The 56977-nt window shown below is 62.5% G+C and carries 53 protein-coding genes and 1 pseudogene (1 of these 54 cut by a window edge); 38 read left to right on the top strand and 16 right to left on the bottom strand.

Features of this window, described 5'->3' with window-relative positions; translation table 11 throughout:
• Positions 1-714, top strand: partial view of a hypothetical protein gene (locus R5H29_RS08835; protein WP_024956683.1) — the 3' portion only. It extends 48 nt beyond the left edge of the window; the window shows 714 of its 762 coding nt (coding positions 49-762); its start codon lies beyond the left edge, outside the window; it ends in the stop codon at positions 712-714.
• A 162-nt stretch (positions 715-876) separates the two neighbouring features.
• Here R5H29_RS08835 and R5H29_RS08830 read toward each other — a convergent pair whose 3' ends face one another.
• On the bottom strand, positions 877-2607 hold the full coding sequence (locus tag R5H29_RS08830) for a type 4 pilus major pilin (protein WP_162292566.1): 1731 nt from the start codon (positions 2605-2607) through the stop codon (positions 877-879).
• 222 nt (positions 2608-2829) lie between these two features.
• On the opposite strand from R5H29_RS08830, the gene R5H29_RS08825 reads away from it, so the two are divergent.
• From R5H29_RS08825 to R5H29_RS08810, 4 genes are all read left to right on the top strand, one after another.
• Positions 2830-3003: a hypothetical protein gene (locus R5H29_RS08825; protein WP_156476632.1), complete on the top strand. Its 174-nt coding sequence runs from the start codon at positions 2830-2832 to the stop codon at positions 3001-3003.
• Positions 2994-3458, top strand: coding sequence for a hypothetical protein (locus R5H29_RS08820; protein WP_164170795.1), 465 nt, complete (start codon positions 2994-2996; stop codon positions 3456-3458). Before R5H29_RS08825 ends, R5H29_RS08820 begins: the two co-directional genes overlap by 10 nt.
• A gap of 114 nt (positions 3459-3572) precedes the next feature.
• Positions 3573-4169: a ParA family protein gene (locus R5H29_RS08815; protein ID WP_061478917.1), complete on the top strand. Its 597-nt coding sequence runs from the start codon at positions 3573-3575 to the stop codon at positions 4167-4169.
• 35 nt (positions 4170-4204) lie between these two features.
• Positions 4205-4774: a hypothetical protein gene (locus R5H29_RS08810; RefSeq protein ID WP_235650000.1), complete on the top strand. Its 570-nt coding sequence runs from the start codon at positions 4205-4207 to the stop codon at positions 4772-4774.
• A gap of 224 nt (positions 4775-4998) precedes the next feature.
• Here R5H29_RS08810 and R5H29_RS08805 read toward each other — a convergent pair whose 3' ends face one another.
• Both R5H29_RS08805 and R5H29_RS08800 read right to left on the bottom strand, forming a co-directional pair.
• Positions 4999-5883 (bottom strand): HNH endonuclease signature motif containing protein, encoded by an 885-nt coding sequence (locus tag R5H29_RS08805; protein ID WP_332329080.1) that lies wholly within the window; start codon positions 5881-5883, stop codon positions 4999-5001.
• A 42-nt stretch (positions 5884-5925) separates the two neighbouring features.
• Positions 5926-6981 (bottom strand): hypothetical protein, encoded by a 1056-nt coding sequence (locus R5H29_RS08800; RefSeq protein WP_332329079.1) that lies wholly within the window; start codon positions 6979-6981, stop codon positions 5926-5928.
• A 767-nt stretch (positions 6982-7748) separates the two neighbouring features.
• On the opposite strand from R5H29_RS08800, the gene R5H29_RS08795 reads away from it, so the two are divergent.
• From R5H29_RS08795 to mobF, 12 genes are all read left to right on the top strand, one after another.
• Positions 7749-8150, top strand: a complete 402-nt coding sequence (locus tag R5H29_RS08795; RefSeq protein ID WP_012480692.1) for a hypothetical protein — start codon at positions 7749-7751, stop codon at positions 8148-8150.
• Positions 8151-8178: 28 nt separating this feature from the next.
• Positions 8179-8814 (top strand): hypothetical protein, encoded by a 636-nt coding sequence (locus tag R5H29_RS08790; protein WP_012480691.1) that lies wholly within the window; start codon positions 8179-8181, stop codon positions 8812-8814.
• 59 nt (positions 8815-8873) lie between these two features.
• A complete protein-coding gene (locus R5H29_RS08785) occupies positions 8874-9938 on the top strand; it encodes a hypothetical protein (protein ID WP_232503858.1) in 1065 nt (354 codons plus the stop codon).
• 65 nt (positions 9939-10003) lie between these two features.
• Positions 10004-10336 (top strand): hypothetical protein, encoded by a 333-nt coding sequence (locus R5H29_RS08780; protein ID WP_012480689.1) that lies wholly within the window; start codon positions 10004-10006, stop codon positions 10334-10336.
• A 23-nt stretch (positions 10337-10359) separates the two neighbouring features.
• Complete coding sequence (locus tag R5H29_RS08775; protein ID WP_012480688.1) at positions 10360-13341, top strand: TraM recognition domain-containing protein; 2982 nt, start codon at positions 10360-10362, stop codon at positions 13339-13341.
• 86 nt (positions 13342-13427) lie between these two features.
• Positions 13428-13952, top strand: a complete 525-nt coding sequence (locus R5H29_RS08770; RefSeq protein ID WP_061478969.1) for a hypothetical protein — start codon at positions 13428-13430, stop codon at positions 13950-13952.
• 137 nt (positions 13953-14089) lie between these two features.
• Positions 14090-14293 carry a hypothetical protein gene (locus R5H29_RS08765; protein WP_012480686.1) on the top strand — a complete coding sequence of 68 codons (204 nt, stop codon included), beginning with the start codon at positions 14090-14092 and terminating at the stop codon, positions 14291-14293.
• Between the two features lie 227 nt (positions 14294-14520).
• Entirely contained in the window at positions 14521-14748 is a 228-nt protein-coding gene (locus tag R5H29_RS08760) for a hypothetical protein (protein ID WP_099475959.1), read from the top strand.
• 416 nt (positions 14749-15164) lie between these two features.
• Complete coding sequence (locus tag R5H29_RS08755; RefSeq protein WP_230548553.1) at positions 15165-15611, top strand: ankyrin repeat domain-containing protein; 447 nt, start codon at positions 15165-15167, stop codon at positions 15609-15611.
• Entirely contained in the window at positions 15589-17463 is a 1875-nt protein-coding gene (locus R5H29_RS08750) for a helicase HerA-like domain-containing protein (protein WP_061478913.1), read from the top strand. The genes R5H29_RS08755 and R5H29_RS08750 overlap by 23 nt, the downstream gene beginning before the upstream one ends.
• Before the next feature lie 21 nt (positions 17464-17484).
• The gene (locus R5H29_RS08745) at positions 17485-18207 is read left to right on the top strand and encodes an HIRAN domain-containing protein (RefSeq protein WP_012480682.1); all 723 of its coding nucleotides are present in this window, start codon (positions 17485-17487) and stop codon (positions 18205-18207) included.
• Positions 18208-18270: 63 nt separating this feature from the next.
• On the top strand, positions 18271-21105 hold the full coding sequence (gene mobF / locus R5H29_RS08740; RefSeq protein WP_061478912.1) for a MobF family relaxase: 2835 nt from the start codon (positions 18271-18273) through the stop codon (positions 21103-21105).
• Here the strand turns inward: mobF and R5H29_RS08735 are convergent.
• Positions 21095-21550 (bottom strand): GIY-YIG nuclease family protein, encoded by a 456-nt coding sequence (locus R5H29_RS08735; RefSeq protein ID WP_012480680.1) that lies wholly within the window; start codon positions 21548-21550, stop codon positions 21095-21097. The genes mobF and R5H29_RS08735 overlap by 11 nt on opposite strands.
• Positions 21551-21947: 397 nt before the next feature.
• Here R5H29_RS08735 and R5H29_RS08730 point away from each other — a divergent pair, with 397 nt between their 5' ends.
• Positions 21948-22472: a hypothetical protein gene (locus R5H29_RS08730; protein WP_049420549.1), complete on the top strand. Its 525-nt coding sequence runs from the start codon at positions 21948-21950 to the stop codon at positions 22470-22472.
• A 589-nt stretch (positions 22473-23061) separates the two neighbouring features.
• Here R5H29_RS08730 and R5H29_RS08725 read toward each other — a convergent pair.
• Positions 23062-24822 carry an adhesin gene (locus R5H29_RS08725; RefSeq protein WP_061478911.1) on the bottom strand — a complete coding sequence of 587 codons (1761 nt, stop codon included), beginning with the start codon at positions 24820-24822 and terminating at the stop codon, positions 23062-23064.
• 256 nt (positions 24823-25078) lie between these two features.
• On the opposite strand from R5H29_RS08725, the gene R5H29_RS08720 reads away from it, so the two are divergent.
• A complete protein-coding gene (locus tag R5H29_RS08720; protein WP_061478910.1) occupies positions 25079-25873 on the top strand; it encodes a M15 family metallopeptidase in 795 nt (264 codons plus the stop codon).
• A gap of 300 nt (positions 25874-26173) precedes the next feature.
• On the opposite strand, the gene R5H29_RS08715 is transcribed toward R5H29_RS08720, so the two are convergent.
• Positions 26174-28927: a UvrD-helicase domain-containing protein gene (locus tag R5H29_RS08715; RefSeq protein ID WP_332329078.1), complete on the bottom strand. Its 2754-nt coding sequence runs from the start codon at positions 28925-28927 to the stop codon at positions 26174-26176.
• Between the two features lie 150 nt (positions 28928-29077).
• Positions 29078-30067 (bottom strand): MDR family oxidoreductase, encoded by a 990-nt coding sequence (locus R5H29_RS08710; RefSeq protein WP_155029780.1) that lies wholly within the window; start codon positions 30065-30067, stop codon positions 29078-29080.
• 101 nt (positions 30068-30168) lie between these two features.
• On the opposite strand from R5H29_RS08710, the gene R5H29_RS08705 reads away from it, so the two are divergent.
• Positions 30169-30522 (top strand): helix-turn-helix domain-containing protein, encoded by a 354-nt coding sequence (locus R5H29_RS08705; RefSeq protein ID WP_019660307.1) that lies wholly within the window; start codon positions 30169-30171, stop codon positions 30520-30522.
• Positions 30523-30655: 133 nt separating this feature from the next.
• On the opposite strand, the gene R5H29_RS08700 is transcribed toward R5H29_RS08705, so the two are convergent.
• The 9 genes from R5H29_RS08700 to R5H29_RS08660 form a co-directional block, all read right to left on the bottom strand.
• Positions 30656-31126 carry a hypothetical protein gene (locus tag R5H29_RS08700; RefSeq protein WP_227844467.1) on the bottom strand — a complete coding sequence of 157 codons (471 nt, stop codon included), beginning with the start codon at positions 31124-31126 and terminating at the stop codon, positions 30656-30658.
• Positions 31123-31689, bottom strand: a complete 567-nt coding sequence (locus R5H29_RS08695) for a hypothetical protein (RefSeq protein ID WP_019660305.1) — start codon at positions 31687-31689, stop codon at positions 31123-31125. Before R5H29_RS08695 ends, R5H29_RS08700 begins: the two co-directional genes overlap by 4 nt.
• 200 nt (positions 31690-31889) lie before the next feature.
• Entirely contained in the window at positions 31890-34031 is a 2142-nt protein-coding gene (locus R5H29_RS08690) for a TonB-dependent siderophore receptor (protein WP_155029779.1), read from the bottom strand.
• Positions 34032-34269: 238 nt separating this feature from the next.
• Positions 34270-35973, bottom strand: a complete 1704-nt coding sequence (locus tag R5H29_RS08685; protein WP_134735815.1) for a PAS domain-containing sensor histidine kinase — start codon at positions 35971-35973, stop codon at positions 34270-34272.
• A gap of 217 nt (positions 35974-36190) precedes the next feature.
• Complete coding sequence (locus R5H29_RS08680; RefSeq protein WP_058981376.1) at positions 36191-36373, bottom strand: hypothetical protein; 183 nt, start codon at positions 36371-36373, stop codon at positions 36191-36193.
• Between the two features lie 10 nt (positions 36374-36383).
• Positions 36384-36632: a hypothetical protein gene (locus R5H29_RS08675; protein WP_019660301.1), complete on the bottom strand. Its 249-nt coding sequence runs from the start codon at positions 36630-36632 to the stop codon at positions 36384-36386.
• Between the two features lie 253 nt (positions 36633-36885).
• Complete coding sequence (locus tag R5H29_RS08670; RefSeq protein WP_019660300.1) at positions 36886-37155, bottom strand: hypothetical protein; 270 nt, start codon at positions 37153-37155, stop codon at positions 36886-36888.
• A 197-nt stretch (positions 37156-37352) separates the two neighbouring features.
• Positions 37353-38564: an MFS transporter gene (locus R5H29_RS08665; RefSeq protein WP_019660299.1), complete on the bottom strand. Its 1212-nt coding sequence runs from the start codon at positions 38562-38564 to the stop codon at positions 37353-37355.
• A gap of 246 nt (positions 38565-38810) precedes the next feature.
• Entirely contained in the window at positions 38811-39107 is a 297-nt protein-coding gene (locus R5H29_RS08660; RefSeq protein ID WP_239502473.1) for a hypothetical protein, read from the bottom strand.
• Between the two features lie 130 nt (positions 39108-39237).
• Between R5H29_RS08660 and R5H29_RS08655 the strand changes: the two genes are divergently transcribed.
• From R5H29_RS08655 to R5H29_RS08565, 18 genes and pseudogenes are all read left to right on the top strand, one after another.
• Positions 39238-39495, top strand: a complete 258-nt coding sequence (locus R5H29_RS08655) for a hypothetical protein (RefSeq protein ID WP_332329077.1) — start codon at positions 39238-39240, stop codon at positions 39493-39495.
• 36 nt (positions 39496-39531) lie between these two features.
• A complete protein-coding gene (locus tag R5H29_RS08650; protein WP_332329076.1) occupies positions 39532-41211 on the top strand; it encodes a type IV secretory system conjugative DNA transfer family protein in 1680 nt (559 codons plus the stop codon).
• A 424-nt stretch (positions 41212-41635) separates the two neighbouring features.
• Entirely contained in the window at positions 41636-42082 is a 447-nt protein-coding gene (locus R5H29_RS08645; protein WP_032954281.1) for a hypothetical protein, read from the top strand.
• A gap of 89 nt (positions 42083-42171) precedes the next feature.
• Positions 42172-43227 (top strand): virB8 family protein, encoded by a 1056-nt coding sequence (locus R5H29_RS08640; RefSeq protein ID WP_019660295.1) that lies wholly within the window; start codon positions 42172-42174, stop codon positions 43225-43227.
• The gene (locus R5H29_RS08635; RefSeq protein ID WP_032954280.1) at positions 43224-44003 is read left to right on the top strand and encodes a TrbG/VirB9 family P-type conjugative transfer protein; all 780 of its coding nucleotides are present in this window, start codon (positions 43224-43226) and stop codon (positions 44001-44003) included. Before R5H29_RS08640 ends, R5H29_RS08635 begins: the two co-directional genes overlap by 4 nt.
• Complete coding sequence (locus tag R5H29_RS08630; RefSeq protein WP_332329075.1) at positions 44000-45253, top strand: TrbI/VirB10 family protein; 1254 nt, start codon at positions 44000-44002, stop codon at positions 45251-45253. Before R5H29_RS08635 ends, R5H29_RS08630 begins: the two co-directional genes overlap by 4 nt.
• 14 nt (positions 45254-45267) lie before the next feature.
• Complete coding sequence (virB11, locus tag R5H29_RS08625) at positions 45268-46311, top strand: P-type DNA transfer ATPase VirB11 (protein ID WP_134735812.1); 1044 nt, start codon at positions 45268-45270, stop codon at positions 46309-46311.
• Positions 46312-46314: 3 nt separating this feature from the next.
• Positions 46315-47286: a lytic transglycosylase domain-containing protein gene (locus tag R5H29_RS22955; protein WP_134735811.1), complete on the top strand. Its 972-nt coding sequence runs from the start codon at positions 46315-46317 to the stop codon at positions 47284-47286.
• 73 nt (positions 47287-47359) lie between these two features.
• Positions 47360-47770, top strand: coding sequence for a TrbC/VirB2 family protein (locus tag R5H29_RS08615; RefSeq protein WP_134735810.1), 411 nt, complete (start codon positions 47360-47362; stop codon positions 47768-47770).
• On the top strand, positions 47763-48071 hold the full coding sequence (locus R5H29_RS08610; protein WP_019660289.1) for a type IV secretion system protein VirB3: 309 nt from the start codon (positions 47763-47765) through the stop codon (positions 48069-48071). The genes R5H29_RS08615 and R5H29_RS08610 overlap by 8 nt, the downstream gene beginning before the upstream one ends.
• Before the next feature lie 81 nt (positions 48072-48152).
• Positions 48153-50600 carry a VirB4 family type IV secretion/conjugal transfer ATPase gene (locus tag R5H29_RS08605; RefSeq protein WP_134735809.1) on the top strand — a complete coding sequence of 816 codons (2448 nt, stop codon included), beginning with the start codon at positions 48153-48155 and terminating at the stop codon, positions 50598-50600.
• The gene (locus tag R5H29_RS08600) at positions 50597-51448 is read left to right on the top strand and encodes a hypothetical protein (RefSeq protein ID WP_134735808.1); all 852 of its coding nucleotides are present in this window, start codon (positions 50597-50599) and stop codon (positions 51446-51448) included. The genes R5H29_RS08605 and R5H29_RS08600 overlap by 4 nt, the downstream gene beginning before the upstream one ends.
• Positions 51449-51509: 61 nt before the next feature.
• Positions 51510-52655, top strand: a complete 1146-nt coding sequence (locus tag R5H29_RS08595) for a type IV secretion system protein (RefSeq protein ID WP_134735807.1) — start codon at positions 51510-51512, stop codon at positions 52653-52655.
• A 40-nt stretch (positions 52656-52695) separates the two neighbouring features.
• On the top strand, positions 52696-53244 hold the full coding sequence (locus R5H29_RS08590; protein WP_332250368.1) for a DUF4189 domain-containing protein: 549 nt from the start codon (positions 52696-52698) through the stop codon (positions 53242-53244).
• Between the two features lie 792 nt (positions 53245-54036).
• Positions 54037-54552 carry a DUF4189 domain-containing protein gene (locus tag R5H29_RS08580; protein WP_134730802.1) on the top strand — a complete coding sequence of 172 codons (516 nt, stop codon included), beginning with the start codon at positions 54037-54039 and terminating at the stop codon, positions 54550-54552.
• Between the two features lie 272 nt (positions 54553-54824).
• Positions 54825-55645, top strand: a pseudogene (locus tag R5H29_RS08575) (type IV secretion system protein).
• A gap of 45 nt (positions 55646-55690) precedes the next feature.
• Positions 55691-56233 carry a DUF4189 domain-containing protein gene (locus tag R5H29_RS08570; protein WP_310760807.1) on the top strand — a complete coding sequence of 181 codons (543 nt, stop codon included), beginning with the start codon at positions 55691-55693 and terminating at the stop codon, positions 56231-56233.
• 96 nt (positions 56234-56329) lie between these two features.
• On the top strand, positions 56330-56977 hold a 648-nt coding region (locus R5H29_RS08565), incomplete at its 3' end, for a type IV secretion system protein (RefSeq protein WP_332329109.1).

Here is a 56977-nt window from a genome sequence, read left to right as displayed (position 1 = left end):
GTTCGGGTGCTCACGCAGGAGTGCCACATCCTCGACGAGCGCCGGCACATTTTGTCCCCACTCATTCAAGACCCCGCGATCCAGGCAGGGCTCAAAGCCAAATTGGATAAGACCCCCGGCGCCAATGCGTGGAACCACTTGGCTCCGCTTCTTGGGCAAGACCTGGTGCGCGATCAGTCACGGCTTTTTCTGGACAACGATCTCAGGTCGGGTAGCCTGACCAACCTGTGGAGAAAGCTGCAAGCAGATCCAGCCATCAAGGAGCACTACCGGGAGCGCTACGGGCGCATGTTCGATCACTTCCACGACGAACCGATCAGTGACCTGCCGCCCGAAAGCTCGGCTGTTTTCCAGGAGAAGTTCAGACAGAGCGATCGGGACGAAAATTACTCGCGCTTCGATAATGGCTGGGAAAAGGTCTCCAATGAAATGGTGATCCTTTCGGCTGATCCCGTGGCAGCGAAAATCAAGACCCTACGGGACAAGCACCACGCCCACCTGGAAATGCGCAAGCTGGACGAGGAGCCTGGCGCGTTTGACATCAACACGCTTGGGTTGACCTTCAATGAGGTCTTGGCTTTTGGCGATCGCTGTCAGGCCATCGTGGCAGAGCTGGGGCTGCTGCTGACCGGGACCAGCTGGGATCCACAGCAATACGCATCGGTTCACGAAGCCCAGGGCAAGGCGATGTGGAAAACCCTGGCTGGGGTTTGACTTCGAGGCACAACAGCGAAGAGCCCAGAAGCCGCCGCAGGTGGCCAAGCCACCTGCCTTCTGAAAAGCACGCTTGGTGCGAGGGCATTGCCTCCGGTCGGTTTTGGAGATCCGAAGCTTTGCCACTTCGAACGTGAGGGATGCCCCCCGCCTTCTTTGCCGTCAGGGGCATTTGAATTCAAAGCCCACCCAGTCGCTCGCTCCCAGGTCTTGCCAGTAGAACCGCGCGCCTGGACCCACGACGCTGCACGAGCAAGCCGCCGGCCAAACCGCGGTGCCTGGGTGGTTGACGAAGCCGTAACCTGGCATCGGAGTTAAGTTGGCGCGCAGCGCGTAGACACAGGCTTCCAAAGCCGGTGTTGGGCGGGTCACGCCAGGTGGCTCTGGCGTAAACGTGGGGGTGTCGTTCGTTTCGTATTGCCAGGTGCATGCCAACGAGGTGGCTTGAAGCTCGGCCAGGGTCCGGGGAGCGTTGCAGAAGATCGCCCAGCCGTAGTGCCCTCCGTCTCCCCACGAATGCCAAGATCGCCCGGTGTATTCGGGAAACGTCGGGGGTGGTGCGTTGGGTGTGCATGTATTGGCCTCGTTGCGACGAACCCCCGTCTCCGCCCAATTTGTCCAAGTGGTGAACGTCGGGCTGGGCAGCGACCACGTGGTGGCCGGGCAGTTGTAAGACCCCATCCTGGTCCGCCGCTGCTCGGCCTGCCACGTGTGCGATCCACTTTGGCCTGCCGGGCAAGCGGCACTCGCGGCGACCCACTGGGTTTCGGCTTGTGGGAAAGGTGCTGGGCAAGCCGCGCAGGTGGTGTTGGTTTGCGTCCAAGCGTCCCACGAACCGGTGCCCGTGCATGAGAAGGTCCGCCGCTGGCCGATCGAGCCAAACTGACCTGCAGGGCATCCCACGTTGCGGGTCTCGGGAGCAGGGCACGGAGTGCAGGTGCTGCTGGTCGTGGTCCAACTGCCGGCCGTCGTGGACCCAGCCCACGCCTCGTAAACACTCGGGTCGGTTCCGCAGTGGTGACGGCGGTGTTGGAACACCTGGCCCACCTGGCCCACTGGGCAGTTGATCGTTCGGTTCTCGCTCCACTCTCGGCACGGCATCGTGGTGCTGATCGGCGGCGGCGTGACCGGCGGTGAAGTGGGCGGAGCCGGAGGCGTCACGCTCACCGGGGGAGCGGGCGGCGTGACCGGTGGGGGCGTCGTGGGCGGAACGCTTGGTGGCGGGGCGGTTGGGGGCGACACCGGCGTGGAAGGTGGCACCGGCCCCACGGGCCCCACCGGGAATCCCACGGGCGGAGAACCGGGTGGAGTGGCCGGAGGTGTTGCTGGCGGCAATACTAGAGGCGATCCGGTCCACTCGCCTCCCAACAATCCGCTGTGGTAGACGAAGACCACGCGCGATTTGTCCGCACACGTGCGGCTCAGCAATCCGACGTCGAGTTGGCCGCCGGTGTTTCGAATCACCGACACGTCCGACACCTGCGCGTCCCACACCCCGCCCGCGTTGGCCGCGACCAGGGCCACGCACGCTTGACGAGGAAGGCCGGCGTAGCTCACGGAGAACGAATCGCCGAAGCGATCCACGGTGTAAGGCTGGACGTCCACCGCGCCGCCCCACGCGTTGGTCAAAACGTTTTCCCCGGCGCCGAGCTGGGATTCAGGGGCCAATCCATCGACCACCACGGCCGTGGTGCTCACCCCGCGGAACGTCCCCACCACCCCAAAGCTGCTTTCAAGACGACGGGACAGCTCGCGCAGGTTGCGCGTCTCGCTGGCCACCTTGGACTTTGCATCGACCTGGCCAAAGAACAGGAACATCGCGCCCGTGGCGGCGGTCACGGCCCCGAGCGCAAGCAAGGCCTCGGTGAGGGTGAAGCCCAGCGCGCTGCGCACGCCCTTGGAAACGTGGGTGAGAGTGGGCGAACAACGGGGGCGGGTTGTGTGCGTCATGCACTCAGCATGCGATGCACCTGGGATTCCGCAAGCCCCTGTTTTTAGTCAAAAAAAGGTCGATTTTTCATCTTGACATTGCTCGGCGATCTGGTTGCATGAGGTCAAGTGAGTGGGTCGACCTACGCACGAACGTAGCTCCAAACAACCCAAGAGACCGCCACCATGATTGAAAGCCCCGCCAACTTGTCCCGCCTTATTGCTGGCCTTCCTTTCGCGCACATCCCTCCCACGGTTCCCGCGTTCCTGCCCGAAGGCAAACTTCGCCGGCAAGCCCGCCTGGCGCGCGAGCAACGCCACTTCGAGCGCCAGCTGCGCAAGGAGCTGAAATGGAAATGACCACAGACCGGCGTGCTCAACGGCTTCTGGATGCCATCGAGCACCGCAACCCACAGGCTTTGAAGAGAACCATTGCGGCCATCCGCGAGGCACGTCTGAAGGCGTGGAGGGGCCTGACGGCTTTCCCGTCCTTGGACCACCCGGTGGGGCCCAACGGAATCACCGCTTTCCACGTCGCTTGCATGGCGTGGCACGTGAACCAGGATGACCCGGCCAAGCGACAGTGCTACGACAAGATGACTGGAATGCTGGCTGAAGCCGGAGCGGACGTGTTCGCGGAGTTCGGTCCGGCAAAACAACGCTGGACGATCATCGAAGCACTGCATGGCGCTGCGCCACCGTCTGTCAAAGCATGGATGGCCTCTCAGCCGTTCGATCTGCATTGCTCGGCGTCAAACACCGCCCACACGCTGCGGTGGGACTGCCGTCGTCCAGCCGCCTTGTCGGAAGGATAGAAAATAATCCAAGGGCTGAACGGCCCGAAAGGGTTGCAAAAACATGCACTTGCGCTATGGCAGCGTCGGGGTAGATTCGAGAGAAACCCCTATCTACTCACGAAAGGATGTCCTATGCGACTGTGCAACTTCTCACTCAAGGGTGGCGTCGGCCGCACGACGCTGGCCCTGAATCTAGCCGGGTGCTATGCCCGTGACCCCAGCCTGCGTGTGCTGGTCAATGACCGGGACCCCCAAGGCGGGGCCTGCGCGTTTGCCTCACTGTCGGACGAAACACCGTTCAGTGTCGGGCGATCGCGCTCCCCTGGCTTCGACGTGGAGATCACCGACACCCCGCCGCGTCTGCCGGACAACGAGGTGATTCCCGAGGCGGACCTCTACCTGGTGCCGACGTTGCTCGACGGGGCCAGCTTCCTCATCTTCCTGCGAACCGTGGATGTTCTTGAAAAGAAGGGAAAGCGTTTCCTGCCCATCGCCAACCGGGCCAACGAGAGGCGGGCAGCCCATCGACGTCGCCTGGAGCACCCCAAGATGTCGGGCGCCATGCTGGTGCGGGATCGTGCGTTGTTTGCGGACTGCTACGAGGAGGGAAAGACCGTGTTCGACGCCAACGGCCGCTGGGCCCGGGTGGCCCAGGAGGAGATCCACGCCTTGGCGGTCCGGGTGCGCGACATCCTGGCTGCTGGTGCAGGCCGGAGGGCTGCGGCATGATGGAGCTTCCCTTGGTTTCCCTCCCAGACCTACCCATGGCCACTCGCAAAGCTCCTGCCAAGAAGGCTGCCACGAAGAAGGCCGTCAAGCGCACCTTGGATGACGTCAAGGACGTGACCCATGCCAAGCCCCGCCGGGCCAGCAAATCGGCAAGCGTTCCGATTGCCCGCATCCCGGAGCACCTGTTGCTGGGGCCAGGCGACTACCCGGAGCGCAAGTCCTACTTTGACTACGACGACAGCCAGAAGGCGGGAAGCGTGGGAGGCAAGCGGGTTCACATGGTCATGCCCCGATCGGTCACCCTGCACGACTACCGCCGTCGGGAGGACGGGCTGCGCCACCACCGGGCCATGGTGACGATCCCGCCAAAGCTCCGCGAGAACATCGCCAAGCTGTTCGGCTTTGACGATTCGGAGGACGCCGGGAGTGAAGTCGCGTTGACCACCGCCATGGTGGCGCTGGCAGACTACGCGGCCGCGTCGCTCATCCAAGACAACACGCTGTTGATCGTGAGCTCGCCGGTGGACGAGCACGCGGAGGACCGCAAAGCCGCCAGGGTAGCGGTGCGGAACTTGGGGATGAGCAAGAACGGAAAGATCTACTGACCCTCACAATCAGGGGGACGAAGAAAGCGGCTATGGCCGCTTTTCTGTGTCTGTGGATCATCCCGTGGGCAGAGCAAAAGCAGCTGAAAAAGCGTCCCCTGGCGGGAGCTGGCATACGCCTACGGCGCGAAGAACCGTTGATTGAACTTCCGGATCCACGCGGAGGGCGTTCCTATCATGAGCAATGATTCGATTTGTCCGATCAGCCGGAGCTTTGGGGCGGCTCATTGGGGAAGGCTAGCAACCTCCAGTTCGGACGATTCATTGCCCGCCAGTCGCCGCCGCAGGGCCTCTTTGGACATCTTGGGCGGAGTGTCCAGCGAGAGCTTCTTTCCGTCCAACGAACGGTAGAACGGATCGTCCCCCCCCGCGCTGACGTAGACGACCAGGTCCGGCCCGATCGTTAACAGGCCTGCATCGAACAACGCGTGGATGTCCTTCCGTAGCAGTAAGCCATTGCTCAAAGCATTGGTGGCTGCCCCGTTGTAGGGGACGATGTGAGCGGCGTCGATGACGCTTGCCAAGGCGGTCCCGGTGACCATGCACACGGCTCCGTAGTGAGCGACTAGGCGTTTACGAAACTCCGCTTGGCCCTCTCGGATCACCCGAAGGACTTGTTCCACCCGCTTGCCCTCGGCAACGACGGCTTCCGCCGCTGGGGGCAGTGCCTGTTCCACTGCCAACCGCCCGCTCTCCTCAAGGACGCCCTGGAGGGCTTGGATGGCGTCGTATCCAAGCAGCTCTGCTGCCGGGCGCAGCTTTGGGTCAATGCCGGATCGGTGTCGGATATGGGCCAACAGGAGGGCGGCGTCTTCGAGGTAAGTGAGCTTCTCTCGGCGCATGCTCCAGAGCTGATTCAGCTCTTCTAGGTTCCAGGTGCGCAATGCTAGCCCAAGCTCATTGGTGGACATGCGTCGGGTGAGCTGGCCCTTCCCCAAGTGTTTGCGAACCAGGTGCTCTTCGAACTCCTTTACATCTGCAGCGTCCTTGTCCGTCAAGGTGAAATGACTGCTGTAGGACCTGCTGTTTTGCTCGTCCCACTTTCTCTCTCGCCGCATCTGCTTCGTCAGACGCCAATTTGCAATCCGTTCCTTGTCTGTGTCGTCCATGGTGGCTAGCTGGTCGTTTGAGGCTTGAACAATGGTAGTGGATCACGGCCGCTGAGAGCGGCCTTCCGCTTTCCGCTGGCGGGCTTTCAACCACGCAGCCGCCAGATCGTCCACGTCGGCCTGCAGCGCGGCCCGTTCCCCAGGGAGCCATGGCCTCAACGTCCCACTGGCCACCCCAGCGTCCCGGTCCGCTAAACGGCGCCGGGCATTGAGCCACTGTGCCTTGGTTTCCTCCTGACGAGTGGCTTGGCGCTGTGTCCGCATGCGAACCGCGTTGGGCTTGTCGCTGTAAGTCCGGGCATGGTCTTTGCCTTGGCTAGGCCAGGGTGTTTCGTGCGCGCCCTGTCGCCGCCGGCGGATCTGGCTCAGGCTTGGATACCGGGCCATCCACCGATTCTCAAACGTTCGATCGGGAGGGGGTGCTTCTTCTTGGGCCAGGGGGATGACCAAGGCGTGGAGGGCGATCAGTTGCCACACCGCTGATTGAAAAACATCCTCGGTCAACCGGAAGGCCACCACCTCGGGGTGTTCCAGCCATTCGCCTTGGTGCACGTTGCGCAAGAGCGCCGCCAAGTCGTTTCGCGTCAGATGGGCACGGTGGGCCAGTGGCCACCCCAGCATCCAGGTGTCCGAATGCCGTTCGGCATGAACGACGAATCGGGGGTGTTTCCAGCGCTCTTGAAGCTGGGCAAGGACGGTGGCTGGCTTGGCAAAGCGCCCTACCTCGACCAGGTGGTTATCGGAGCGCTGCAGGACAAACAGTCGGTCGGCCAGCAGGGCGTCCAGGGGTTCTGGTGGCAGCCGCTGGCTCAACTCGGGCCAGGCCAACAGGTCACGGGTGCCCCGCTCGGTGATGCAGCGCTTGCAAGCCATGCGCAGGTTCTCGGCGTCCCTTGGGCCGGCTAGGCTCAACGGAACGAGCGGTGAGAGCCCCCAGGCGTGGCGACGATCCAAGTCCAGGGGGGCGGTGCAGAAAGCGCACACAGGGCGTTCGGAACGGCGGGCCACGTCCAGCGTCCAACGGGGAGTGGCAGGCGCACGGGCGCCATGGAAGGCCAGCACGCGACGGGCAAGCGCGCCCAGGTCAGCGGTGGTCATGGGAGCGCTCCTGAAACGAAAGCCGGCAAATCACCGATGGGCCAATGGCGGTGAATGGAGGTCATGGGGCGCACCCTCGCTTGACTAAAACGAAATGCGGCGAGGGCTCCGCGCTTCCCTTCCAGGGGTTCTTTGGCTCCCCACTTGTGATTCGGAAAACACGGTGGCGGTGTATCCATGGGCACTGCACACGTTTGACTAAAACCAATGTGGCTTGGGTGTCGTGGGTCGGTGCTGCGGGTGGGTGAGGGCAACCTGTCCTGGGGATCCGGGGCAATGCGAAACGGTGGGCTGAAAAACTCCACACGGACTCCTGGGGTGGGGCATCGGTGGGCGTGAGGGGTGGAAGAGCGGGAGCGTTGCGTGGGCATGGCGTGGGCGGTGGTCCTGTGGGGGCGAGGGGGCGTAGACCACCAATAGCGCAGTTGGGGCAACACGCAAGGGGCCGCCGAAAAGCAACTGCAAGAGCCCAACGTGGGTGGAAGCAGTGTCGGCAGGGGCAGAGAAGCAGGAGCCCGGACGGTTCCCCAGAGTCGTCATACACATGACGCACTGAAGTGGGAGTGCGCTTTTCGCCCAAAAATCGGCCTCACATCTGCCGGAACCTCAATGCAATCAAGGCCTGACCCTGTCACCACTGAATGGAGACAGTGTCAGTGCTTGTTAGCTCGTTTGGCCCATGTTTTTCAGGCTCCTGACGTGGGGCCTTGCCAACTCCGAGATTCGCGGTATCGGTGGAGTAGTCCAGAAACGGAGTTACTCGACCAATGGCGTTGGTTCGTCAAAACGTAAACCTCGACCGTGGGCAACTGAAACTTGCTCAGCGGCTTGCCCGTGAATCGGGCAGTGGGTTTAGCGCCTACGTGCGAGAGGCGCTGGAGCGACACAACACTTCCATGTCTGTGGCGAGTGTACTGGAGAACTCTAACGCTCACTTGGAACAGCTCATCGACGAGTTGCGGGAAGAGAACGCGTTGTTCCGGAGTGCGCTCCAGGAAGACCTGCGGCGGCTGCGAGACGAAACGAAGGCGGAACAGGACAGCGCCATCCAGCGCTACGAAGAAGCGCTTCGCAAGGTGGTGACGGCGGCCCTCTCGCAACCCTCTCCCAAAGGTTCTGGTGCGGCCAAGGTGCCCGCAGCCGGTCCCATGACTGCTCCACGCACCTAACTTTCCCCCACAGCAGGAGATCCAACCCATGAAACGTTTTTCCCTTTCTCTCACTCTCTGCCTGGCGGCGTTCATGCCGCTTCACGTTTCCGCCCAGGCCGCCGCTGATGCGGTCCATGCCGCAGAGGACGATGGCAAGCCCAAGGCCGATAAGAGGCGCCTGTTCAAGGCCGGAGGCATCGGTTGCGTGGCCGGCGGAGCCATCGCCTTGCTCACGGGCAAGAAAGACAAGGCCTTGGGCGCTTGCGCCGCGGGTGCTGCAGTGGGTGCTTCCGCGTCCTACGTGAAGCAGCAGCGGGAACACGCCGAGCAGGCCGCCGACGCTGCCCGTGCGGCTGGCATGAAGGCCGAAGTGGTCACCAAGACCGAAACCGTGGAGGGCAAGCAGGAAGCCGTCCTGGATTCGTTGCGCTTGAACTACAACCCCACCGACATGAAGCGGTTGAACAGCGACACCCGGGCCTTCCTCGACAAGTTCGCAGGTCTGTTGAACAAGTCCAGCAACGGGTTGACGGTGGTGTTCCAAGGAGCCGACAAGGCCGCCTGCCAAGTGCCCATCGTTGAGCTGGCCAAGCGTGGCGCGCTGTCCAAGGTCACGGTGGACGACCGCTGCGGCAGCGGTGAGCCCGTGATCGTCGTTACCCCGGTGCCTGACGTCCGGTGATCTCAGTGCCCGGGTGTCGCTCGATGCTCGGGCTTCCTTCCCCCTTCCGAGGAGCCCACATGACCCCAGAAGAAAAGAACCAGAGAATCCTGAAGCGCAAGCGCGAAGAATTGCTGAAGCGTGCCAACGCAACCCCGACCGCATCGCCCACGCAAGAAGAGCGGCTGGTTTCCGACGGCATGAAAGAAAACCTGAAAGCGGCCAGTCACTGGGCTGGAGTGATCAGCAAGCGCACTGCCGAGTTGACCCAGAAGGGCGTTGCTGCCGCTGCAGAGAAGGCAAAGGAAGCCAAGGCACAGCTGGACGCGAAGCGCGCCCGGGAAGCCCAGGAACATCGTGCTGTCGAAGAGAAGCCTCAAGACGCTCCGCTCACCTTGGAGGAGGAAATGTTGGTTAGGCAACTGACGTCCGATGCAGCTGCACCGGTTCTCGTAGGAGCGGGTGATAAGGGAATGTGCACCGTTTGGGAGCTGGTTGATGAATTTGGAGAGCCCGGCGCACAGGTTGCAGATGGATTGGGTGGCCCTTCGGTGGACGCCAAGGCGTTGAGCAATGAAGATACGGCAGCCTTGGTCAAGCTGTCTCAGCAGGACGCGGTGGAAGTCCTGTCCGTTTCCGCGGGGCCTGAAGGGTCCAACCGGCCCCCGGAGGCCGCGTCACCAGAGCAGCCAGTAACTCCAATCCAACCCAGCCCCCGCTCTCGTTTGCCTTGGGTCTTGACCGGTGTGGTGGCGGTGGCATTGGTCGTGGGGGCGATCTACTTCTTGCTTGGGAAGAACAACCAAGTGCCTCCAAGCACACCGGCTCCCATGGCACCGGTTGCCACTCCAGCCGCTCCCGAGCAGTTGCCCGAGGTGGTGGAAGTCCCCGTGGTTGCGCCTGCTCCAGCAGTGCTTTCAGAACAGGCCAAGCCAGAAGCCACGATCGAGAAACCCGCACCTGTCGCCGCTCCCCCGGTATCGACGACAGCGCCAATTGCGCCCCAGCCAATGCCTTCGCCGAAACGTGCAACCGCCCCATTGCCGAGGAAGCCCCCCGCACCCGCCGCCGAACCGCGGAACGACTGGCAGCAAAAAGCCAATGCAGACCTAGACGCTTGGGCGAAGAAGTCGGGGATCGACTGATCCCCCTTGCGCATCCGCGGATTCGATCTAGAAAGAAGTGACCTACTCACGAATAAGGGGGAAGCATGTTCAAGTGGCTGTTCACGCAATACCGGGAGCCCGGAAAACTTCATTTCGGCTCAAAGTGGCTGAACCTGCACGGGCGCTTGTTCCTCGGCAGCCCTGAATCGTTTGGCATGGGCCACCTGAGCGAAGGCGTCCGCCGCACTTTCTACTACTTGCGCGCCGATCGCAGGCCTCCGGTCAGAGACGACGCCGCGTATGACGCATGGACCAAGGATCGGCTCTACGCGAGCAAGGTTGAGCAGGTCGCAGAGCGCTGGGTGGCCAAAGCGGGCTTTCTGGCGTGCGCGCCGCTTTGCTTGGTGCTTGCCGTCTTGGCGCATTGGCTTCGTTGAATTGACAGGGGAGGGAGACAGAGATGGCAGCAATCAGTTTGTTCAACGTGCTTGACTGGACGAGCGGCCTGGGGCGCAAGTTCCGCCGGAAGAGCGGCGAGCCTTGGAACGTGAAGGAAGAAATCATCGTCAGATCCGCCGAGGAGTATGAAAACCTGGTGGGGCGCTTTGACGTGACCGATCGCGTTCGCAGTCGAGAGCTCGATGTGCCAGAGGCTGACCGGGATTTCGCGCTGGAGTGCGGCGCCGTCTGGGACGAGAACGCCCAGGGGTTCAAGGTGCCCGACGGACGCAGTGAGGACGAATTCCAGGAGTGGTGGCCGAAGGTTTCGGAAGATTTGCGCGACACCCAATCGCGGATCATCACGACGAAGCTTGGACGGCGTGCCGAGGGCTTCTTGCAGGGCAACGACATGGGGCAGGGCGGCGACAGCCTGGCCACTCCCTTGATGTATCTCGCCTTCCCCGTGATCGGCGTTCTGGCGACCTTCCTAGTGAGCCTCATCGGCTGGGCAGGCTGGGCCGCGCTGCTGCTGACCATTCCATACTTCATCGCCCTCAAGCAAGGCGAGGGCATGAAGGAGGCCCTGAAAGCCCTGGTGCTGCTGCAATGGGTTCCGATGGCGCTTCAGTTCATGGTCGGCGGCAGCAAGGGCGGCACCGAGGTGGCAATGCAAGCCGGCGGCATGGCTGTGTATGCCCAGATGGCCAAGACCTACCTGTGGTGGGCCTTTGGCTTGGTCGGCATCCTGTTTGTGGTTTGCTTTGTGGCGGCGGCCTCGCACCCGCACCGGGGCGTCATTGGCGGGACAGCCGCGCGCTTCATTCAAGCGATGAAGTGGGTGGGGCTCATCTTTGCCACACTGGTGGTCGCCAAGGTCCTGCCGTTTGGCTTGGGCGAGGCGGCGCCTTACGTGCTGGCATGCATGTATGCGATGCAATACGCCGAAGGCAACTTTGTCCAAAACGCCGCCCGGCTTTACCTGCAGAACAACGACAACAACCTGGCCACCCAGGGGGCGCTGATCAACGCGCACGTCAAGGCGCGTGAACAGCAAGCTGAGGCGGCACTGCGGGACAAGACCCCGCTGATCACCATTGGGCGCGCCACGGGACACCTTTCCGACAAGGGCTATGGCTACTCGCCCGACCTGGGCACCGTGATGATGTTCTCGTGGAGGGATTGTCAGCAGGGCCTGCTCGTGTTCGGAGCCATCGGATCTGGCAAATCCTTCGCCGCGCTCAGACCCATCGCTCGTCGGTTCCGTAGAGCCGCTTTGGCGATGGCATGTGTGGCGCCAGGCCACGCAGATGCAAGGGAGCGCTTGAAGCAGCAGAAGCTTGCCGGCGGTGGCGCGCTCATCGCCGACGGCAAAGACGGGGCGATCATCTCGGACTTGGAAGGTTTGTTCGATATCGTCGTCAAACCCGGGATGCGGGTGGCGCCATACGAGGGGTTGGCGCCCGATCAGGTCGTCCGGGCATTGCGCGGTGCAGCCGGTGGGCGAGTGGACGAGAAATCCAAGCTTTGGACGGACGGCGGTGACGCGTTTCTCTACCACACCGGCATCATCCTTCGTGCGCTCGTGGATCACGAGATGGCTTACAGGTCTTGGTGTTCGGCCAAGCTGGAAGGGCTGGAGCGTGCACAGTTGGACGCGGAGTTTGAGCTGGTCAAACAGCGCAAGCTGGACGAGGACGTGGCCGAGACTGAGGCATTGCTCGAGCGCATCGCCGAGCAGATCGCCATCCATCGAATCCCTGTGAGCGACGACAGACAATGGCAATACACGCCATTCCACCACGCCAAGTTGTTGTCCATTGTGGAACGCGTGATTCCCGCCAGCCCCGCGCCTCGTGCCAATGCAAAGCTGATGGAGGTGGTGAAATACTTGGGCTTGGAAGAGGCGGACACGAGCCATGACGAAGAAGGGCGGCTGGCCTACGCGGCCTACCTGCAACAGCACCGCCTTCGTCAAGAGAGCGCTCCGCAGACCATCCACCCGGATCTCTTCCGTCCCATGTCTCAGCTGCAGAGCTCGCTGGAATGGGCGTTCCTTGAGATTCCCGCGATGCATCCGGAACAGAGGCAATCGTTCACGCTCAACTCACGAGGGCTGCTGGAGAAGCTCTTGCGAGGCGAAAAGCTGCGTGACAGCAGAACGGACATGCCATGGCACTCGATCGAGAAGGGCGAGGTGGACGTGTCCGATGCGCTCTACGGAGCCATGGTAGGCCTCTTCTTGCCCCCGACCCAATTCGGTGAAGCGGGTGAAATGATGATGCGCCTGCTCAAACAGCGGGTCATGAATGGAATCAAAGCGCGTGGTGCATTCGGCGACAAGTGGCGCGAAGTGTTGCCTGGGCAAATTGAAGTGATGTTGATGATGGACGAGGCCCACCTGCTGTTGACGGCCGATGACATCAACCTGTTCTCCGTTTCGCGCTCGCTGGGGTTGATGCCCGTGCTTGCAACGCAAGGGTTTGAGAGCTTGGTCAACGCCTTTGGGTCGGTCAACGAGGCGGAGCTGATGGCCAACACGATGCAGTCGGTGATCGCGCTAAAGTGCTCGCACAACACCCACGAATACCTGGAAAAGCGGTTCGGGCAGGCCACATTGACCACCTTCAAGCAGCGCACCCGGGGCATCGACTACCAAGGCGGTATGAACAACTGGCGCCACTCTGTGCTCAACGACCCAGATCATGCATACGCGTCCGCCTACGACAAGATGCGCATGGAAGGGGCGGGGCGGTTGACGGCTTCGCGCATCGACGCCGTGACGGGTCGCCGCTGGCGGATTGGATCGGAGGACACGCTGGGCCAAGACGAGATCGCGCGCGACATCGACATGCCCACCGGGGGCAAGCGCGAGGTGCAGCCGCTCTTCCTGCAGGAAGAATACTCCGCTCTTCTTGAGCCCCGCGGTCACGCCATCGTGGCGCTGAGCCGTGCCGGCATCAAGCGCTTCGACCTGGCGGAGCTGCTGCCCGACGCGGATTGATGCGGATAGGCGAGGGGGTTTGCCCCCTTGCCAAACCTGCGGATTGATCAACGATGAGCCTATTCACCCCAGCGGAGGAAACAAACATGAGCAACACCCTCTCCCAACCCATCGAAGAAATGACCGAGCTGCGAGCACTCCAGGCGCAGCGCAACGAGCGGCTTCTGGGCGATCGCCCACCGCCCCAGAAGGACAGCGCGGCGCGGGCAGACTTCGAGCAGAACGTGGCCCAAGACCAAGCCGCCATCGAGCAACGCCGACAGCGTGTTCTGGATTGGGCAGAGAAGGCCTCGCCCGATCAGATCGCTGCGCTCCAGGCAAAGATCCAGGAGGCCGACAAAGCCGTTCGTGATGCAAAGCCGGACGACAAGCGCGAGCAGGTGGTTCATGCGACCGTTGCGCAGTGGCGGCAGCAACGCGGGGCCCAGCGGGAGGAGAGTCCTCCCATGTTGACCCGTGAGCAGCGGATGGAGAACGGACCTGGGCGCCTGGGATACGCCGATTACGCCCGCAGTTCGTTGAAGGAGGCGGCTTTCATGAAGGACTACGCTGCAAATTACGATTGGGAGAAGCACCAAAAGCAGGCCCAGCCGAACGTCTTCCGACAGTAATCTTTACCGATGTTCAGATCTGCCCGGTTCTTCGCAGAATCGGGCATTTTTGCGTCTTGACGTCCAGTTTTATGGTGCTTTACTGGTTAAGTAACGAGTAGGTAGACCTACTCATACAAACCCCAGGGAGAGCCACCATGTCCACGTTGTTCAATGCCCTCAAAGACTTCGCTTTCGAGAACGCGGTCCCACTGCTGACCGGCTTGTTCCTGCTGATCGCGGCCTTCGCAACGGCTGTCCTCGCCTACCCTCCGGCCGTTCCGGTTCTGCTCAAGGTAATGGCCATAGCGGCGGTGGGCTTTGTGACCATCGGGGTGGTGGTCCAGAGTTCCTTCCGGTGAGCAGGCGGCGCTGGCTCAAGCTGCGCGCGCGGTGCAGGAAGCGTTGGCGCCGGTTTGACTGGGAGGGGTTTGATCTCTGGTTCTATCCCGCGCTGATTTTCTACATGTTGGGTTGGGTCGTCTTTGGCCCGCCCGACAGCGTTTAACCCGTTAGCCCACTAATTCACCAGCGATCGAGCTGGACCTTTCCGATGAGGCACATCGGCTTACCACTGCAGGAGGACCCGATGAATATCAACAACACCAACTTCCACCGTTTTCCCGACGTTGCTCCCGAGCATTTGAGTTCTTTCGCCTTGGTCGGCGGGTATGTGGATTCCCAGGTTCTGGCTGGAAGGAGCTTGGACGGTGTGCTTCAGGAACTGGACAGCAGTAGCCCAGGGCAGAAGCTCTGGCATGACACAGAGATTCTTCGGCATTTCAGTGTTGCGGTGGCTACTCGCCTCAACAGCTAACACGTTCTCTTGACGGTCGCGGATTCGGCTTTACAACAATGGAGATGGACATCCAAGAATCTCTGTTGCGCCTCTTGCGTCCCCTGGGCCTCCAACGAGCGGAGGCCTTGGCGGGCGCGCTCGCGCGCGAAGCCGGCGCGTCCAAAGGCCTTCACGATTCGCAAGTGTTGGCGCGTGCCCACGCCCTGAGCGTTGCCCCTGTCGAGGGTCGATTGGGCGATCTGGTTTGGCAGGTGCGCCAGCGGGAGCACGATGGGGCACCGCAAGTGGACCTGCGTTGGGGCTTGCATCGGCTGGGGTTGGACGCACCCTCACGGGCCTCCACCCGGGACCTGGTGCGTGCTTACGAGAGGCGCTTGGCAGACCGTAACGAACCGATGGTTTACAGCACCCTGGCAGAGAGGGTGGCTGGGTCCATGGCTGAGCACACCTCGCTCTTCCAAGGCATGGCGATGGCGGTAGAGGAGGCGCGGGCTCGGCGGTCGGACGCAAACCGGTTGCGGGAGAACGCACCGTGGCAGGGCTGGCTCGTGGGGGCGTCCCGGGCGGGCCACGAAGCAGCACTGCTGGCCTGCATCGGCATGGGCGCAGACGCCCGGCTGCCCGATGCCAGCGGCAACACACCACTGCATCATGCGGCCCGGTTTGGTCACTTCTCGCTGGTCACGCCTCTGGTCGAAGCCGGCGCCGACGTGGCGGCCCTCAACGCCCACGGGTGGGCGCCGCTCCACCTTGCCGCCCTCCACAAGCACGCCCGGGCCTGCCTCCACCTGATGGCCCACGGCGCCAATCCTGAGCAGCCAGGGTGGCGGGGGCGGACCCCAACGCGCATGCACCGACATGAGCAAACCCAAGCCCTTTGACGCGCTGGGCGACGTGCCCGGCAGCGTTGCGCCTTCCCAGCCGGTCCGATACTGGCACCGCGCCGTTCTTGCCGGTGCATTCGTTTTTGGCTTGGCCTACGTGGGGAGCATGGGCGTTGCCTGGCTCATCCCGAATCCCGATGGCTCGCTCATCCGCTTCGCCGATGCTTTGAAAGGCGGTCTGGTGACCGCCTACCACTTCCTGACCGTCGGCATCTCGGCTCGCGCCCCGGCACGGGAGTTCATCGAACTGGTGTCCTACCATCACCCAGTGGCGACGTGGTCCCGGATCGGGGTGTCGCTTCTGCTGGCGGCGGGCCTCGGTCTGCGGGTGTTCCTCAAGGCGACCGAGCCGGTGAGCAACACCTGGCACCTGTCCGGACCGCGGTTGTTGGAAGGAAAGGAGGCCGTGGACGAAGCCCGGCACCGCTCGGTAACCCCTAAAGACGCCGAGGCGGATCCCTTCGCCCTGTCCCTCCACCCCGATCTGTTGCTGTCTAAAAAGCATTGGGCGCGCCACGTCCTGATCACCGGCTCGGTGGGGTCGGGCAAGAGCGTCATCCTCAAGCACATCCTGGAACAACTGACGCGAAAGAGGGACGCAAAGCTGTTCCTTTACGACATCAAGGGTGATTTCACGTCGATTTTCAAAAGGCCCATCATCGTGTCGCCCTTCGATGCGCGCTCCCACGTGTGGGACGTCGCCGCCGACGTGCGGACCCCGACCCAAGCGGCGGCGTTCGCCGCCTCTCTCATCCCAGAGGGCGACGGGAACGCCAAATTTTGGAGCATGGCCGCCCAGGACTTGTTGATTGGGTGCGTGCGCGAGCTCCAAAACACCCGGCCTGGCGAGTGGGAATGGCCCGATCTGGCGGCCTTGGTGCGCCGCCCGGCCGCGGAGATGGCCGCAGGCATGCGCCCGCATTACCCCCGCGGTGCCGCACTGGTGCGTGACCCGGAGAGCCAAACCACGTCCAGCGTGCTGTCTTCCCTGGGGGGCTTCACCCGCCTTATCGACGATCTGGCCACCGCATGGCCCAAGGTTGGCAAGCGCCGTTTCTCGATGACCGAGTGGATACGGGACGACTACAACGGGCGCAAGCAGGTCATTGTTCAATCCGGACCGGACCCAACCCTGACGAAGGCCTACATCGCCGCCATGATCAACGTGGCCGTCCCGGATCTCATTGGGCCGGGCTTGCCGGACGACGAGGGCGGGCGTGGGCTCTACTTCGTGTTCGACGAGCTGACCAGCGCCGGGCGCTTGAACATCGATCCCTTGCTGGCGTTGGGGCGCAGCAAAGGCGTGGTGGCCATCATGGCGGTCCAGGATCACTCCCAGGTTGAGCTGGTCTACGGGGACAAGACCGCGCAGGCCCTCTCGTCCCTGGTGGGCACCCACGTGGTGTGCCAAGTGCAGATGGGAGCCACCAGGGACAAGCTGGCCAGCCAGCTCGGCAAGCGGAAAATCGCGTGGCGCGGGCACGAGAACAAGGCCCAGGTCCACGAAGAAAGCCGCGCGTTGGTTTCCAGCGGTGAGCTCACCGACCGGCTGGGTTTCCGCAAAGGCAATCGCTACGGTCCCGAGAAGTGGGGCATCGAGGCGATCGTGCAGATGGGCGGGGACGTGCTGTTGCTGACATGGCCCGGGAAGAGCCATCCAACGGTTCGCGAGGGGCAGGTGGCCGCTGCGTGGACCACCAAGCCAGCCGGACCTGAAGGGCCGTCGCCGGCAACGTCCCCTTCAAACGCTGGCGCGTCGGCCTTCCCAACCACCGCCGAAGGCATCGATGCGGTGCAGCGGGTGTTGACCATGACACCCGAGGAAGTCGACGCGCTATTCTCCCGTTGAACACCATGTAGGGAAGCAAGTATGGCAACGATCACCGTGCCGATTTGGAAGCCAGTCGCCAAATACGCTGTGAAGGCAGCCTTGACCTCGCGTTTTCGGGAGGAGCTGGACGAGGTGGCCAACAATCGAAAGGGCTCCACCAGTCGGATTTTTACTTTGGTCGTCCTGTATCCCGATAACACCAACACGGCGGACCAAAACGCGGTGGCCGTCATGACACAACAGGCGCCACCCAGGATGCTTGGGTATTTGCCACGGGAGGTGGCCGCAGAATATCGGCAGCGCATGGCTCAGGCCGGCTACGAACACATGGTGTCTGCGTGTGAGGCGGTTCTGTCCGGCGGGCTGGTGACCACGGACAAGGTTTACGACTACATCTTGGAAGTGGACCTGGACATGTCCATCGACCCGCATCCGGATCACCTCGTCACTCATCCCGAGATGGTCCGCCATACCGCTGACCCGGAGTTCAAGAAGGACACCGATGGGGCATATCGCTTCAAGTGCTGGATCCCGCACGATGCGGTGGGCCACCTCCATCCGAAACAGCGCACCAAGGGTTGGACCACGGACTCCTGGACCACGGTCAACTACTACCTTAGCAACGCGCAGAGCATCGGCTTGGGTTTCAAGGTGCTTTCGGTGCCCAAGTCCAAGCACGCGGGAGTCTTCGGCGAAGAGCCAGTAACCGCCGTCGTGGAGGAGATAAAACGCCGTTGGGTCACGCTGCGCCTGGAGAAGTAAACCCCCCTTGCGCATTGGTGGTTTTCTGGGACCTTGGTTCAATCAACGTTCCAGGAGGTCCCTGTGATCAATTGCACCCGCATCGATGCCCGCGGCCACAACAAGCGCAACGGCAACATGTTCGACTACATGCTGGCCACCGAGCGCCTATCCATCGACAGCGCCGTGGCTTACTACGCGGGCAGCGGTCCTGATCCGAGGCAGACGCTCAATTGGGGCGGCAGCCTTGCCGCCGAGCTCTGCCTGGAAGGGCAGCCGGTCACCCGCGAGGTGATGGAAAAGCTGGGGAAGGGCTTTTCACCCACCGGAAGGCCGTTGTGCAAAAACGCGGGCAAGGAGGCCCGATTGGTCATCAAGACGGATCGCTGGGGAAACGTGCGGTTGGACGACGACGGCAAGCCGATGGAGAAGTGGGAGGGCGGCCACCGGGTGGGGTTCGATCTGACCATTTCCGCCCCCGGGGACGTGAGCGTGGCGTTTGCCCTTGCGGATGAACGCGAGAAGCTGGCCATCTTGGAAGCGCACCGCCAGGCCTGCGCCGTGGCGATGCGCTACATCGAGAGCAAGGTAGAGACCCGGCGCGGAAGAGCGGGGAAAGACGTTATAGACACCCAGGGGTTGGTGTGGGCAGCCGCCGATCACACAAGCAACCGGAACGTGCAGTGCGATTTGCACACCCACCATCTTGTCTTTGGTGTTTCGAAGGGGGAGGACGGCCGTTGGGGCACGTTTGATGCCATCGAGATCTACCGCCACCGCCATGCGGCCGATCACCTCTACAAGGCCGAGCTCTACAGCGCGATGAAAGCGCTGGGCTATGGGATTCAGCGGGAGCGCGAGGTGGACGTGATAGGGCGCGAGACGGGCCAGATTCTCACCACGATTGCCGGCATCGACCGTGAGCTGGTGCTTCAGACGAAGACCCGCCGCCAGGAAATCCTGGACTACGTCAAAGAACACCCCAACGCCAGCCACGACGAGGCCTGCAAGGCCACCCGCAAAAAGAAGGAAGAACCGCCCTTCGAGCAGGTGGTCAAGGACTGGCAGCAAACCTTCGCCAACATTGCCCGAGAAAGGCCAGACCTGGTTCCCACCACCCAGTCGCTCAAGCAGACCCAAGGCCAGCACCTGGACCCGCATACCTTTGACGAGGTCTTGCAGCGCATGCACGAGAACGAGGCGATGTTCTGCGAGCATGACCTGGTCCGGGAGCTGGGGATGGAGTTCGCCGGGCAAAAGAACGCGGAGGAGATCCTCAAAATGGTGAAGGAGTTCACCGAACAGGACGACCTGGTGCGCGTTAAAGCCGAACACCTCCACAAAGACGACCGTGGCACTCGTTTGGCACGCAAGCACCGGGAGGATCGCTTCTGCGCCACCTGGATGGTCGAATGGGAAGCCGAGATCATCCGTCGTTCGAAGGAGCGGGAGAACGAGACGGACCTGAAGCTGTTCCGCTCCACCGTAGACCGGGAAATCGCCGCCTATGAGAAGCGAAAGGGGTTCACCCTTACCGAAGAGCAGAAGGCTGCCATTGGTCATTTGACCCATGGAACGGCAGGTGTCGGCGTTATGTCAGGGTTGGCCGGGACCGGCAAGACCACCGTGGCCGAGGTCTACAAGCAGTGCTTCGAAGCCGAAGGAAAGCAGTTGATGGGCTTGGCCGTGTCGGGTAAAGCCGCGGCTAAGCTGGAAGAAGAGTCCGGCATGCTCTGCATGTCGGTTGCAAAGTTCTTTTCCCAGCTCCGGCAGGGCAAGGTTGCTCTGACGAAGAATGTTGTGGTGGTGCTCGATGAAGCCGGCATGGTGGCTACCGATGACACCTTGAAGCTCATGACCTACTGCCAGGGGGTCGGTGCCAAGCTTGTCATGCAGGGAGACAGTGACCAGCTTCAGCCCATCGCTGCGGGCAACGGCTTTGAGCTGGCGAAGATTGCCTTGGGCGACACGAAGCTGACCGAAATCCGCCGGCAGAAGAACGCCGGTGACCTGATCACTGCCAACAGCTTCTACGAGCGGGACCACCAGGGGAAGGTCAAGGACATGCGCCGCGGGCACCGCAGCCGCCAAGGCACCCTCGATATGGGTGCGCAGACCCTTCGCAATCTCAAGGAGAGAAATTGCATCGACGACTTCGGCACGGAAAAGCAGGCCATCAAGGCGTTGGTGGACGACTACCTGAAAGACCCCACCCCGATGGACGAGAAGTTGGTTCTGGCCCACACGCGCTCTGAAGTCAAAGCCCTCACCACGGGCATCCGAAAGGGGCTCCAGGAGCAAGGCGTGCTGGACAAAGAGGAGTTCACCTTCCGCTCGATCGTAAAAGGGCAGTGGGAGGACCTGACGCTCTCCCGCCGCGACCGTGTGATGTTCACGGCGACCAACAACGACTTGGGCGTCATCAACGGCACCGAGGGCACGGTTGAGAGCATTCGGAAGGACAAATCCGGTGGCTACGACCTGGTGGTGCGCATCGACTCTTCGAACCCGAAAGAGGACGGGCGCATCTTGAAGTTCAACACCAGCGAGCACAACGCCTTGGCCCACCGGTATGCCATGACCGTTCACAAGGCGCAGGGGCAGGGGAAATCCGAGGTTTACCACCTGGCCACGAACATGGGCATGCTCGACCAGCAGTCGGCCTTGGTGGCGTTCACCCGCCTCACCAAGGGCAGCTACCGCATGTATACGACCGACGAGATGATGGAGCGCATGGCCGAACGGCTGGGAACCGAACGGCACAAGGAAATGGCGCTGAGCGTCGGCTTGTCCGAGACCCAGGCTGCTCCGGTGCGCAACCTGGTCCAGGACGTGGAAGAGCTGTTGGCAGGATTGAAACCGCAAACCCAGGTGCCAATCACAAACGCGGAACGGCGCGAGATGAGGCTTACCCGGTGACGCATCGGGCCAGTGTCAATACGCTGATCACCACCACTACCCACGGCCACCACCCCACGCGTTCGGAAGGCGCTTTGACCGGTGTTCCCAGCTGCCACCGCCGTTGGTGGGCCAACCCGCGCACGTGGGCCGTGGCCCGCCGGTGGGGGTTGACCACGATCCCCGGTGGCTTGGCGTAGATGCGCCATCCCTCCCGGGAGGCCTTCACCCGCCACGCCTGCTCATACGCCTCGGTTTCCGCCCGGGTGGCTGTCACCACCTCCAGCGCATGGAACCGGAAGGGACGGTGCCAGCCGCCTTTGGGGGAGCGGTGCTGCTTCTCCCGCTGCTGGGGGTTTGAGCTTTGGCCGATGTAACAGCCCCCGTCGTCGAACAGCAGGGCGTAAAGGGTGCGGGGCAGGGCGTGATACTTCTCGCTGCGTCCCAGGTTGTGGCGGTGGGTCATGGTCTCTCCGTGAGTAAAACGACCCACTCACGAATAGATCAGAATTTGAAGTTGGCAAGCCTGCTGCGAAGGACGTGAGAGGCCACACGTCGCTTGCGTGTAATCTCTTCGCAGTTCATGGCGAGCATGGGGCGGGCGAGTGACCTTTAAGTTCCCGGTTGGACCTTCCAAGGGGCGTTGCAACATATGCGGGCAGGAAACCGACCTGACCGAAAACCACGTGCCACCCAAGGCGTGGGCTCAAGGCATCGCTCTGAGGGTGTCCAGCGTCGCCGACGCAATCAGTGGAGAGAAGAAGCCGCGGTCCCACAAGATGCCCAATGGTGTTTGCTTCAGGTGCATCTGCAGGACCTGCAACGGCTCGGTGCTTTCTCGATACGACAAGGCACTTGTATCGATGAGCCGGCAGGTGACGGAGATCTTGCGTGATCGAAGCAAGGTCACCTACAACCAGAGCATCCGCATCCAGCCGCAGCTTGTGGCAAGGGGAGTTCTGGGCCACTTGTCATCGGTGGGCTTGAATCGCTACGACGAACGCCACAGCCAGCACCTGTTCGATGACCGGTCAGATCTTCTACGCCAGGTTCGGCTTCACTACTGGGTGTATCCCTACAGTGGTCGAACGGTTCTTCGCGACTTCGGGCTGGGCATCTTGGGCGGGAAAGGCAGTTCGGCGATCTATGTCCTGAAGGCCTATCCGCTGGCCTTTGCAATGGTCTGGAACAGGGACTTTCAGTTCGAGGACTGGCAGCCGCAGAGCTTTGACCCGTTCGCTGGGTTCGAGCCAGACCAAGAGGCGAACCTCCCGCTGGAGTTCGTGGGCCTGCCGGGACAGGTTTGGCCAGAGCACGTCCAGGGGAACACGTTCGCGCTCCTTCATTCCGATGGTGCGTTCGTGGCAACGGAGAAAGGACGGGGCTAGGTTTGGGCGGTTTCGGCTCTTCCGGAGCGGAGGCGCTGCGGATAGCAGCAGCGTTCCAAAGAAAAAGCCCGGGCTGGGCCCGGGCTTTTCATATCGGTCAACGGGGAGCATGGCTCACCGCGCGTTGACCTGTGTAATGTAAGGAGCGCGCTTGCTCCTACAGCAATTGTCGTGTCGTAAATCACCTTGAAGCCCACGCCAAGGGCTCTGCAAAGCGGGTGTTTCTTGAAGCGTGTTGCGAGCGTGTTGCTGTTAGTTGTTTCTTTATTCATTGAAGTGTTCCTGTAATTGTTAGTGCTGCATGTGTCATCTTCCTTTGCGTCGTGGTTGGTCAACCATTCCCTGACGGCTTCTAGGGCAATGGCAAGCATTGGCGTGAGTAGTGCTACGACAGCGGTAATCACTGCAGGCGGGATTGTCAGTCCGGCTCCTACACTGCTTAGCGGTGCAGATGCTACCAGCTTCCAATGCCTTGGTAAATCGTAAGTTATTGTATATAGATACAATTTCAATAAATTGACGCCACGAACAAGGGCCCCGAAGGGCCCTTGCCGAGACACGATCACCTCCTTTTCGCTGCTGATATTCGTTACCAACCGATGGCCCAGGCTGCGCCCACGGCCGTGTCCTGCCCGCTGCGGGAAACCCCGATCGAGAAGGCCGATGGGGATCCGCGTGGGGTGGTCACGTCGCGGGTGTAGCCGATGGAAATGGCGGCTTGGCCGCTGCAGCCACCTACGCCTACGGCCAAGCGGTTGCGGTTCTCCCCATGGATGGCCGACGTCGAGGTGGCCATCTGGGCGTTGGCTTGGGCCATGGCGCAGATACCGCTCACCCGCTTGTCGAGCTGGCGGAAACGGCGGTCCGTCAGGTTCCAGCGGTCGTCTTGCTGCCGCTGGTAATCCCACAATTGGCCACCGTTGATCGCGTCCGAGGACCCTGCGGCGATCGCCCCCGCTGCCACCCCGGTTACCCGCTGGTTGCCGGCGTTGATCCCGGATCTGGTGACCGATGGACCGCCCTGGACAGTGAAGCCGTCGCTGTTGTGGATGGCCTTGGCCACCTGGACCGAGCCCTTTTCGGACAGTCCAACGTTGTCTTTCAAGCCAACGGTTTGGGTGCCGTCCCCGTTGTCAGTGACCTCGATGTTGGCCCCGGCCACCGTGGTGCTGCTTCCTCCGTCCTTACCGTCCTTGCCTGCTGGGCCTTGCGGACCGGTGGGGCCCTGTGGACCGGGGGTGCCACCACCGCCGCCAGGGTTTTGTTCCAGCTGGTGAACGCGCCCATCGAGATCGTAGATGGCACCGGCCACGGTGGTGTAGTTGTTACCGCTGCTCAGCTGGTAGTTCGGCGCCACGATCAAGCCGTTCACCATGGAGGCGCCAGCGCCCAAGGTTTCCACGGCGGTCCGCAGTTGGCTGACGGCCACGGCGTCGTCGTCCGCTTTGCCCAAGGCAACTTGGGTCAAGCGGCGGTTGCCAAAGGCTGCAGTGTCTTCTTCATCGCACGTGGTGTTGGCGCCCACGGCCACGCATCCCCATGCGTTGGCCACGGCACGGGGCCCCAATGCCACACTTTCTGTGGCGTTGGCCGTGGCAGACGCGCCGAAGGCGGCAGAGTAGGGCGCAAACGCCTGTGCCCATGGACCCACGGCGGTGCCGGCCTCGCCGGCAACGCCAGCGCTGTAACCGTAGGCGCCGGCAAAGTCGGCGGTTGCGTTGGCACCGGGCCCCACGGCGGATGCACCTTCGCCCTCGGTCTGGGATGCGGCGCCCAACGCGAGGTTGCGATCGCCTTGAGCATTCGCCCCGGCCCCGAAAGCCGCCGCGCCGTTTCCATCGGCTCTTGCGGTTGAGCCTACAGCGGTCCCGCCATCCCCGAGCGCGCGGGCACTAGAGCCGATGGCCACACCGGTGATCCCGCTGGCCAGGCTGTGCCCGCCAATGGCCACCGCGGAATCGCCGGTGGCTTGGGCTTGGGCTCCGACGGCGACGGCGTAAACCGCAAATGCCTGTGCGCGAGAGCCAATGGCGAGCGCATTTGAGCCCTGCGCTTCGCTCGAGAACCCCAGAGCGGTTGTATGGCATCCGCGAGCGGTGGCGCGATTGCCCACCGCAGTGGCCCCCAGGCACTCACCCGGAACGCCATTTTCATCCACCATTATCCCGCCGTCGGCGAGGGCGTCCGCCCCGATGGTCGTGGCCCCAACGGTCAACGATTGGGCGCGGTCGCCTACCGCAGTGGTCTCGGGTTTGGTGGCAACGGCACCGTTGCCCACTTGAACCTGGGCTTGCGCCGTGCCAGCAACAAGGCCTGCCAGCAAAGCGCAGTGGATGAGGGAGCGTTTCATGGGGTGGCCTCCTGGGTCTGAAATGAGTGAGCGTGTGCACTCACGAATAGATCAGATCCTGGAATGCGCAAGCCCCCCCCCAACGAAACTTCCCGGCGCAACGGCAGGAGGGGCCGTTGCGCCAGGAAGCGGTGGGGCCGACTTTTCCCCACCCCTGTTCTTCTACGACAGGGAAAAAATTCCGCAAGCCCCCTTGCGCGTTTTCGATTCTCCGCTTGCATGGGTGTATCGCTCATGTGAGTAAGGAGGCCTACTCATGTTTCAACGCTTGTTGCTCGCGCTCGCACTGGCCAGCGCACCCGTCTTGGTCCACGCGCACGCGGCAGCCACCGATTCCGTTGAGGTCCACGGGAAGAAGCCTGGGTTTTTCAAACGCCTGTTCCACCGCCACAAAGACGCCCCGCAGTGGGACGGTGTCCAGCCCGAGCTTCGCTCAGCGCTGGAACGCATCGCCTTGCAGATGAAGGACGAGGGCTACGACCTGCGGCTGATGGAGGGCTACCGTTCTAAACAGCGCCAGGCCGAGCTGCTCGCCAGCCAAAAGGGCGTGACCCAGGTGGGGCCAGGCAGCAGCTGCCACAACCACGGTTGGGCCGCGGACATGGTCATCTACAAGCGCGGGCGCCCTTCTTGGGACCTGAAGGACGAGCAGGTGCGGCAGGGCTACCAACGCTTCGGTGAGCTCGCCCAGCAGGCGGGATTGAGGTGGGGCGGGGCTTGGAAGAGCTTCAAGGACATGCCCCACGTCGAGATGCGCAGCGAGTGCCTGGTAGCCATTCGTGGCGGATCTGCCCCCCGCCGATCGCTGCAAACAGTGATTGCCAAGGCCGAGTCAGTGTCTGACGCACCGAAAGCACCCCGTTGGGCCTGGAGCGTCGATTCCGAGCTGGCGCCGGACTGGGCGTGCGAATCCGTGCTTTGCAGTGTGTCGTGGGCGACGGTGAGCCGGCCATGGAGCTATGGCGTAAGGCCGCCGTTGAAAGGACTCCGTCCAGAACCGTTTGCTGAGGCGTCCTGTCCCATGGCCCCAATTGCCCTGAGGCACACATGAGGAAGCGGTCCACCGGATTGCTTCCCTTTTCGGCGGAGAGTGGGGGCGAACGGGTCATCTGCCCTGATCGCGCCGGTTTGGAGAAGATCGAGATTGGCGATCCCAAGGGCGGCAAAAACGGCTGGATCCGTTGCACCGCAAGGGGTATGCTCATCGCGGGCACATTCAAGGGCACCTCCCAGATTCGTGAAACCCAAGCCGTCCAAGGGGTGAGGGCACTTCTCAAGGAAGTCCCACTCTCTCCGCCAGGATTCCACAAGGCCCCTGGCGACAGGGGCCTTCTTGTTTTCTCAAGCTTCTCTACCCGCGACGCCCATCCTTCGGCTTGTTGTGGCACAACGGATAGCTGGAGCACGACCGGAAGGCCCCATGCGGCCCATTGCGGTCCACGAACACGCCCACCTTGCACGCTGGGCAGCGCTCTTCCGAAATGGCCGCACCTGAAATCGCGGTCACTTCCACTGCTCCGTCCTTCACCAGCTCATCCAGGAATGGCGAGTGCTTGCCCTGCAGGGTGAACATCGCAACCGACCGCCGCGCACGCGTGAGCGCGACATAGAACAACCGTCGTTCTTCGCTCAATGGGTAGGTATCGCCGTCCGGCATCGCCAGCGAAAGCACCGGGTCATCCGCACGCAGGCTCGGGAAGCTGCGGTTGATCATGCCCGGCAGGATCACGTAGTCCGCCTCGCGCCCCTTCGATCGATGTGCGGTCAGGAACTCGACGTCCATCGTGCTGCCAAAGGCCGTCTTCCAATCCGAAGGCATCGCACCGCGATCCGCGCGATACCGCCCCAGAACAAAGACCGTCACGCGTCCATTGCGGCCCTGCGCCACCGCGCCTGACAACAGTTGCTGGTGCAGCTTCGAAAGGTACTGGCGAACGCCATCCTGCACCTCCTCACGCCGGTTCATCTGGAACGCCTGCAGCACCGGGCCGACTGCCGGCGCAGCAGAGCGGACCTTCTTGGCCATCTGCGCGGGGTTGCGGCTGATGAAGCGGCTGGAAACATCACACAGTGCCTGCGGGCAGCGGAACGTCTGCTCCAGTTTCAGCACCTGGCCATGCCCCATCCACTCGCGGAATCCGGTCATCACCGAAACGTCGGCGCCAGCGAAGCGATTGATCGACTGCCAGTCATCGCCCACCGCAAACAGATGGCGGCCCGGTTGGCTGACCAGCGCACGGCAGAGGCGCGCACGGGCGCGCGAAGCGTCCTGGAACTCATCAGCCATCACCAGCTCGTAAGGCGATTCGTAGCGGCCCTGTTCCAGCAGCCCGGCCGCCATGTTGAGCATGTCTTCAAAATCGATGCCGTGCTCGTCAGCCAGTGCGTTGTCCCAGGCCTGGAAAACAGGGCTGGCGATCTCCAGGAAGCGTCGATGCCGTTCCTTGAACTGATCTTCGGGCATCTGCCGCAGGCGCGCTGCCATATCGTCCAGCGTCAGGCAGTTGCTCTTGGCGTGCGCAATGAAGGTCCGCATCAAGCCGATCAGGTCGGCATCGGGCATCGGCCTGGCACCCTGGTCAGGCAGCTCGCGATCCGGGTTCGGGTCGAGTTCGACACCAGACGCACCCAGCCGCTCGGCCAGATCCTGCAGGGCCTGTCCACTGCGCAGGCCGAACGACGTCGTTTCGACCACTGCGGTGCCGCGTGCCGCATGCTGCGGCCGCTTCCAGTGCATCCCTTCGTTGTAGTTGGGAAAGTGCTTCGGCGGCTGGCCATCGGCATCCAGCGCAAAGTGCTCGTGACAGAGCCGGGCGTCCGGATAGTAGAAGTCCGGGCGATACTGGCGATGGGTATCCGTCGCGGTATCGAACTCGTAGCGCCGCTCGTAGTCATACGCCACGCCGTTGTAGAACAGCCAGTTGGCGATCACGCACTCTTCCAGGCTCTTTACCCGCTCGCCCTGCAGTGTGCGGATGTAGGGCGTGCCATCGCGGTCGTAGCCATCGGCCTCCATTTCCGCGCCGAATGGCGGCAGGTCGCGCCCGAACACCAGGCGGAACATGTCCCACTGGGTGCGGAAGTGGGTCGAGCGATCCTTCAGGTCGTCCACCAGGTCGGCCAGCTTGTTGAAGCCCAGCGCCGCGTCGACCGCCCATTCCGGGATATCCGGCTTGCGCCCCGTGGCCTTGGCGATGATGGACAGGCCCAGGGCGTGAAAGGTCCGGGCCTCCACTACGGTGTCGCCCATGCCGAGCCGGCTGAAGCATCGCTGTGCGCGCTCCTGCAGCTCCTGGGCGGCATCCTTGTTGAAGGCGAGCATCACGATCCGTTCGGGTTCGACAAAGCCGCGATCAATGGCATACGCGGCCTTGGCGACCATCGTGGAGGTCTTCCCGGAGCCGGCCGCGGCCACGACCTGCACGCGGTTGTCGAAGCAGATGACGGCGCGAGCCTGCTCCTCGGTCAGCGGCCTGCTCTCGACCCGGTCCAGGATGGGCTTGGCCAGACCCAGTTCGCGGGTCGCCATTGCCTCATTGGCGTCCGCCCACACGGCGGGCCAATCCAGCTGCCAGTCGTGCAGTGCGTCCAGCGCCATGCGGTGGCCGGGCGCGTGCAGGTCGTCGTGCACCTCCTCGTCGAGGAACAGCTGCTCGAGCTCGGCTGGCGGGAGGGGCAGGGTGGGGCGGTCGGCCAGCAGCGCCTGCTGCTGTTCGTGCGTGATCCAGCGGCGGCCGGTGGTGCCTCGGTCGGTAAGCGCATCTGCCTCGGCCAGCCACGCCTGGATCTGCGCCAGAACGCGCTCAAACAGTGCCTTGCGCCCCCGCCTGGAGCGCGCGAAAAGCACGTGCTGCACGGCAGCCGCAAGCCGGGAGCCCTGGCTGTTGGGCAGCCCATCCACGGACAGTGCCTCACCGCGCTCGGTCGTCAGTTCGACCCGGGACCAGAGTACGCCGCGAACGACCCGCACGCTGTGTTCGTTCGCTACATGCTGGCGGTACTGCCTGCCGTCGATCAAAAGCGCGACCTGTTCGCCATCCAGCCGCAACTGCCAGTCCGGCGAGCGGGTCACACGCTGGCCCCAGCCCGAGGGGCGCCATTCCATAGACATCCAGATACTGCCTTGCGTACGTCACCGGGCGTAAAGCGCCCTTGCCGACCCATGATAAGGCGGCTTGGCATGGCACGCTGCGTTTCCGGTCACTCGCACACGCGCGCCAGCGATGGCATTGCACCCTCGCCAGCGCGACAGGCGTCAGGCGTTCACATCCACGACGATGCGGCCGCGCACCTTGCCGGGGATGATCTGCTCATAGACATCCAGCACCTCTGCCAGGCCGATCTGCTGCACGGTGCTTTCCAGCTTCCGCGGATCCAGGTCGGTCGCGAGCCGATCCCAGGCGCGCTGGCGAACCTCTTGTGGCGCATTCACCGAATCGATGCCAGCAAGGGTCACATTGCGCAGGATGAAGGGCAGCACCGAGCCGTGCAGCGCATCGCTCTGGGCCAGGCCACAGGCGGCCACGGCACCGCGGTACTTCGTTTCGGCGATGGCATTGACCAGCGTCGTGCCGCCGGCCACATCCACCACGCCGGCCCAGCGCTCGGCACTCACCGGCCGCTCGCGCGGCTCCGAAAGCTGCGCACGATCGATGATCTCGGCCGCACCCAGGTTGTGCAGATAGTCGGCGTGCTCCGGTCGCCCGGTGGCGGCCACCACGCGGTAGCCCAGCTTCGAGAGGATCGCCACCGCGATCGAGCCGACGCCGCCGTTGGCGCCGGTGACCAGCACATCGCCCTGTGCAGGCGCCACCCCGGCATGTTCCAGGGCCAGCACGCACAGCATCGCGGTGTAGCCAGCGGTGCCGATGGCCATGGCGTCGCGGGCTGTCAGGTTGTCGGGAATCCGGTTGAGCCACTCGCCCCGCACGCGCGCGCGCTGGGCCAGGCCGCCGTGGTGGCCCATGCTCAGGTCCCAGCCATTGAGCACGACGCGATCGCCTGGCTTGAAGTTGGCCCTGCTGGATTCCAGCACTACGCCTGCCAGATCGATGCCGGGAATGAGCGGAAACGTCCGGATGATCGGACTCTTGCCGGTGAGGGCAAGCGCATCCTTGTAGTTGAGCGTGGAGTACTCGACCTGTACCAGGACGTCGCCGTCCATCAGGTCGGCCTCGTCGAAATCGACCAGCTCGGTCGAGAGCTGGTTGTTCGTCTTGCGGGTCAGCAGTGCTTTGAACGTCATGGATGGCCTCACATTCATGGGATGGGGCCATGCTAGGCTCGCGCCTCTATCGCAACAAGAACGACGATTTTCCGTAGGTACTATGGTTTTCCGGAGTATGCATGCGTAGCAAACGGTGGGACGGCAAGAGTGGTTGCGCGGTGGAAGTCACGCTGTCGGTCATCGGTGGCGTGTGGAAGCCGATCATTCTGTTTCACCTGATGACCGGCAAGCGGCGTTTCATGGAGCTGACCCGGCGGGTGCCCAATGCCACCCAGTCCATGCTCACCAGTCAGCTGCGTGAACTGGAAGCAGATGGCGTTGTGATCCGCCACGTATACCCGGAAGTGCCGCCGAAGGTGGAATACGAGCTGTCCGAGTTCGGCCGCACGCTGGTGCCGGTGCTGCTGGCCATGCGCGAGTGGGGAGAAACCTATCGCGGCCATGGAAGTACGGAAGGCGATTGCCAGGGTTGAAGACACTTCCGGTTCCACTGCGGCGGCGCATTCCGGCCGGATGCGCTCGCGCTTACACGCAATACGGATGGGTTGAATGACACCACCCGTAGCGGCTGGAGCGATGCCCCTGGCAGGAGGGGCACCACGGGTACTACGGAGCAGCTTTCGGTTGACGCGGATCGGCAATGATCCGCGAGGGGGATCCATACAGCACCAACACCTGCGTGCCGGTGCTGAACACCGGGTCCGGGCCCTGCACAACGGTCATCAGATTGCCGTTCTCCGTCTGCACCACGTACTCCAGGCCCTTGGCCTGGGAGAGTGCGCGTTCAGAGGCCGCACCGGCAATCGCGCCTGCCACCAGGCCGCCAATGGCGCCGATGGCCGCTGCCTGGTCGCTGCCGCCGATGGTGGAGCCGGCCACCCCGCCAGCCGCAGCGCCGGCAACGGCTCCGCCTCCCTGCGAACCGTCGATACTGACCGCGCGAACGCTGATGACCGTACCGCCCACCGTGCGGTTGACCTGTCCCACCGAGCCGATGGAGTAACTGTCGGTGCGCACGTTGGGTGCGCAGGCCGTCAGCATTGCCGCCACCGAAGCGGTCAGCAACGGGCGTCTCACGGCGCTTCCTGCTTGTTGGGGAACATCGGCTTGGTGATGTCCACGGTCTCCAGCGCCTGCAGGAACTGGGCGATGTTGTTCTGCGCCGAGCGGCTGATGGATTCGCGAGCGCGAATGACACCGGCAAATGCATAGTTGAACGGCACCTCGCCGGAAGCGCTGACGTCCTGGGTGTAGACGATGCTGCCGGTGGCACGATCGATCAGCTCATAACGGGCGATCGTCTTTGTGGTCATCGATGCCCCGAAACTGGGAATGTCAATGGCCAGGATCTTCACCGACAGGCTCAGCTTCACCGGTGCATCGTCGCGGAACACCGCCATTTTGTTCAGTGCTTCGGTCAGCGCGTTCTGCCACATCTGCGGCACTTCGTGCTGGGCCTGCGCCGGGATCTTGCCTTTGGCCTCGTCCGGGCGTGCCAGTGTGACCGTCAGCGACTTCAGCTCACCGTCGATCTTCTTGCTGCTGACCCCGACGTTCGGCACCGAGAAATTGAGCGGCGGATTGGTGGTGCAGCCCACCAGCGACACAGCGAGGATCGCTGCGAACAGAAACTTCTTCATCCATTTTCCCCTGTGGTTACGCTGAAACATCCATGGTGTGTCTCGTGCTCGTCCGCAACGTCCGTGCTGCACCGCGTGCTTTGCCGCCGGCGACCTGCTGGTGTGGCTGAACGCGCGAAAGCATACCTGAATCGGGGGCGCATGCGCGGCCCGCCCCGCGGCTCGCCTGAATTCCTAAAAGGGGGGACCGGAGCAATGGCTCAGAAGCGGTAGGCCGCCTGCACATACACCCGTCGCGGCTCGCCCGGGAAATGCCCGTTGCGCTCGATGAAGCCGCTGGCCGCGTACACCTTGTCGAACAGGTTCTTGACGTTGGCCTGGAACTGCCACTGCTTCCACGTGGTCTTCCAGCTCATGTCGAACGCCGTGTAAGCCTTGACCGTCTGCCCATCCAGGCTGACACGCTGGCCCACATGGTCGGCGCCGAAGCCAATGGCCGAATTGATCGACGGCAGGTCGTAGCGCGTCCACAGGCCGAGCTTGTTGCGTGGCGCATTCGCGAAGCGGTCTCCGGAGGCATTGGTGATGCCGTTCGGGCCGGCATCCTTCACCCGTGCGTCGTTGTAGGCGTAGGTCAGGTTCACCACCCAGCGCTCGGTCACGTCGGCCAGCAGGTCCAGTTCCATGCCCGTGCTGCGTACCAGGCCCAGCGCGGCCAGCTGGTTCACACCGTCCCGCACTTCGCCGGTGGCCTGCACGATCTTGCTGCGGTCGATGCGGTAGGCCGCCATGTTCAGGGTCACACGGTCGGCCAGCAGGGATTTCAGGCCGATTTCCCATTGCCTGCTGCGCTCAGCGTCGAAGGGCCCACCGGCTGCCGGATTCTGGTTGGCGGCACTCTGCGGCACGAAGCCGCTGGCGATGTTGGCATACAGGTTCACGCCGTCCCGGACGGTAAAGGTACTGCCCAGCCGCCAGCTGAGGTCGTTGCCATCCACGCTGCCACCAGTGATGCGATCGTCGTCCTGGAAACCATCCCAACGCAGTCCGGCCAGCACATGCCAGCGCGTGCCCAGTGCCAGCTCATCCTGCAGATAGCCACCGTAACGCTTGCTGCGGGTGGCGGTGCTGCGCCAGGGCAGGGCGACCAGGTTGTAGTCGTGCCAGGTGCTGGCGCCATAGACCGGGTTGAACAGATCGATGCCGCGCACCGGACCGGCGCCGCGTGCCAGGTCGGCACTGTTGGCGGTCTGCGCGGTGAAGTCGGCGTCGAGCTGGTAGACGTCGGCGCCGAACAGCACCTTGTGTTCGATACGGCCGGTGTTGATCCGCCATACGGCATTGCCGCTGGCGGTGAACGCCTCGTTGTCGCGGATCTGGTTGCGCAGCTGGCGCGTCATCCACTCGGCCACGCCATCGCGGTCACGGTCGATCAGCCCCATCGGTTCGTGGTACATCTGGTGCTCGTTGTTGCTGAACCAGCGCGCAGCAATATCCACGTCCAGCGTATCGAGCGGTGCGAAGCGATACTGCGCCAGCGCCACCCTGGCGCGCATGTCGAGGAAATCACTGGCCTCGTTGTGGTTCCATCGCCGGTCGGTCAGGAAGGTGCCGGCATCGTTCACTGGGACGCCCCGGAGCCGGTTGCCGCCCAGGTTCTGGGTGATGTCGGTGAACTGCAGCACCAGCTCGCCGGTCTGGCCAACGTCGAAGGCCAGTGATGCATCGCCGATCACGCTTTCGCTGTCGGCGTTCCAGCGCACGCCCTGCTCGGTGTCGGCATAAAGGCCGGCGCGATAGCGGATGCTCCCGCTGGCATTCAGCGGGCCGGTGCCTTCTATCGATCCGGCGCGGAAGTCCTTGTCGCCTGCCTGCAGTTCGATGCGGCGTTCGGCGGTGGCCTTGGGCTTGCGCGTCACGTAGTTGATGACACCGCCCGCATCACCACCGCCGTACAGCGCACCGGCCGGGCCCTTCAGCACTTCCACGCGTTCGATGTTGAACAGTTGCGGCACCGAGAAGCCTGCATAGGGATCGCCGCGCAGGCCGTCGTAGAGCACGTTTTCCTGGCGGAACCCGCGCAGGGTGACGCCGGCATAGCTGAAGAAGCTGATGCCGCTGATGCTGCGATACAGGTCGGTGACCTGACGCGCGGCCTGGTCGTCGATCAGCTCGCGCGGCACGACCTGGATCGACTGAGGGACCAGTTCCAGAGGCGTGTCAGTGCGAGTGCCGACAGCGGCATCGTTGGCGCGGTACAGCGTCTGCGCGCGGCCGCGGACTTCGACCTTGTCCAGATCCTTCGGGGCGTCGGCTGGGGTTTGGGAGGCCAATGCAGGCGTCGCCAGGGAAAGGGACAGCGCCGCGCAGAGCGCGTTCTTCAGAAGGGCGGGAAGGGGCATGAGGGAGTCAGGATGGGCTGCAAATGAGAAAGATTAGCATTTGCAAAGGTTCGTGGCCCATCCCCCCTGGTGCGCTGTGGAGACGCAGGCTCGGGTGGGTGTACGGTGTGCCCGGCAAAGCCACCCGCACACCGGTGCGGCCCCGCACGTGCCATCAGCGGTGCGAGGTCGGCGACAAAGCGTCCGCGCTGGAGTCCACACTGGAACGCGGATTCGGTTCGCTTCAGCAACGCGCCCGCTAGGGCGATGCCACCACGGCCTGCGCGCGGCGCGCGGCCTCGGTCATTACCGAGGCCAGCTGCTTCAACGAGTAAGGCTTGCGCAGCAGGGTAAAGCCGTGGCCCGGATCCCGGGCAAGCAACTCGCTGTAGCCGCTGGTGAGGATGATGGGGAGCTCTGGCAGGCGGTCGCGGATGGTGCGGGCCAGATCCAGGCCGTTCATGCCCGGCATCACGACGTCGCTGAACACCACGTGGAAGCGCGAGGCATCCCGTTCCAGCTCCGCCAAGGCCTCGTCTGCATTGCGCGCAAGCATCACGCTGTAATCGAGCTCGCGCAGGGCGCCAACCGCAAATTCGGCCACGTCGACGTTGTCTTCCACCACTAGCACGCAGACGCCGTGGCCATGCTGCAGCCCCGATTGCGCCGCCGGCCGTTCCGTCGTTTCTCCTGCCTGCGCCAGCGGCAGGTACAGCGTAAAGCGGCTACCGGCGCCCGCCTGGCTCTGCACGTCCACCTCGCCTTCGGACTGCTTGACGAAACCGAACACCTGGCTGAGACCGAGCCCGGTCCCGGCACCGACGCTCTTGGTGGTGAAGAAGGGTTCGAAGATGCGGTCGACCACTGCAGGGTCGATGCCTGCGCCGGTATCGGTGACACTGATGGCAGCAAAGTCGCCCTTCATCGGGGCGGCGAAGCGCACCGAAGGCACCGCAGTGACCTGCTCCACTTCGATGGTCACCCTGCCGTGCCCGTCGATCGCATCGCGGGCGTTGACCGCGATGTTGATCAATGCGGTGTCGAGTTGGGTCCGGTCCAGCAGCACCGGCAACGGCGTACTGGGCAACGACAACGATACCTGGATGCGCGCGCCCAGAACCGTGGTGATGATATCCGAGAGCGCGCGCACGCTTTCGCACAGATCGAAGACCTCCGGCGACAGGCTCTGGCGGCGCGAAAATGCAAGGAGTTGCGCGGTCAGCTTGGTGGCGCGGTCCGATGCTGCTGCAATGGCCTGGATGTAGCGGCGTCGGTTGTCATCTGCCGGCCACGTGTGCAGGAGCATGTCCACCGAACCGGTGATGACCTGCAACAGGTTGTTGAAGTCGTGCGCCACGCCGCCGGTAAGCTGGCCGATCGCCTCCAGCTTCTGCGACTGGCGCAGCTGCTCGCGGGCGCGTACCAGTTCCAGGTGGGCTTCCCGCGCCTGCTCGGTGATCGCCGCGACCTGCCGGCTGTGCAGGTCGCGCTCGATCACCCGTTCGGTCTGCTCGCTCACCACGCACAGGATGCCGGCCACACTGCCGCAGCCGACGCGCAGCGGTGAATAGGAGAACGTCCAGAACGTTTCGCGCATCGAGCCGTCGCGATCCATCATCAATGGCAGGTTCTTGAAGCTGCGGCTGGTGCCGGCAAAGGCATCGTTGACCGCCTGCGCAACGTCCGGCCACACATCGGCCCAGACATCCTCCAGGCGGTTGCCCATCGCGCCGTGCAGCTTTCCTCCCAGCAAGGGCAGGTAGGCATCATTGAAGAAGAAGGCCTTGTCTTCCTTGCCCCAGGCGAGCCAGAGGGGTTCGGGCGAATCAAGGATCATCGCCAGCAACATGCGGAGCTCGGCCGGTGCGCTCGCGGCAGTGGCCGAACGCGCCCAGTCACTGTCCTGCAGCAGTCGGTAGGCAAGCTGCTCAGGCGCCGAGACGGGCAGGGGAAAGGGATGCATGGCCGCCATTGGCGCAGGAAGGTGGCGCAGCATAGCCGAGTGGATGTCATGGCGCCCTGCACATCACCGGCATGAAGGGCATCACCACTTCGGTTGACGGGGCAGCGTTGCACCTCTGTCCTGCAGGTTGCCGCGATCGGGACCGCCGCGCGCTGCTCACTACGCCCGCGGACTCTGCCCCTGGCGGAAGGTCGCGAAGGCGGCCTGATCGCCGCGTCTAGTCCTCACGTGCGGTCCGCGCGGCGAGGGCGTCGCGGCCGGCGTCGGTGAGATCGATATCCCCGTCTTCCGCCTGTACCGCCAAACCCGCGTTGACTGCCCACGTCGCCGCGTCGCCGCGCACCGGTTGCGCAGCGGCGATTGCCTCCAGGATCTCCCGCTGTTGCGCCGTCATGCCCATGAGCCGGCCCTCAGATGCCCAGCAACGAGGTCGGTTGCCAATCCGACAGCCTGGCGTGGCTGACCGGTTGGTGGCAGCCGCACTCGTCGCAGCGGAACAGTGCTCCACCCGGAAGGTGAACCAGATTGTCTTCGCTGGCCGAACTGGTCGAGGAGCAATGCCGGCAGGTAACAGTGAGCGCAGTGATGCGCTGCACGCCGCCGGACAGATCGAACACGGCCTCGAATGCGCGAATGACAGGATGGGCAGTGTCCGGCATCTGGATCTCGACAGGGCAGGGAGGTTGGGAGATCGCATCGTCGCGCGTTGGCTGTGATGGCGCAGTCAGCCAGATGCATGGACACGATCAAGACAGGCGCGGCAATGGGGAGCGGTTCCTTTTCAGGGATCCTTTCCAATCAGGTCCCACGGCTTGTCACAGCCGTCGCGCTCGCTTGATCACACTCCACGCCCTTGTTGCAGCGGGTCCCGCAGGACAATGAAGGCGACAGAAGAAGTCCCGCCCTGCCGGCTCAGGCGATGCAGATCATCAGTACCGTGCACAGCACCAGCATCAGCACGAACACACGCCGGCTCAGCGCCAGGCACGCCAGATAGGCGGCCAGCGCCCATGCAGCCAGCAGCGCGCAGGCCACCAGCCACAGCCCGATGGCCATCACCGATCCGGCCGCCAATGCAGATAACGCGATGGCCTTGAACAGCGCCACGCCCAGCACACTGCCCAGCATGCCGGCCTGCAAGGCAATGGCATCGTGGTGGGCAGGAACGCGGTGGTGGCGCATTGCGGGTCCGGTGCAGGCCGAGGGGGCGTCGGCTGCACTTTGCCCAAAGGCACATCCACGAAATGTGTTCATTGCACTCGAAGCGCGTGGTCGAGCATCCTTGGTGGAACACCCCTCGGCAGATTGCAGGTGCTGCCGGTACGAAGCGCCGTGCTGGTCAAGGCGCTGGCATCCACTGGCCTGTGAATGCCGGTTCTTCAGTGGCTGCCGGCGACGGCGGCCTTACGCTTCCTGTCCAGTGACACCGCCACGCACCACAGCAGCAGGCCGCCAATGGCAGTGGCCGCACCGACATAGCCGGTGCTGGCCGGGCTGAAGCCGGCGCTGATCGCCATGCCGCCCAGCCAGGGGCCGAGCGCATTGGCGGTATTGAACGCGGCGTGGTTGGAGGCGGCCGCCAGCGTCTGTGCTTCACCGGCCACGTCCATCAGGCGGGTCTGCAGCACTGCCGCCAGCGCGCCCATGGTGCCGACGGTGATGATCATCGGGCCGATCGTCCACACGGACTGCGCGGCCAGCGGATACAGCAGCAGCATCAGGATCGACCACAGCAGGACCACGGCGGCGGCCTTGAAGTGGAACCTGTCCACCAGCCAGCCACCGGCGATGTTGCCAATGATCGCGCCGATGCCGAACACGCCCACCGCCAGCGGCATCCACGATTCGGCCACGCCGGTGACCTGCACCAGGGTCGGAGCCAGGTAAGTGAACACGCAGAACATGCCAGCGAAGCCGACTGCGCCGATCGCCAACGCCAGCCACACCTGGGACGTGTTGAAGGCGCGCAGTTCGCGCATCGGCGAGGTGCGCACCTCGTCCGGATCCGGCAGCAGGAAGCGGGCGATCATCGCCACGGTGGCGATGGCCAGCACGCTGACCAGGGCAAAGGCGGTGCGCCAGCTCAGCTGCTGGCCCAGCCAGGTGGTCAGCGGGTTGCCGACCAGGATTGCGATCGACAGGCCCAGCAGCACCCGCGACATCGCCTGGCCGCGCTGGCCGGCAGGGCTGATCGCCGCGGCCACCAGCATCGCAACGCCGAAGTAGGCGCCATGCGGGAGGCCGGCGACGAAGCGTGCCGCCAGCATGGTGCCGTAATTGGGTGCCAGCGCGCTGGCGAGGTTGCCCACCGCGTAGAAGCCCATCAGCGCCAACAAGAGCTTGCGGCGCGGGAAGCTGGCACCCACGAAGGCGAGGATCGGCGCACCGACGACAACGCCGATGGCATAGGCGCTGATCAGGTGACCGACCTGCGTTTCGGAGATCGACAAGCCGCGACTGATCTCCAGCATCAGGCCCATGCTGGCGAACTCGCTGGTCCCGATGGCGAAGCCACCCAGAGACAGGGCGAGGATGATCAGGGTGCGCTGACGGGGCGTCAGCCGCGCAGCCAAGGAAGAGGTGGGGCTCATGCGGGGGCGCGACGGGGCGGGGGAGCCCCCCATTGTACTGCTGCACCGCAACAAGGGCAGCAGCGCTCAGGTAAATCAGCGTTCGATCAGTGACACGCCGCCCCCCGCTGTCCGTGCGGCCTGGTCAGATGCCCAGCGCTGCCCGGGCGTGCGCGCACTTGCAGCGCAGGCGCCCGGGCAGCGCCGCGTCGAGCATCGCCAGGCGCTGCGGATCGGCGTTGTCATCCAGATCGGCCCGCTTCACCTTCAGTGCCAGCGGTGGGCGGCAATGCGCGCGTAGTAGCTGTCCGCGTCGGGGGCCGCGGCGCGCTTGAGCAGGTGCAACGCCTCGCGCAGCGGGGCGGGGAATGCCTCGATGCGTGCGGCAAACGCCGGGCAGTCCTCGGCCACATCATGCAGCCACGCCACCACTTCGGCGTCATCGTCGCCGCGCACCGCAGCCGCCACCCGTGCCACATGACCGATGTAAGGCTGGCCGGCCTTGTCCATCTGGCCGGCGTGCGCCTCGGTGGCCAGGGTGCGGGCAAGTGCTACCCAGTCCATATCGGTCTCCTTGGATATCGGCGCGCAGTTTCGCGCAAAAGCAGGGAGCGGTTGTCGATGCGGCGATGACACTGCGATGGGCATGATGGCTGGGCAGGGGCGCGGCGTCACCCCGAGGAGGAGGAGTTCGATGCAGGAATTCAGGCATGTGCTGGAAACCCGTGGCCGCTACCAGCTGGTAGCGGTGTCCCACGAGCCGGTGTACGCTCCGGGCGATGTGGTCGGCCATGCGGTCGTTGCCGACGATGGGGATCGTCTGACCGGCCTGGTATCGCTGGCCGAAGCGCGCCAGTTGCTGTTGCAACGGGTGCGTGAAGAGGGCGAAGAGCCCGGGCTGGAGAACGAAAATCACCTGCGGAAAAAGGCGTCGCGCTGGCGCCGCCGCTAGGCCGTCGCGCCCTCGTGCGCATCATGGAGGATTCGGGTGTTGCCCAGTAAGAAGTATCTGCTCATCGCCATCATCACGCTGGCGACCCTGCTGCTTGGTTTCGTGTTTTCCGGCTACCTGACGCTGCTGTTCCTGGGCCTGGATACCAAGCTGTTCACCTGGAACACCTACTACCAGTACTTCAACGTGCTGGACCAGCCACAGGTCTCGCCCTTCGTTGGCAAGATCCGATGGGCCGGCTACGTGGGCTTCGGCCTGCCGCTGCTGGTATTGGTGGTGACCGGCCTGGTGCTGCTGGTGAAGAAGGACAAGCGCTCGCTGCACGGCGATGCACGCTTTGCCACCGGCGCCGACCTGGCCAGGCATGGCATGTTCAAGAAGACCGGCCAGAGCATCGTGGTCGGCAGCCATGGTGGCAAGCTGGTGCGCCTGGATGGCCAGCAGTTCGTCATCCTGGCCGCGCCCACCCGCTCGGGCAAAGGCGTGGGCGTGGTCATCCCGAACCTGCTGGAGTACGGCGAATCGCTGGTGGTGCTGGACATCAAGCAGGAAAACTTCGACCTGACCAGCGGCTGGCGCGCCAGCCAGGGTCAGGAAATCTACCTGTTCAATCCTTTCGCCGAGGACCGGCGCACGCATCGCTGGAATCCGCTCAGCTACGTCTCCGACGATCCGGCGTTCCGCGTCTCGGACCTGATGAGCATCGCTGCGATGCTGTATCCGGATGGGGCCGAGGACCAGAAGTTCTGGGTCAGCCAGGCGCGCAACGCGTTCATGGCCTTCACCCTGTACCTGTTCGAGAACTGGGACGACGAGCGCAGCAGCGGTTTCCCGGGGGGCGCCGGCACGCCCACGCTCGGCGCGGTGTACCGGTTGTCCTCCGGCGACGGGACCGACCTGAAGAAGTACCTCAAGACCCTGTCGGAGCGGCCGTTCCTCAGTGCCAACGCACGTTCGGCCTTCGCCAACATGCTGTCGCAGGCGGACGAGACCTTCGCATCGATCCTGGGCACCTTCAAGGAGCCGCTGAACCCCTGGATCAACCCGGTGCTGGACAAGGCCACCAGCAGCAACGATTTCCTGCTGACCGACGTCCGCAAGAAGAAGATGACCATCTACATCGGCATCCAGCCGAACAAGCTGGCCGAGAGCCGGCTGATCATCAACCTGTTCTTCAGCCAGCTGATCAACCTCAATACCAAGGAACTGCCCAGGTCCAACCCGGACCTGAAGTACCAGTGCCTGCTGCTGATGGACGAATTCACCTCGATCGGCAAAGTCGAGATCATCGCCTCGGCGGTGTCCTACATGGCTGGCTACAACATCCGCCTGCTGCCGATCATCCAGAGCATGGCCCAGCTCGATGCCACATACGGCCGCGAAGTCTCGCGCACGATCATCACCAACCATGCCCTGCAGATCCTGTACGCGCCGCGTGAGCAGCAGGATGCCAACGACTATTCGGACATGCTGGGCTACACCACGGTGCGCAAGAAGAACGTCACGCATGCCAGAGAGAAGACCCACAACTTCACCGAAGAGCGGCGTGCACTGATGCTGCCGCAGGAGCTGAAGGCGATGGGGCCCGACAAGGAAGTGTTCCTCTACGAAGGCATACCGCATCCGGTGAAATGCGACAAGATCCGCTATTACAAGGATCGCTATTTCACGTCCAGACTGCTGCCGAAGGTCGATGTTCCGATGCTTAACGTCTAATTCACGACGCTAAATTTGTGACTTGGATTCATATTCACTGAAGTGAAAACGTGAGGTAAGTCAAGAATTCGGCATCTGTTCATAGATTTTCAGACTTGTCTGACATGGAATTGACGCGTGGTTGTGCGACCCTATGTCTGTCGTCCAGAAATGTGTGCTGGATGTCAAAGATGTGGCAGTAGGGTGGCCAGGAGTTTGTGCCATGGAAACAAGGATGGTTTCGACGTTGGTGAGGTATGCGGGTGGGTTGTCGGCTATGTCCGGCGGCCCCGCAACTTGGTTGGCAGCCGTTGGCTGCAGGGGAGCCGGAGTGGGTGTGCCGCACGCAGCGCATCCCTCCGATTCCGGCGTGCGCGATGCAGCGCCGGACGACCAGGGGACCAATGCTCGGGACTGCTTTTTCGTACGTCAAAGTGAAGCCCGTATGAATCAGGCGTTTATCGCGAAAATGTCCATCGCCGCAGTGGCGGCGCTGATGGTGGCCGGTTGCGCCACCAAGTCCGCTCCGGATTTCGGAGGCCGCTGGAAGCCGGTCAACCGCTTTGCTGCGACGACGACCGAAATTCCGCTGTACTCCAGCTACGTCTACCAGGCCTCGCCGATGGATGGCACGCTCAAAGCCATGCTCGAGCGCTGGGCCAAGGATTCCGGGCGCACGCTGGACTACCGCCTCAGCTCGGATTTCACTCTGTATGGCGCGGTCTCGAACATCGACACCACCAACGCACAGCAGGCCGTGATCGATCTGACCGCAGCCTATGCGGCGCAGGGCATCTCCGTCTCCATCGTTGGCAACCAGATCGTTGTGCAGAGCGCTGGCTCGACGCCGACCGCGTCGGCGCAGGGCGCTGATTCCAACAGCGGCACCTGAGTCCACCTCGAAATCATCGAACGTGCCGCTCCCCGCGCCTGTCGCAGGGGTGCCACGCCCATTGATGTTTCAGCAGTACGGAAGAATCCATGTTCCGCAAGAAGGATCCCGGCAATAGCCCCAAGGTCGAGCAGTCGGTCGCCAAGGCGGTCAGCTACGAGATCACCGTGGCCGACATGGCACGCCGCAGCGAGCGGCGTGCATGGTGGGTCGCCACAGGCTCATTGCTGATGTCGCTCGCACTGGCGGGCGGCTACTACTACATGCTGCCGCTGAAGGAAAAGGTGCCGTTCCTGGTGATGGCCGATGCCTACACGGGTACGGCGACCGTCGCGCGGTTGAGTGGCACCTTCCAGGGCGAGACGATCACCACCAACGAAGCGATCAATCGCAGCAACGTCGCCCAGTACGTGCTCGCGCGCGAATCGTATGACTCGGCGGTGATGGGCCTGCGTGACTGGGAACTGGTGTTCGTGATGTCCACCGATCCGGTGGCGCAGTCCATGCGTGTCCGCTATGCCGGCAACAATCCGCAGAACCCGTTCGTGATGTACGGTCGCGAGCGCGCCATCCGGGTCAAGATCCTCAGCATCACGCCATTGGGTGCCGAGCCGAACGGCAGCTTCCGCGGCGCTTCGGTGCGCATCCAGCGCAGCCTGCTGGACAAGCGCACCGGCGTCTCTACCTACCTGGACAACCAGCTGGTGACGATGCGCTTCGAGTACAACCAGAACCTGGCGTTGTCCGAACAGGATCGCATCCTCAATCCGCTGGCCTTCCAGGTCACCGAGTACCGCGTCGACAACGACTATTCGCGTGGCGTGCCGGTGCCGGATGACGGTGCCATGCAGGCGCAGGCGCAGCAGGCCGCACAGGCGGCGCAGCAGGCACAGGGTGTCTACGATCCCAACAATCCGGCCGCAGCCACCATGATCGACCCGGCCACCGGCCAGCCGGTCGCGGTGCCAGCCAACGGCCAGGTACCGGGCCAGGCAATGCCGGGACAGCCTGTACAGGGCCAACCGATGCCGGGTCAGCCGGTGCAGGGGCAAGCAATGCCGGGGCAGGCCATGCCCGGACAGCCGGCCATGAGGCCGGCGCAGAACAATTCCACCGGAACTGCTGATGGAGCAAGCAACCGATGAGTAGTCGAAATATCAGGGGAAGCGCGCTGGCGCTGCTGTCGATGTTGTCGTTGCTGTTCTCAGCAGCGGCGATGGCGCAGGCGGTTGACCACTACGAGTACGAGAAGGACCGCATCTATCCGGTTCGCACCGGCCTGGGCCTGACCACCCAGATCGAGTTGAGCCCGAACGAGAAGATCCTCGACTACAGCACCGGCTTCAGCAGCGGCTGGGAACTGACCCGTCGCGAGAACGTGTTCTACCTCAAGCCGAAGAACGTCGACGTCGACACCAACATGATGGTGCGCACCGAGACCCATTCCTACATCTTCGAACTGAAGGTGGTGGCCACCGACTGGCGCCAGCTGGAGCAGGCCCGTCGTGCAGGCGTGCAGTACAAGATCGCCTTCGTCTATCCCAACGACACCGTGTTCGGTGTCGCCCAGGAAGCGGTCGAGGAAGAGGCCAAACCGCTGTTGAGCTCGGAACTGGCCAAGGACCGCCAGTACAACTTCAACTACTCCTATTCGACCAGCAAGGCGAAGAAGATGGGGTGGCTGATCCCGGTCAACGCCTATGACGATGGCCGTTTCACCTATCTGAAACTGCCGAACTCGCCGGAGTACAAGACCGGCATCTTCCCGGCCGTGTTTGGTCGCGAAACGGAATACGGTGAAGACTTCGTGGTCAACACCACGGTTGAAGGCAATACGCTGATCGTGCACGGGACCTACCCGTACCTGGTCATCCGCCACGGCGACTTCGTCGTCGGCCTGCGAAGGAACGTGAAGAAATGAGCCAGCAGAACACTCCCGGAAACGACCCGAACAATGGACGCGACGAGAGCCAGAGCCCGTACGGCGCACAGGGTGCCGCGGACGCGCCGTCGAATCCCTACTTCGGCACGGCCCAGGCCGAGCCGGCGCCGGATCTGGACGCGGCCGCGCCGCAGCTGCGCTCGGCCGAAGAGCAGCGGCTGAACCGGAAGGCGCTGCTGTTCCTCGGTGGCATCGTGTTGCTGTTGGTGGCCATGGGCTTCCTGCTGTTCCGCAAGGGCCAGGATGACAAGGACGCTGCACAGAAGGTGCCGGAAGTCGCGCGTGCCAGCACGCCGGCGCTGCCGGACGTTGCTCCTCCGCCCCAAGCGCCGCCGGCTGCCGCCGAACCGATTCCCATGCTCCCGCCGATGCCGCAGGATGATGGCCCGAAACTGGTGCCCGTCGCTTCCCGTCCGGAAGTAGCGGAGCCTCGTGGGCCGACGCTGCTTGAACGCCGCATGGCAGGTGTGGATGACGCTGCGCTTGCGGCAGGGAACCGCGCACAGCCTCAGCGCAGTGCAATTGACGAGCAGACCCGTCAAGCCCTGCTTGCGAACATGATGCCGAACCAGCAGGGTCAGCAGAAGATTCGCCGGGGCCCGGACGTTGAAGATGTGTCGAGTGCCACCTACATCCAAAGCCCCGATGCACTGCTGGTGCGCGGCACCTACCTGCGTTGCGTGCTGGAAACCCGCATCATCACCGACCTCGCCGGCTATACCTCGTGTCTGCTGACCGAGCCGGTGTACTCGATCAACGGTCGCAATCTTCTGCTGCCGAAGGGCTCCAAGATCTATGGCGCCTACGGCGGCGGTCCGATAGGCAAGCGCGTGGAAGTGATCTGGGATCGCATCACTACCCCGAACGGAATCGACGTTGCGATGTCCAGCCCGGGCGTGGATCAGCTGGGTGGCGCCGGTCATCCGGGCCAGTACAGCGCACACTGGGGCAGCCGTATCGCCTCGGCGCTGATGATCAGCCTGATTTCCGATGCCTTCAAGTATGCGGCCGCAGAGCACGGCCCGGAGACCACCACCATCGCCAACAATGGCATGACGGTGCAGTCGCCCTATGAAAGCGCCACCGCCCGCACGATGGAGCGCCTGGCCAATGAGGCACTCAGCAGCACCCGTCGTCCGCCGACCGTCACCATCAACCAGGGCACGATCGTGAACGTCTACGTTGCAAAGGACGTTGACTTCACCAATGTGCTGAATCCCCGCCGGTAACCCAACGAACGATCATGGACGCCGAAGTGTCCCCCCTCGCCCTCGTCTCCAGCGATTTCCTGCGCTATCAGTACGAAGTGCTGGGCATCGCCGAGTACATGACTTCTCCGGAAGTGACGGAAATCTGCATCAACCGTCCCGGCGAGCTGTACCTGGAAACCCGGGCGGGGTGGCAGCGGGTGGACGTGCCGAGCCTGACGTTCGAGCGGGCCCGGCAGTTCTGCACGGCAGTGGTGAACGAGAGCAACACCGGCCAGCGCATCACCGATGCCGATCCGGTGGTGTCGCTCACGTTCCCCACCGGCCAGCGTGCGCAGTTCGTGATTCCGCCGGCCTGTGACGCGGGGAAGGTGTCGATCACCATCCGTTTGCCGTCCAAGCACACCAAGTCGCTCAGCCAGTATCAAGAAGACGGCTTCTTCAACCAGATTCTGGAAAGCGATGGCAGCATCAGCGAGCAGGATCGCGAGCTGCTGGAGCTGCGTCATTCGCGAGAGTACGCCGAGTTCTTCCGGCGTGCGGTGATGTACCGCAAGAACATCGTGGTATCCGGCGCGACCGGCAGCGGCAAGACCACCTTCATGAAGGCGCTGGTCAACCATATCCCGGACAACGAGCGCCTGGTCACCATCGAGGACGCACGCGAGCTGTTCCTGACCCAGCCCAACGTGGTGCACCTGTTGTATTCCAAGGGCGGGCAGAGCACCAGCAATGTGACGGCCAAGAGCTGCATGGAAGCCTGCCTGCGCATGAAGCCCGAACGCATCATCCTGGCCGAGCTGCGCGGTGACGAAGCGTTCTACTTCATCCGCAACTGCGCGTCCGGCCACCCGGGCTCGATCACCAGCTGCCATGCCGGCAGCCCGGAGCAGACCTGGGACCAGCTGGCGCTGATGGTGAAGGCTTCAGCCGAAGGTTCGGGTCTGGAGTTCAACGTGATCAAGCGGCTGTTGATGATGACCATCGACATCGTCGTGCATATCAAGGCGCATGCCGGCTCGCGCTACATCACCGGCATCGACTTCAATCCTGGGCGTGCCCAGGGGCAGGAGGGCTGACCAATGCTGCCAGGACTGGAAATGATGGCGTGCCCGGAAATGGCCGTCTCGATGGACGTGATGCAGCACGTCATCAACGTCGAGTCATCGCGCAATCCCTACGCCATCGGTGTGGTGGGCGGTGCACTGGTGCGCCAGCCCAAGGCGTTGGATGAAGCGCTGGCGACGGTGCGCATGCTGGAAGAGAAGGGCTACAACTTCTCGATCGGGTTGGCCCAGGTCAATCGCTACAACCTGGGCAAATACGGGCTGGATTCCTACGAGAAGGCCTTCCAGCAGTGCCCGAACCTGCAGGCCGGTTCGCGCATTCTCGCCGAGTGCTACAAGCGCTCCGGTGGTGACTGGGGCAAGTCGTTCAGCTGCTACTACTCGGGCAATTTCGAGACCGGCTTCCGTCACGGCTACGTGCAGAAGATCTACGACTCGATCCGCCGCGGCCAGCAGGTCGCCAGCAATGGTGTCGCGCCGATCGACGTGGTCAGTCGCAGTGAGCGCCGTGCAGTAAAGGTCGAGCATCATCCGCAGCTCGCTTCGCCGGCGCAGGCGCGCATCGTTGCGCAGTCCAATGGCCCGGTGTACGTGCCGTCGGAAGATCCCGCACGCGCCTATGTCGTGTACCCGTCCACCGGGGCGATGGCGCGGGGCAGCCTGCTGAACATCGCCGACCAGGCACTGTCCAAGGTGGTACTGGGTTCGGTGGATCGGATGATGCAGCCGCAGGCGCAGCCGACCCAAGCGGGCGCCTATCCGCAGCAGCTGCCACAGCAGCTGCCACAGCAGGGCTCCGCACAGGCGATGGCCATGCCGCAGCAGTTGCCGGGCGCGGCTGGCGCCGGCAACGAGGGTCCAGTGATGTTGCGCCCCTGGAGTGAGCGTAATCAGCCTGTGGCCGGTACCGACAATTCGTACAACGCGCCGGTGCAGGCCGCGCCGGTGCAACAGATTCCCGCAGGGGATGCGGCCTTCGTGTTCTGACGAAGTCGTGGTGCGGCCAGTCCCCCGGCTGGCCGATTCAGTTGTGTTAGTCCATCAACAAGGAAATCAATCCATGAAGCGATCCAATCTCGACCTCGTCCAGGCCCAGCGCACGCTGAAGACCCTGCTGATGGCCACGATCTTCGTTGGCGCACTGTTCGCCCCGCAGGTGTTCGCCACCAACACCGACTTCGGCGGCACCGACAAGAAGGTCTGCGGTTTCTTTTCCAACATCAATGGCCTGCTGAACATGGCCTCGATCGCCGTGGTGACCATTGCGGTGATCTTCGCTGGCTACCAGATCGCCTTCGCACACAAGCGCATCGGTGACGTCGCGCCGATCCTGATCGGTGGCGTGCTGATCGGTGCCGCAGGCCAGATCGCGCGCATGCTGCTGGGCGAAGGCAGTGATGGCAAGTGCGGTGGCGGCACCGGCACTACCTACTACCTGATCAACAACGCGATCCAGTACTACAGTGCATAAGAACGTCGTGTTCCGCGGCTGCACGCGCCCAGCGATGTTCCTGGGCGTGCCCTACCTGCCATTTTTCATGGTGGCAGGCGGACTGTTGCTGCTCAGCATGTACACGAACTTCTGGTTCCTGCTCACCATTCCGGTGGCGGTCTTCATCATGCGGCAGATGGCCAAGCGTGACGAAATGATCTTCCGCCTGTTGGGCCTGCGCCTGATGTTCAAGCTGAAAGTCCGCAACGTGCAGGAACACGATGGCATGTGGGTGTTCAACCCCAACCATTACCGCGACAAGCCGGCCCGAATGGATTGAGGTCCGGATCCGGCCTGGCGGGCGTCCGCGCCCGTCGGGTCTTTTGTAACTCCTTGGCACTACCTCTTTGGAAGCAGTCGTATGTTCAGCCCTGACACCTCCATCAGTGAGTTCATTCCATTGTCGTCGCACGTCGCCCCGAACGTGGTCAAGACCACGGGCGGCGATTACCTGCTGACCTGGCATCTGGAAGGGCTGCCGTTCGTCGGCCGTGAGGAGTGGGAGCTTGAGCATCGCCACAACACGTTCAACCGCCTGCTGCAGACGCTGCGCGCACCCGATTTCGTGAACGTGGCGTTCTGGGTGCATGACATCCGTCGTCGCCGCACCCTGAAGGGCAAGAGCAACTACAAGCAGCGCTTCAACCAGGATGTATCCGATCAGTACATGGGCATGTTGTCCTCACAGCGCATCATGCAGAACGAGCTGTACCTGACCATGATCTACCGCCCCGTGGTGGCGGGCAAGCGCTTCGTCGAGAAGTCGGCGAACGTGGACAAGCTGCGCGCCGAGCAGGAGCAGGCAGTAGAAAAGTTGATGGAGCTGGCCGGCAACGTCGAGGCCGTCATCCGCGACTACGCGCCGTACCGCCTCGGAATGTACGAGGCCAAGAACGGCGTGGTGTTCTCTGAAACGCTGGAGCTGTTCGGCTACCTGATCAATCGCATTGACGAGCCGGTCCCGGTGCTGTCGGCACCCATCAAGGACTACCTGCCGGTCAGCCGGCACATGTTTTCGGCCAAGACCGGTGACTTCGTCATCAACACCCCCAACGGTGCCAACCACTTCGGCGCCATCCTGAACATCAAGGAATATGCTGAGGGAACGTACCCGGGCATCCTCAACGGCCTGAAGTACCTGGACTACGAGTACGTCATCACCCATTCGTTCAGCCCGATGGGGCGCCAGGACGCGCTCAAGGTGCTCGACCGCACCAAGGGCATGATGATCTCCTCCGGTGACAAGGCAGTCAGCCAGATTGTCGAGCTGGACCAGGCGATGGACCAGCTGTCGTCGGGTAATTTCGTGCTGGGCGAATACCACTTCATCATGGCAGTCTACGGCGACAGCCAGGCCAAGCTGTCGCAGAACGTGGCCACGACGCGCGCCGAGCTGTCCAATGCCGGTTTTGTGTCGACCAAGGAAGATCTGGCGGTTACCTCGTCTTTCTACTCGCAGCTGCCGGCCAACTGGCGCTACCGCACCCGCCTGGCCAATGTCAGCTCGCTGAACTTCCTGGGCCTGTCGCCACTGCACAACTTCGCGACCGGCAAGCAGCACAACAATCCGTGGGGCGACTGCGTCACCACGCTGCAGACCACCAACGGCCAGCCGTACTACTTCAATTTCCACGCGACCCATCCGTCAGAGAACTCGTTGGGCGAGAAGGCGATCGCCAACACCATGGTGATTGGTAAGTCCGGTACCGGTAAGACCGCACTGATCAACTTCCTGCTCAGCCAGGTGCAGAAGTATGAGCCGTCACCGACCATCTTCTTCTTCGACAAGGATCGGGGTGCGGAGATCTTCGTGCGCGCCTGCGGTGGTAACTATCTGGCCTTGGAGAACGGCGCGCCGACCGGGTTCAACCCGTTCCAGTGCGAGAACAATGAAGCCAACGTGCAGTTCCTGGCCGACTTGATCAAGGTGCTGGCCGGTAAGCGTGAGTACAGTGCGCGCGAGGAGGAGGACATCTACCGCGCAGTGGAAAGCATGCTCGATACGCCGATGCACCTGCGCAGCATGACCAACTTCCAGAAGAGCCTGCCCAACATGGGCGACGATGGGCTCTATGCACGCATGCGCCGCTGGACCTCGGGCAATTCGCTGGGCTGGGTGTTCGACAATCCGGTGGATACCGTCGACCTGAGCAAGGCCAACATCATCGGCTTCGACTACACCGACATCATCGACAATCCCGAAGTGCGCGTGCCGGTCATCAATTACCTGCTGCACCGCCTGGAGTCGCTGATCGATGGTCGTCCGCTGATCTACGTGATGGACGAGTTCTGGAAGATCCTGGACGGCGAGGGTGGCCTGAAGGAATTCGCGAAGAACAAGCAGAAGACCATCCGTAAGCAGAATGGTCTCGGCATCTTCGCAACGCAGAGCCCGGAAGATGCACTGAAGAGTGATATCTCCGCCGCCCTGATCGAACAGACCGCCACCCTGATCCTGCTGCCGAACCCGAATGCCAGCAAGAGCGATTACATGGATGGCCTGAAACTGACCGAGGCCGAGTTCAAGGTGGTTACCGCCCTGGACGAGCGCTCGCGCTGCTTCCTGGTCAAGCAGGGTCATGCCTCCAGCGTGTGCCAGCTCAACCTGCGTGGCATGGACGACATCCTGTCAGTGATCTCGGCCTCGACCGACAACATCGACATCATGCATCGCGTACTGCAGACCGCCGCCGTGCGTGCACGGGTGACGGTGGATGAGCTGACGCCGGAGCAGTGGTTGGAAGATTTCTACAAGAACCGCAAGGGCTCCGGAAAGCCCGCATCCAACAATGAGGAGGTTGCAGCATGACTGTCGCAATGGACGTGAACGCAGCAAGCCCCTTGAATTCGATGGAGAAGAACATGGAAACCCCTCCCCGTATTGCCAAGACGCCGAGCGCAGGATCCCGGCTCCGTTTCACCGCCATGGCGATTTCCGTCGCCGCATTGCTTGTCTTCCCTGCGAAGGGATACACCATCCCGGTGGTTGAAGTTGGATTGAATACCTTAAACAGCACGTTGACTGAAGCCAATACACTTGCCGCTCAGGCGGAAGCCTTGGCTGAGTACAGTACCCAGGCGCAACGGTTTCTGGAAACCACTCAGAACTGGGCGCAGAAACTCGCGAAGTTCAATCAGATTATCGCCTCGCCACTGATGCCTCAAGGCGTGAAGCTGGAGCCGGTTCCGCTTGAGTGGAATGTCGCCGAGCGCTGCGGCGCCGGCAATATCATGAGCCTGAGCGGTATCCTTACTGCGTTGGACTTGAGCCCGGGTGGGGACATCCTAGCCCAGCAGCGCAACATCTGCGCTGCAATCCAGGTCCTGGAGAATCAGAAGTACAACGAAACCGTGGAAGTTGTGCAGAAGACGATGCCTGACATGCGCAAGGTGCTGGACAGGATCAAGGATATCCGTGATCTGTGGAGCGGCGAGGGTGCGATGGCGGAGGCCTCCGCGAATGCAGTTGTTTCTGATGCCTATATGCAGGCGGATTTTGCGACTTGGGAAAAGAAGACTGAAGGGTATGACAAGCAGATTCAGGCGCTGACCAAGATGCAGCAGATTCTTGCGCAGCGCGCATTGAAGGGTACCGGTCAGTCACCTCTGGGTACCGTAGTGAAGGCCGCGGCACTGAAGGCAGCGCTCTCCAACTGATTAGACGCTGCTCCGGTCGAGCTGCAATCACATTCTAGGTGAAGTTATGGATCTTGGGCTGATGGATGGCATGTTGGGGCAGGGTCCCTTGCACATGCTGCAGAATCTGCACGCGTCATCCTCAATTGGTGATTTTGTGTTCTTCCGGCTGATCCTCGATTACCTGCATAAGGAAATCGCGGAGTACGGCGTCAAGCTGCTTGGACGCATGATGGCGTGGGTCGGTGGCATTGCACTGACTCTCATGACGCTCTGGGTTCTGATTCAGGGTTTCCGGATCGCCACCGGGCGCAGCCGCGATTCGTTGATGGTGCTTGTGACCAACATGGCCAAGGCTGCGCTGATCGTGTCGGTTGCCACGACCATGGGTATGTTCGGTCGCGAGATGCATGGCTTTCTCATCAATGACGTGAAGAACGAGATCACTTACGTCGTGACCGGGAAGAAGGACTCACCGGAGGATCTGATCGATGAGAATCTGGGCTACATGCAGCTGGCGCTATCCAGCGTTGACGCGCTGGACGTGATGAACGACGTGACGCTGGACAATGCGAAGACCCGTGCCATGTGGTTCATTGGCATGGGCACGGGCGGTCCGGCAGTCACAGCTGGCTCAATGCTTTTGCTGTATGAGGTCGCGCTGGCGTTGTTCATTGGCCTGGGGCCATTGTTCATCCTGTGCTTGCTGTTTGACCAGACCAAGCAGCTGTTCCAGAAGTGGCTGCTCTACGGCATAGGCACGATGTTCTCCATGGCGGTTCTGGCAGCGATGACCGGCATCGCGATGAAGATGGTGTCCAAGGTTGCGTTCGCCTTCTGGGGAAGCACGTTGACGGGTACGCTGATGGGTCAGAATTTCAGTGAAGGTATGTCGAGCATGGCGCTTCAGCAAGGCGGCATGGGCCTGATCCTGACCACGCTGATTCTGACTGCGCCCCCAATGGCGGCGATGTTCTTCCAGGGAACATTGGGCAGCTTCATGGCATATTCGCAGATAGGCGGTAGTGCAGTACCGGCATCGCCTGGCCCGAATGGTCAGCCGCCGGGTTCGACGGGCGGGCAGAGTTACAGGCCCCAAGCCCCCGCGGGAGAAGGTGGAGGTTCACCCATGGGAATGCAGGTAGCGAACCCTAGGTTGCACGTCGGCCCGGATTCCGCGACACATTCTCCAGGCCTTAGGGGTAACGCTGGTACGGGTGTAGCTTGAATTGGATGATTGCGGTCCAGAGATTGGAGGAAGTTGGAGAATGAAGTTTCGACGCTATGTAATTTCCTTGTCGATGCTTGCTCTTCTGGGCGCAGCTGCGACGGCTGCGGCGGAGGGGAACTGTCCTCCCGGCTACTACCCGATCGGTGGGCAGGGCGCCCGAGGTTGTGCCCCCATTCCAAGTGGCGCACCGAGTAGTACATCGAGTGGCGGGATTTCCGAATTGCCCGCAAACTCTCCGACGGGGCGGTGGATAAAGACTTGGGGGGCAATCGCCGAGTCTCGGTCTACTCAGGATGCAGGAGCATCGACCGGCCTTCGGTCACAGCTAGCGGCAGAGCAAGAGGCCTTGCGGAAGTGCAGTTCAACAGGTGCCGCCGATTGCTCCGTCAGTTTGGCGTATCGAAATCAGTGTGTGGCTTGGGTCATTCCAAGTGGAAAGACTGGTCGTGGAATGTCGGCATTGGGGCGTGGTGCTACGCCGGAAATGGCGCTGATAATGGCGCATTCCAAGTGCAAGAACGATGTGAGCGGGAAGTGCGCGGTGCTGTATGAAAACTGTACCAAGCCTATTTTTGAAGAGTTTTGATGTAAATGTGCCGGTGGGCTCGCTAGTATAGTCTCGAACAGCGTTATCCTTGGCGAGTCACGGCATAAAATTCTGCGCGCTTGTTTCCGGCTGAATGTGTGTCAGCAGTTTCCTCTCCTGAACTGATGTTCACTGGGACGAAATGCGTTAATTCCACTAAAGTAGACTGGGTAACCCAGACTGCCTAACGGGATTGCGAAGCGGCGGCCGGAGGAAAATGTAGATCCGTCTACGTCGCGTGCACTGTTCCACTTTTCAAGAGATACTAGGCGTGCGTTGAATGTCCGGTCTTGCTACCGGTTCTCAGCTGGTGCGAAGCTATCTACTCTATTGGTGGATCGCATCATTGAGCTGGTCATATCTGCGGGTGGCAGGAGCAGGCACAAGCGCAAGCGCAAGCAACTCCGTCGCGACATTATTCTGACCGTATCGAATGGGTAGTGCCTTGGGGGATCCTGCTGAGCCGAGAGCCTCGCGGCAGTAATGAATCATGCCCCCAATGGCGGCCATGTTCTTCCAGGGCACCTTGGGTAGCTTCATGGCATATTCGCAGATAGGTGGTAGCCCGGTGGCTCAGGCACCGGGACCGAGTGGGCAGCCGCCGGGTAGTTACTACACGCCGACGACTCCAGAGAAGGGGAGCTCCGGGCATGGGGCGAGCGGAGTGGGACAGATGGGTAGATCTACTGGATCTCCACATGTTGCCGATACGCAGTCAGATACAGGTCGATTTGCTAAGGCACCTATTTAGTTCGCGGAGATACGCGTTGTCTGTGTAAGGAGAGTTGCCTGATGAGAATGATCCATTTGCTAGCGCCGATGGTGTTCATGTTCGCCACATCGGCCCTTGAGGCTCAGGCTGAGGGACGGTGTCCTCCTGGGCAGTACCCCATCGGAGGGCAGGGGGTCGGTGGTTGCGCGCCGATTCCCGGAGGCGAAGGTGCAGCTACCAGTGGGCCTAGAGCGACGGGTAAATGGATCAAGACCTGGGGCGCAATATCGTTGGCGCCGTCGGGTGCCTCTGGCTCCTCAACAGGGCGGGTACGGAAGACGGAGGCTGTTGAAGAGGCGCAGAGGAAGTGTGCTGAATCCGGCGGAGTGGGATGTAAGGTCACAATTACATATAAGAATCAATGTGTGGCCGCTGTTGTCGCCAGCTCGGGCACAGATGGGACCACGCAGTTTGGTACTGGCGCGACGATCGAGAGTGCAAAGGAGTTTGCCTCCAGGCTCTGTGCCTCGAAAGGAGGGAGCGATTGTGCTGCCGTCTATGCGGCTTGCTCTGAGCCGATCTTCGAGAAATTCTAGAAGTCCCATAGCGGGTCTGTGATCGTCCGGCTCGATTGAATGTCAGCCAGACCGGAATGGTTCGGTGCGCCATAATTGCGCGCTGACTTGGGCGGCTGTTGTAGAGGCGAATCGGCATGCCTCCGTAGCTCGAGTGCGTGATGGCAGAAAGATGAATGACAGCGGATCAGATGCTGAATCTAACATTGCCCCGGGATTAAGTGGCGAGTTACTGATGGCCCCCGCGATCGAAGAGGCGAACGCCAGTACTGATCGTGGCTGTAGCGACAAGCATGGGCATGTTTGGCCGGGATCTTCATGAATTCCTGACCGAGGACGTGAAGGGTCTCATCACCCATGTCATTACCGGGAAGGATCAGAAGCCCGAGGAGCAGATCGACAAGAGCTTGGCTGGATGCAGGTTGCGCTGTCCAGTGTGGATGGAATCAAGATCCTGAATGACCCGGGGCTGCAGGAAGACAAGACACGAGCCATGTGGTTCATCGGCTTGGGTACGGGCGGCCCGGCGGTGACTGCTGGCTCGATGCTGTTGCTCTATGAGGTCGCGATGGCGTTGTTCATCGGTTTCGGCCCACTGTTCATCCTCTGTCTGTTGTTCGATCAGACCAAACAATTGTTCCAGCGATGGCTCTTCTACGGAATCGGGACCATGTTCTCGATGGCGGTGCTGTCGGCAATGGTGTCCATTGCATTGGATATGGTGATCCGTGTGTCTTCCTCGTTCTGGGCGACGGCGCTGGTGAACAGGTTCCTGCTTGACGGAGCTTCCAGCGACGGTATGACCAGTCAGGCGATGCAGCAGGGCGGCATGGGCCTGATTCTGACGACCTTGATTCTGACTGCTCCCCCAATGGCGGCCATGTTCTTCCAGGGTACCTTGGGTAGCTTCATGGCATATTCGCAGATAGGTGGCAGCCCGGTGGCGCAGGCGCCGGGCCCGAATGGGCAGCCGCCGGGTAGTTACAAGCCTACTGATCCCACGAGTACCGAGAGGCGCGCAGAGAGCAGTCAGTTGACGATGCCGAAGGTGGCGCCAAGTCATGATGCGCCGAGCCATACTCCCGGAGCGCTTGGAAATGCGCCCACTCGTTAACTGAAAGCGGAAGCGTTTCCGCAGAAATTGGAGAGTCGTCATATCATGCGCATGTATCCGTTCATTGTGTTGGCATCGTTTGGTGTTCTTGGCGCCTTTCTTCCAAATCTTGGTCGTGCAGAGGGCGGAAGTTGCCCTCCGGGCTTCTACCCAATTGGGGGGCAGGGCGCGAGCGGCTGCGCTCCAATTCCTGGTGGCGCTGCTGGATCAGGTGACCAGATACCCTTGCCGCCTCGGCCCACAGGCGAATGGATCAGCACTTGGGGAGCGATAGCGACCTCTCTTGCTACTTCCGAGGTGGGAATGGTCTCAGATATGCGATCTGCAGAGCTTGCTGCTTCTGAAGCCATGCGGCGGTGCGCTGGTGGTGGAGCACGGGATTGCAAGGTTACGGTATCCTACTCAAACCAATGCGTGGCATGGTTAGTTCCATCTGCTGATTTACCTGGAGCCCAATCTGCGGTTGGCCGTGCTCCAAAAAAGAGGATTGCGATTGCAGAAGCGCAGAGAAAGTGCGTGGATCCGAGTGGCAAAAAGTGCACCGTTTTTTACGCTGATTGCTCCGAGCCAGTTTTTCGAAAATTTTGAAAGTTGAGTTGACCCAATTGAAGTCTGTTCAACGGCGCCACATTCGTGATCAGGCTCAATGCATGTGCGTTGGCTGGATGCTTATCTCAAAACGCCATGTGGGTCGGATCGGTCGGGGACTTCGTGTTCTTCCGGTCGATCCTGTCGTATCCGCGCAAGAGGATTGACGAGTTCGGCATCGAATTGCTCGGCAAACTGATGGCGTGGGTCGATAGCATCACCCTGATACTGATGACCCTGTGGGTGCTGATCCAGGGATTCCGCATCGTCACGGGTCGCAGTCGCGATTCGATGATGATTCTGGTGACGAACATGGCTCGTGCGGCACTGATCGTCAGTGTCGCAACCAGCATGGCGATGTTCGGTGGCAGCCTGAAAAACTTCCTGATCAAGGACGTCAAGAACGAGATCACCTATGTGCTGACCGGCAAGAATGACTCGCCGGAGGATCAGATCGACACCAGCCTAGCCTGGATGCAGGCGGGCCTGTCGGACATTGACGCGATCAAGGTGCTCGATGACGGCAACCTGCGCGACGACAAGAATCGTGCCTCGCGGGCGGTTGGCCTGGGGACCGGCGGCCCGGCGGTCACCGCTGGTGCGATGTTGCTGCTCTACGAGGTCGCGCTGGCGCTGTTCATCGGCCTGGGTCCCTTGTTCATTCTGTGTCTGCTGTTCGACCAGACCAAGCAGCTGTTCCAGCGATGGCTGTTCTACGGCATCGGCACGATGTTCTCGATGGCG

Origin of the sequence: Stenotrophomonas sp. A3_2 (genome assembly GCF_036624925.1) — a bacterium.
In the GTDB taxonomy this organism is placed as follows: domain Bacteria; phylum Pseudomonadota; class Gammaproteobacteria; order Xanthomonadales; family Xanthomonadaceae; genus Stenotrophomonas; species Stenotrophomonas hibiscicola.
The sequence above is the reverse complement of the archived record's forward strand: the minus strand, read 5'-3'. Positions and strand labels throughout refer to the sequence as shown.

Excerpts from the sequence above, each read along its gene's own strand:
- R5H29_RS08785 (WP_232503858.1), top strand. The coding sequence starts at position 8,874 with ATGACCCCAGAAGAAAAGAACCAGAGAATCCTGAAGCGCAAGCGCGAA.
- R5H29_RS08690 (WP_155029779.1), bottom strand. The coding sequence starts at position 34,031 with ATGCCCCTTCCCGCCCTTCTGAAGAACGCGCTCTGCGCGGCGCTGTCC.
- R5H29_RS08725 (WP_061478911.1), bottom strand. The coding sequence starts at position 24,822 with ATGAAACGCTCCCTCATCCACTGCGCTTTGCTGGCAGGCCTTGTTGCT.
- R5H29_RS08630 (WP_332329075.1), top strand. The coding sequence starts at position 44,000 with ATGAGCCAGCAGAACACTCCCGGAAACGACCCGAACAATGGACGCGAC.
- R5H29_RS08720 (WP_061478910.1), top strand. The coding sequence starts at position 25,079 with ATGTTTCAACGCTTGTTGCTCGCGCTCGCACTGGCCAGCGCACCCGTC.
- R5H29_RS08645 (WP_032954281.1), top strand. The coding sequence starts at position 41,636 with ATGAATCAGGCGTTTATCGCGAAAATGTCCATCGCCGCAGTGGCGGCG.
- R5H29_RS08730 (WP_049420549.1), top strand. The coding sequence starts at position 21,948 with ATGAGCCGGCAGGTGACGGAGATCTTGCGTGATCGAAGCAAGGTCACC.
- R5H29_RS08665 (WP_019660299.1), bottom strand. The coding sequence starts at position 38,564 with ATGAGCCCCACCTCTTCCTTGGCTGCGCGGCTGACGCCCCGTCAGCGC.
- R5H29_RS08770 (WP_061478969.1), top strand. The coding sequence starts at position 13,428 with ATGAGCAACACCCTCTCCCAACCCATCGAAGAAATGACCGAGCTGCGA.
- R5H29_RS08640 (WP_019660295.1), top strand. The coding sequence starts at position 42,172 with ATGTTCCGCAAGAAGGATCCCGGCAATAGCCCCAAGGTCGAGCAGTCG.
- R5H29_RS08815 (WP_061478917.1), top strand. The coding sequence starts at position 3,573 with ATGCGACTGTGCAACTTCTCACTCAAGGGTGGCGTCGGCCGCACGACG.
- R5H29_RS08825 (WP_156476632.1), top strand. The coding sequence starts at position 2,830 with ATGATTGAAAGCCCCGCCAACTTGTCCCGCCTTATTGCTGGCCTTCCT.
- R5H29_RS08655 (WP_332329077.1), top strand. The coding sequence starts at position 39,238 with ATGCAGGAATTCAGGCATGTGCTGGAAACCCGTGGCCGCTACCAGCTG.
- R5H29_RS08805 (WP_332329080.1), bottom strand. The coding sequence starts at position 5,883 with ATGGACGACACAGACAAGGAACGGATTGCAAATTGGCGTCTGACGAAG.
- R5H29_RS08695 (WP_019660305.1), bottom strand. The coding sequence starts at position 31,689 with ATGAAGAAGTTTCTGTTCGCAGCGATCCTCGCTGTGTCGCTGGTGGGC.
- R5H29_RS08660 (WP_239502473.1), bottom strand. The coding sequence starts at position 39,107 with ATGGACTGGGTAGCACTTGCCCGCACCCTGGCCACCGAGGCGCACGCC.
- R5H29_RS08595 (WP_134735807.1), top strand. The coding sequence starts at position 51,510 with ATGGATGGCATGTTGGGGCAGGGTCCCTTGCACATGCTGCAGAATCTG.
- R5H29_RS08600 (WP_134735808.1), top strand. The coding sequence starts at position 50,597 with ATGACTGTCGCAATGGACGTGAACGCAGCAAGCCCCTTGAATTCGATG.
- R5H29_RS08760 (WP_099475959.1), top strand. The coding sequence starts at position 14,521 with ATGAATATCAACAACACCAACTTCCACCGTTTTCCCGACGTTGCTCCC.
- R5H29_RS08775 (WP_012480688.1), top strand. The coding sequence starts at position 10,360 with ATGGCAGCAATCAGTTTGTTCAACGTGCTTGACTGGACGAGCGGCCTG.
- R5H29_RS08795 (WP_012480692.1), top strand. The coding sequence starts at position 7,749 with ATGGCGTTGGTTCGTCAAAACGTAAACCTCGACCGTGGGCAACTGAAA.
- R5H29_RS08790 (WP_012480691.1), top strand. The coding sequence starts at position 8,179 with ATGAAACGTTTTTCCCTTTCTCTCACTCTCTGCCTGGCGGCGTTCATG.
- R5H29_RS22955 (WP_134735811.1), top strand. The coding sequence starts at position 46,315 with ATGCTGCCAGGACTGGAAATGATGGCGTGCCCGGAAATGGCCGTCTCG.
- R5H29_RS08735 (WP_012480680.1), bottom strand. The coding sequence starts at position 21,550 with ATGACCCACCGCCACAACCTGGGACGCAGCGAGAAGTATCACGCCCTG.
- R5H29_RS08635 (WP_032954280.1), top strand. The coding sequence starts at position 43,224 with ATGAGTAGTCGAAATATCAGGGGAAGCGCGCTGGCGCTGCTGTCGATG.
- R5H29_RS08590 (WP_332250368.1), top strand. The coding sequence starts at position 52,696 with ATGAAGTTTCGACGCTATGTAATTTCCTTGTCGATGCTTGCTCTTCTG.
- R5H29_RS08765 (WP_012480686.1), top strand. The coding sequence starts at position 14,090 with ATGTCCACGTTGTTCAATGCCCTCAAAGACTTCGCTTTCGAGAACGCG.
- R5H29_RS08780 (WP_012480689.1), top strand. The coding sequence starts at position 10,004 with ATGTTCAAGTGGCTGTTCACGCAATACCGGGAGCCCGGAAAACTTCAT.
- R5H29_RS08670 (WP_019660300.1), bottom strand. The coding sequence starts at position 37,155 with ATGCGCCACCACCGCGTTCCTGCCCACCACGATGCCATTGCCTTGCAG.
- R5H29_RS08685 (WP_134735815.1), bottom strand. The coding sequence starts at position 35,973 with ATGCATCCCTTTCCCCTGCCCGTCTCGGCGCCTGAGCAGCTTGCCTAC.
- R5H29_RS08615 (WP_134735810.1), top strand. The coding sequence starts at position 47,360 with ATGAAGCGATCCAATCTCGACCTCGTCCAGGCCCAGCGCACGCTGAAG.
- R5H29_RS08800 (WP_332329079.1), bottom strand. The coding sequence starts at position 6,981 with ATGACCACCGCTGACCTGGGCGCGCTTGCCCGTCGCGTGCTGGCCTTC.
- R5H29_RS08710 (WP_155029780.1), bottom strand. The coding sequence starts at position 30,067 with ATGACGTTCAAAGCACTGCTGACCCGCAAGACGAACAACCAGCTCTCG.
- R5H29_RS08755 (WP_230548553.1), top strand. The coding sequence starts at position 15,165 with ATGGCTGAGCACACCTCGCTCTTCCAAGGCATGGCGATGGCGGTAGAG.
- R5H29_RS08745 (WP_012480682.1), top strand. The coding sequence starts at position 17,485 with ATGGCAACGATCACCGTGCCGATTTGGAAGCCAGTCGCCAAATACGCT.
- virB11 (WP_134735812.1), top strand. The coding sequence starts at position 45,268 with ATGGACGCCGAAGTGTCCCCCCTCGCCCTCGTCTCCAGCGATTTCCTG.
- R5H29_RS08580 (WP_134730802.1), top strand. The coding sequence starts at position 54,037 with ATGAGAATGATCCATTTGCTAGCGCCGATGGTGTTCATGTTCGCCACA.
- R5H29_RS08705 (WP_019660307.1), top strand. The coding sequence starts at position 30,169 with ATGCGTAGCAAACGGTGGGACGGCAAGAGTGGTTGCGCGGTGGAAGTC.
- R5H29_RS08810 (WP_235650000.1), top strand. The coding sequence starts at position 4,205 with ATGGCCACTCGCAAAGCTCCTGCCAAGAAGGCTGCCACGAAGAAGGCC.
- R5H29_RS08820 (WP_164170795.1), top strand. The coding sequence starts at position 2,994 with ATGGAAATGACCACAGACCGGCGTGCTCAACGGCTTCTGGATGCCATC.
- R5H29_RS08675 (WP_019660301.1), bottom strand. The coding sequence starts at position 36,632 with ATGCCGGACACTGCCCATCCTGTCATTCGCGCATTCGAGGCCGTGTTC.
- R5H29_RS08750 (WP_061478913.1), top strand. The coding sequence starts at position 15,589 with ATGAGCAAACCCAAGCCCTTTGACGCGCTGGGCGACGTGCCCGGCAGC.
- R5H29_RS08715 (WP_332329078.1), bottom strand. The coding sequence starts at position 28,927 with ATGGAATGGCGCCCCTCGGGCTGGGGCCAGCGTGTGACCCGCTCGCCG.
- R5H29_RS08605 (WP_134735809.1), top strand. The coding sequence starts at position 48,153 with ATGTTCAGCCCTGACACCTCCATCAGTGAGTTCATTCCATTGTCGTCG.
- R5H29_RS08570 (WP_310760807.1), top strand. The coding sequence starts at position 55,691 with ATGCGCATGTATCCGTTCATTGTGTTGGCATCGTTTGGTGTTCTTGGC.
- R5H29_RS08680 (WP_058981376.1), bottom strand. The coding sequence starts at position 36,373 with ATGGGCATGACGGCGCAACAGCGGGAGATCCTGGAGGCAATCGCCGCT.